A 57,671-nucleotide genomic window follows, 5' to 3' on the forward strand; every position below is an offset into this window, starting at 1 on the left:
GCCCGCCTCCAGTTGCTGGCGATGGCGGCGGGGACCATCCGGCCCCTGGACCCGGCCCTGGCCCGTGAGGCCCACGACTGGACCTCCACCGACCGGCGCAGCCGGGCGAACTTCGCGTACTACGCGCGCAAGGCCCTGCGCAATCACCCCGACTGCCTGACGGGACAGGTGGACCTGTGATGACGACACCGCCGCTCAAGGGGATCATCTCCTACCCGGTCACCCCGTTCGACGCCGTCACCGGCGAGGTCGATCTGTCCGCGCTGCGGACTCTGACCAGCGACCTCGTCGACTCCGGCAGTCACGCCGTCGCCCCCCTCGGCAGCACCGGAGAGAGTGCCTACCTGACCGAGAGGGAATGGGACGCGGTCTGCGAGACCACCCTGGACACGGTGGCGGGGCGGGTGCCGACCCTCGTCGGTGTCTCGCACTGGAGCACCGAGGGCACGGTCCGCCGCGCCCGCGTGGCCGCCCGCCACGGCGCCACCGCGATCATGGTGCTGCCCCTGGTGTACTGGAAGCTGACCGAGGCCGAACTCGTCGAGCACTACAGCACGGTGGCCCGTGCCGCCGACCTGCCGATGATGCTCTACAACAACCCCGGCACCAGCGGCGTGGACCTGCGCCCGGAGACGGTGGTCGCGCTCGCCCGGAAGATCCCCAACCTCACCATGGTCAAGGAGAGTTCGGGCGAGGTGTCACGCTTCCACGCCCTGCGTGAACTGTCCGACGGGGAGCTGTCGGTCTACAACGGCAACAACCCGGTCGCCCTGGACGCCTTCCGCGCCGGGGCGGCGGGCTGGTGCACGGCCGCTCCCTGCCTCGTGCCGCAGTGGGTGCTGGAGCTCTACGGCGCGGTCACCCGGGGCCAGGACGACCGCGCGGACCGGCTCCTGAGCGAGCTGCTGCCGCTCTTGCGGTTCATCGTCCACCACGGCCTTCCCCGCGCCATCAAGGCGGGTCTGGAGATCCGGAACCGCCCGGCCGGGCCGCCACGGCCGCCGCTGCTGCCCCTGCCGCCGCACGAGACGCGGCAGTTGCGGGAGATGCTCACCCGGCTCCCGCCGTCCGTCGCCCAGGCCGCGGACCAGCCCTGACCCCCGCGCCGCCGCCCCCGGTGACGGGAGCACGGCGCGGGCGGGGTGCCGGCCGCGAAGCGGCGGCCGGCACCCGAGGGGCCGGCGCCCCCGCGCGGGGGCCCGTTCTCGACACCCCGTCCAGCGAAGGAAGTTCCCATGCCCCCGACCGGCGTACCGTCCCGACCGACCGGAGAGCCGGGCCGTGCCGCCTTGCTGCGCCGCACGCTGCGCAGGCACGCCGCCGGGGTCACCGTCATCACGGTGCCGGGGCCGGCCGGCTTCACGGCCACCTCCTTCACCTCGGTCTCCCTCAGCCCCGCCCTCGTCTCCTTCTGCGTGGCGCGCGCCTCCTCCGCCGCGGACGCCGTCGCACGGGCGGACCGGTTCGCCGTCCACCTGCTGGGCATCACCGACACCGACCTGGCGGACCGGTTCGCCCGCAGCGGCGGCGACCGGTTCGCCGGAGCGCGCCTCGAACTGCACGACGGGCTGCCCGTCCTGTGCGACGCCCCGGCCTGGCTCGGCGCCCGCGTCGCCGCGCGGCACCCGGCCGGAGACCACCTCCTGGTCGTCGGCGAGGTCCGGGCGGGCGGCGTGCGCCGCCGCACTCCCGCGCTCGTCCGCCACGACGGCGCCTACGCCCGCCCCGTCCGCCTGCTCCCCCGGGTTCCGCGCGACGCGTGAGCGGGGTCCGCGGGCCCGGAGGACGGCCTCGACCGGCCGGACGCGTCCTGGCCGGCAGACGTACCGCGCCCGTTCCTCACAGGCCGAACAGGGCCGGGTCGGTGGAGAGTTCCTCGAAGACCCGGCCCGGGTCGGCGACCAGCTTGCGTTCCTTGAGGTCCAACAGGCCGCCGACACCGGTGAGTCGCGCGGCCAGGGTGCCGTCGGCCTTGCGGATCTCCTGGCGGACCTTGAAGGTCCTGCCGCCGGACCACTCGAAGGCGCAGGTCACGTCCACCTCGTCGCCCGCGAGCAGTTCGCGCAGGTAGCGGATGGTCGTCTCCAGGACCACCGGGCCGACGCCGGTGCGCACCAGGCCGGTCTGGCTCACGCCGGCGGCCTGGAGGAGGGCCCAGCGGGCGTGCTCGGCGTAGTTGAGGTACACGGCCTGGTTCAGGTGGCCCTGCACATCGGTCTCGTAACCGCGGACGGTGACGCGGACGGAAAACGGTTCGCTCACGGCATTCCCCTCTTGTTCCGGTACGGCTGCGCCGCCTGCCGGTGATCCTTCCACGCGCGGTCGGCGGGGCGGTCGCGGGTCAGGTGCGGCGGGGGGAGGCCAGCAGATAGCGGGCCCGGGTCCGTGGCTCGGTGTACTCGCCCGCCTGCCAGCCGGCCCGCTCCAGCGTGGCCGCGCAGGCGGACAGGGCCGCCGCGTCCGGCGCGTACACGGCGACGGCCTCAGGCTGCGGGGTCGCGCGGACCCGGTAGCCGTCCGCGTCCGCCGTCTTCGGGCGGTGCCCGGCCGCCTCCAGGGCGAGGGCGGCGGCCCGCACCAGATGGCCGCGCTCCCAGGCGCACGGGCGGTCCGCCGCGCCGTCGGGGTTGGTCATCCGGCGCAGCTCCAGCAGGCCCTGCCAGGCACTGAGGACCTCGCGCAGGCGTGCGGCGGCCGAGGGCGGGGCCTCCTCGTCGGCTCCGCCGACGCGCGCCGCGAACACCCCCGTGGGGGGCGCAGGCTGTTCCGGTGTCCCAGGGGGCGCCTCCCGTACGCGCCGGCCCGCCGGGGTCAGGAAGTGGTCGTGCGGCGGGCGCGGGTGCCGGAACGCGAGGCCCCTGCGCACCAGCGCGGTGAGCTGCGCCTCCGTGCCGCGCAACCGGCCGGTGACCGGATCGGCCGCGTCGATCACCCGCCGCTGGGCGGCGGTCGGTTCTCGGCTCACGGTGCGCTCCCCTCCGGGGCGGTGCGGCGGCGGTACGGGCGCCGGGCGGACGGCTTGAGGGGAAGAGTACGGGCGGGGTCTGACAGAGGGCCCGACGCGGGGAAAGGGGACGCGGGCGGTGGGTGGCGGGGCGGCCGCGGCGCGGGGCCGCCGCACCGGCCGCCGCGCAGCGTCGTACCGCCCGTCCACATGGTCGTACCGGCGGGCGCGGGCCGTCGTGCGGCAGGGAGTCGAGCGCCGTAGGCCGGGCGCGGGCCGTCGCGCGGCGGGGCGTGGACCGTCGTGCCGCGCCGACCGTCGTAGCGCCGGACCGGGGCCCGTCGTGCCGCCGACGCGATCCGCCCCGCGCCCTCAACTCGGCCGGATGTTCCACCCCGCGACCACCGGCCGCGCATGCTCCGTGCCCAGGCGGCACAGCGTGCCCGTGGCCAGTTGGAAGAGGGCGCCGTGGTGGGCGGGGAGGCCGAGGCGGCGGGCGGTGAGGACGCGGAGGAAGTGGCCGTGGGCGACGAGGACCACGACGCCCTCCGTGTTGGCGAGGGCCGCGTCGACCTTGGCCAGCATGCGGTCGGCACGCTCGCCGACCTGTTCCGGTGACTCGCCGGGGTGGCCGGGCGGCCCCGGGGCGACGCCGTCGGTGAACAGGAACCAGCCGGGGCGGGTGCGCTGGATCTCCGGCGTGGTGACGCCCTCGTAGCCGCCGTAGTCCCATTCGCGCAGGTCGGTGTCGACCCGGGCGTCGGGGATACCGATCAGCTCGGCGGTCTCCCGGGCCCGTTGCAGGGGACTGACGAAGGCGGCGCCGATGCGGTGCGAGCGGATCAGCGGCACCAGCCGGCGTGCCTCCTCCCGGCCGTGTTCGGTCAGCGGCACGTCGGTCCAGCCGGTGTGCCGTCCGGACCGCGACCACTCGGTCTCACCGTGCCGGACGAGAAAGAGGTCACCCATTCCCGCGCCTTCCCGCTCGTGTGCCAGCACCGTGTCACAGGGGTCCGGCCGGCGCGGGGCGGACCGCGCCGACTGACCCCCGTTCAGATGATCAGCTGCTCATCGTAACGTCCACGGCCGGGACGTGACCCGCCCCGCGCCCCGCCCCGCGGACCGCCTGGTCACGCCGCCGGTCTCCAGTCCCCGATCATGCCGCGGAACAGCCCGTCGATCCCCGGCTCCAGGTCCCCCCGGCGCTGGACCGACAGCGGCACCGGCGCGGGCTCCAGCGCGCCGACCGGCGTGGTGAGGTCCGCGGTCGCGGCCGCCAGCAGGCCGAAGAAGGCGCGGGCCAGCTCGATCGCCGTCTCCTGCCCGACGAGCCGCGGCCGGTTCTCCAGTTCCAGGGCCAGCTCGCCGTGCCTGCGGCCCAGGGAGAACGTGACGTCGTAGCGCGCGGAGCCGGTCACCAGCTTGTTGGTGGCGAGGGTCCCGGACCCGAAACTCCGGGTGGGGGACGGGGTGTTCTGGAGGATGAACATGGACTGGAAGTAGGGCGTGCGCTCCGGCTCGACCGGCGGCGCCAGTTCGTCGAGCAGGACGCCGTAGGGCAGGTCCTGGTTCTCGTGGGCCGCCATGACCAGGCGGTGCGTGTCCTCCACCAGTCGGCCCACGGGCACGTCGGGCCGGAAGACGTACGGCATCACCAGCGTGTTCACGAAGAAGCCGACCACGTCCGCCCAGCGCGGGTCGGTGCGGCCCGCGAAGGGAGTGCCGACGGCCAGGTGGTCGCATCCGGTCAGCCGCCGCAGCGCCAGCTGGTAGACGGCGAGCCCGAGCACGAAGAAGGACGTGCCGCAGGCGCGCGCGGCCTGCTGGGCGTCCTGGATCAGGCTCTGCGGCAGCCCGAGCCAGGCCATGTCACCGGCCCACCAGGGGGCCTCGGGGTCCCGGCCGTCCCGGGGCCAGGGCAGCGGCGGGGGCGGGTCGGCCAGCACCTGGCGCCAGTGGTCGAGCTGGGCGTCGTGGCGGCCGCGCGCGATCCGGCGGCGCTGCCACACCGAGAAGTCGACGTACCGGTGGTCGGGGGCCGGGCCGCCGGGCGCCCCGGCGAGCAGCGCGCCGTACCGGTCCGCCAGGTCCTCGAAGAAGACGGGCGAGGACCAGCCGTCGAAAGCGATGTGGTGGAAGTTCACGACCACCACGGTCTCCTCCGCCGCGAGGCTCACCAGGTGGACCCGGGTGGTGGGTTCCGCCCGCAGGTCGAAGGGGCGCGCGGCCTCCCGCGAGCCGATCTCCCGCAGCGACCTGATCCGTTCGGCCTCGGACAGGGGGCGCAGGTCGTGGCGGAGGACGGGGATGTCCCCGGGGTCGTGCAGCCGGGCGGTGAGCCGTCCCGCCGACTCCCCGAAGGAGGCGCGCAGGGACTCGTGCCGGGTCACCACCGCCCGCAGCGCCCGCTCCAGCGTGTCGAGGTCCACCGGGCCGCGCAGCAGTACCGCGATCGGCACGTTGAACGCCGCCGACTCCGGGAACCGCGCCTGGTACGCCCAGTGCCGCTCCTGCCCGAGCGAGGCCCGCCAGGCCGATCCGGCGCCCACGGCCCGCGCGCGCTCGCCGTACGTCGTCGCCGTGGTCCCGCTCGCCGCCGTGCCCGTGCTCCCGCTTCCCGCCGTGCTCATGCTCCGGCCTCCTGCTGTCGGGCCACGACGACCTCGGCGAGCGCCGCCGGGGTGGGGGCGTCGAAGAGGTCGGCGACGCTCACGGACACCCGGAACCGGTCCTGGAGCCGGGACGCCAGCTGGACCGCGGTGAGCGAGTCGCCGCCCAGGGCGAAGAAGTCGTCGTCGGGCTTGATCTCGCCCGCGCCGAGGGTCTCGCCGAGGAGGCGTACGACGGCGGAGACGGGGTCGTCGGAGTCGGGGTGGTCCGGTGCGGGTGCGGGTGCGGGTGCGGGTGCGGGGGTGTCGGGCTCGGGGGCCGGCTGCGGCCCGCCGGGCGCCCGCACCTCCGCACGGGCGACCGGCTGGTCGGGCTGTACGGTCGCGACGGGGCCGGTCCCTCGGGCCGAAGGAGCCGGTGCCCACTCCTCCGCCGGCACCACCGCCACCTGCGCCGGAACATGCTCGGTCAGCAGCCGCATCAGCGCGTCGATGCCCTCGTCCAGGGTGATCCCCGAGGTCAGTCCGATCGGCGGCTCCTCCCGGGCCGCACGCTCCGTACGGGCGGCCGGCGCCTCCCCGCCGAGCGCGATCTTGGTGTACCCGCTGACCGTGACGACCGCCCGGCCCAGGTCGTCGTACAGCTCGGCGTCCACGGTGGAGCGGCCGGTCCGCTCCGGGCGGCGCACCATGCGGGCCGTCACCTGCGCGGGAACCTCACCGTGGACGACCGCCCGGCGGCAGGTGAACGGCACGAAGTCGCCGGCCGGCAGGTTCAGCGCCAGCGAGCGGTCGAGCAGGACCGGGTGGACGGGGTGGGTGTCGAGGTCGGCGAGGTGTTCCGGGGCCAGTTCCAGGCGGCCCACCGTCACGTCGGTCTCCCGGAAGGCCGCGCGGACGCAGCCGAACCGCTCCCCGAAGACGAACTCCGTGGCCGCGCCCTCGGGCGCCCCGGGGGTGACGGCCGGCCAGCCCTGGCCGAGCGCGGCCGCGTCGATGGTCGGCCGGTCGGCGGTCAGGGAGCGGTCCACGCGGACCCGGGCCCGTGCGTGCACGGTCGCCGGTGCCCCGCCGGCCGCGGCCCGGACCGTCGCCTGCCAGGCGCCCTCGGCCGTCTCCGCCAGGGTGACGGTGACCTCCGTCGGTTCCGGGACGAACAGCGGCTCCGACAGCATGAGGTCCTCGATGACGACGGGGTCGAGATCGTCCGCGCCGCCCGCCTCCCGCACGGCCCGCACCAGGAGATCGAAGTAGGCGGCCCCGGGCAGCAACGCCCGCCCCTGGAGGCGGTGTTCGGCCACGAGCCAGTCGTCGGGGGCGAGGACGGTGCGCCAGCGTGTCCCGTCCTCCCGCGCCGGGTGGTCCGGGGCGGTGCCGGCCATCCCGACGCCGTGCCAGGCGGGCCAGTTGACGCTCACGGTCACCGGGGCGCCGGGCGGGGCGCCGACCGCGACCGCGTCCATGAAGGCGTTGCCCGCCGCGTAGTCGGCGCTGCCCAGAAGGCCGTTGAGGGCGGCCCGGCTGGAGAACAGCGTGAGGAACCGGACGCCGGGTGTGCCGGCGACGATCTCCCGCAGCACCAGGGTGCCGGTCACCTTGGCGGCGAGGACCGCTTCCATGTCCGCCCGGGACCGGGTGCGCAGCAGCCCGCCGCCCGCGACGCCCGCGGTGTGCAGGACGCCGTTAACGGCGCCGTGGCGGGCGCGCAGCTCCTCGAAGACACCGCGCACGGCCTCCGCGTCGCAGACGTCGGCCGCGTGCAGTGTGACCTCGGCGCCGGCCGCCTCCATGGCGGCGAGCGCCGGGGCGATCCGCTCGTACTCCTCGGGCCGGTCGGCCTTGCGGCCCAGCAGGGCGAGGCGCGGGCGCAGTCCGGTGTGGGCGAGCGCCTGGGCCACCGCGAGGCCGATGGCGCCGAGTCCGCCGGTGACGACGTAGACGCCGCGCTCCTCCAGCAGGGTGCCGACCGGTCCGTCGGCCGTGTACTCGGTGCGGTCCGGCAGCCAGCGGCGGGCGCCGCGCAGGGCCACGGCCGCGTCGGGGGAGGCGGGCGCGGCGAGTTCGGCGGCGAGCACCGCGGCCGGTACGTTGCCGACGTCGATCAGCCGCACCTGCCCCGCGCCCGCCTCCAGCGCCGCGGACCGCGCCAGGGCGCACGCGGCGGCGTGGGCCGGGCTCAGCTCCTCGGCGCCGGTCACGTCCACGGCGGACCGGATGACGACCGCGAGGGGCAGCGGGCGGTTGTCCGCGTCCCGGCGTCCGGCGCCCGCCTGGAACAGCTCCACGAGGGACCACAGGGACTCGTCCAGCGCCTCGGGCACGTCCGGGAGCGGCTCGGCGAAGGCACGGCCGTGCACCAACAGGCGTACGTCCACGCCGCGTCGGGCCAGATGGTCCAGGTAGGCGGTGACGTCGTCGGGGTGTCCGCGCCGTACCGTGCCCCGGTAGTCGGCGGCCTCGTACGCGCCGCCCTCGGCGACCGGGAGGGTCCGGTAGCCCGCCAGCTGGACGGCGGTCAGCAGCTCCCGGGCGGCGTCCGGGTCGGCGGGGGTGAGCACCACGGCGTGCCCGCGGCTGCCGGGGGTGCGGCGCGCCGCGGCCGGCACATGGCGGTCGGGGCGCCAGCCGGGCAGCGCGAGGACGGGACGCGCGGGGGCCGTCGAGTCGGTCCCGGACGCCGTCGGGTCCTGGCGGGGCGGTTCCGGTACGGTCTCCCGCGCGTCCTCGGCCGCCGGTGCCGGTCGTCCCCCCGCCGCGTACGGCAGCCAGAACTCCCGCCGCCGGTACGGATACGCGGGCAGTGCCACCCGTCGCGTGTCCCGCGGGCGCGGCAGCGCCTCCCACTCCACGTCCACCCCGTCGCACCAGGCGTGGGCCAGCGCCTCCAGGAACGCGGGCCAGTCGCCGTCGGCCGCGTCCCGGGGCCGGGGCAGGCAGCCCACGGCGCGGTGACCCGCGTCGCGCAGCCCGGGGTGGCGGCGGATCAGGCTGGACAGGGCCTGTCCCGGGCCCACTTCCAGGACGCGGGCCGGGTCCTGTTCCGCCAACGTGTCCAGGGCGTGCCCGAACAGCACCGGTTCCACGAGCTGTTCGGCCCAGAAGCGCGGCGAGGTGGCCTGGGCGTCGCCGAGGGGCCGGCCGGTCGCGGCGGAGATCACGGGTATCTCCGGGGCGCGCAGCGCGCAGCCCGCCAGCAGGTCGGTCAGCTCCGCCACCGCCGGGGCCATCATCGGGGTGTGGAAGGCGTGCGAGGTGGACAGCGGCCTGCCCTGCACCCCGCGCCCGGCGAGGATCTCCCGGAAGGCGTCGACGGCCTCGGCCGGGCCGCCGACCACCACCTGTCCGGGGCCGTTGACCGCGGACACCGCGACCTCGGGGACCAGCAGGTCGCGCACCAGGTCCTCGGTGGCGGCCACGGCGAGCATCCGGCCGGGCGGCATGCCCTGCATCAGCTCCGCCCGGCGGGCGACGAACCGCACCGCGTCGGCGAGCGGCATGACCCCGGCCAGGGTGGCGGCCACGACCTCGCCCACGCTGTGCCCGACGAGCGCGGCGGGCTCCACGCCGAGCGTACCGAGGGACCGGGCGAGGGCGAACTCCACACTGAACAGCAGTGGTTGGGCGTGCACGGTCCGGGCCACGACCGCGGGGTCGGTCTCCTCCTGCCACATCTTCGTCAGGTCCGTGCCGAGGGCGTCGGAGAACAGCGCGAGGCACTCGCGCACCCGGGCGTCGAAGTCGGGCAGATGGGCGGCGAGGCCCGCCGCGGCCCGCGGATGCTGCGAACCCTGCCCCGGAAGGGCGAACACCAGACGCCGCCGCGTGCTGTCGGACATGGCCGTGGGCGCCGTGTCCGGGTCGGCGAGGAGCCGGGCGGCCTCGGCCGGGCGGGTGAAGGTCAGCGCCGCGCGCGCGGGCAGCGCCCGGCGTCCCGTCTGCGCGGTGAGGGCGACGTCGGCCGCGGCCGTGTCCGGCAGCGCGGCCAGGGACGTGGCGAGCCGGGCGCGCACCGCTCCCTCGGCCTCCCGGTCGGTGCCGCTCCACACCAGCAGCTCGGTACGTGCCAAACGCTCGGGCAGGGGCTCGGGGCTCGGGGCCTCCTCCAGGACCACATGGGCGTTGGTGCCGCCGAAGCCGAAGGAGCTGACGCCCGCGCGGCGCGGGGCGCCCGCCGTGCGCGGCCAGGGCAGCACCGCGTCCGCTACCTTGAACGGGGTCTGTTCCAGGTGCAGTTGGGGGTTGGGGACGCGCACGTTGATGGTGGGCGGGATGCTTTCGCGGTGCAGCGCGAGCACCGTCTTGATCAGGCCGACGATGCCGGAGGCCGGGCCGAGGTGGCCCAGGTTCGACTTCACCGAGCCGATCGCGCAGCTGCCGGGCCGCAGTTCGCCGGTGGCGACCGCGAGCATGGCCTGGTGCAGCCCGTGCACCTCGACGGGGTCGCCCATCTGGGTTCCGGTGCCGTGCAGTTCGACGTACGACACGGTGCCCGGGTCCACGTCGGCGACGGCCAGGGCCTCCGCGATGACGCGGCTCTGTCCCTCGGAGCTGGGCGCGGTGAAACCGGGGCGCGCGGCACCGTCGTTGTTGACCGCCGAGCCCCTGATCACGGCGTAGACCGGGTCCCCGTCGGCGAGCGCGTCGGCGAGCCGCTTGAGGACCACCACGCCGCCGCCGCTGCCGAAGACCGTGCCGCTCGCCTCGGAGTCGAGAGGCCGGCAGTACCCGTCGGCGGAGTCGATGCCGCCGGCCACGTGGCGGTAGCCGCGGCCGTACGGCGTCTCGATCTCCACGCCGCCCGCGAGCGCCATGTCGCAGTCGCCGAGTCGCAGCGCCTGGCAGGCCAGGTGGGTGGCGACCAGGGAGGTGGAGCAGGCGGTGCGCACGTTCAGGCTGGGGCCGTCGAGGCCGAGCCGGTAGGACGTGTACGTGGCCAGGTAGTCGATGTTGTTGGAGACCAGCGCGACCATGTCGCCGACCTGGGCGAGGAGTTCCGGGTCGGCGCGGATGTGGTCGTCCACGTAGGTGTCGCTGGCGCAGCCGCCGTAGACGCCGATCTCGCCGTCGTAGCGGGAGGGTTCGTAGCCGGCGTGCTGGAGTGCGGTCGAGCACAGTTCGAGGAAGAGGCGGTGCTGCGGGTTGCGCAGCTCGCTCTCGCGCGGGGAGATGCCGAAGAAGGTGTTGTCGAACCCGCCCACGTCGTCCAGGAGGGGGCGGGCGGGGACGTAGTGCGGGTCCTTGATCAGCTCCGGGTCCTCGCCCGCGGCCAGCAGCTGTTCGTCGCTGAGCCGGTGGATGCTGTTGCGTCCCGCCAGGAGGTTGCGCCAGAACTCGTCGGCGTCTGCCGCGTCGGGGGCCCGCACGGACAGTCCGATGACCGCGATGGCGTCAGTGCTCACTGCTCCGGTGCCTTTCTCGCTGGGGAAGGGGGGGACCGTGGGGTCAGCGCTTGTTCTGGCGCCCTCGGCGCAGAGCGGTGCGGACCGCGCGGCGGGCGTCGCGCTCGTCGGCCGCCGAGTGCGGCGTCGCTTCGCGGCGTGGCGCGGGGGCGGCCGGGGCGGCGGGGGCGCCCGTGCCGAGGTGGGTGGCGAGCGCGCGGGGCGTGGGGAAGCGGAAGACGTCCGCCAGGGTGAGCCCGAGCCCGTCCGCCGAGACCAGCCGGTGGTACAGCTGGAGCAGGTTCAGCGACACCATGCCCGCGTCGAAGTAGACGGTGTCGGGGGTGAGACGGGCACCGGGCGGGCACAGCTCCCGGGCGCGTTCGGTGATCAGCCGGGCGAGGTCGTCGGCGGCCGGGCGGCCGGTCGCACCGGTGGGGCGTTCGCCGCGCCCGTGACCCAGCTGCCTCAGCAGCGCCGGGATGTCGGCCTTGCCGTTGCGGTTCAGCGGCAGGTCCGGCACCCGGATCCAGTGCGCGGGCTGCTGCCAGCGGGGCAGGGTCCGGGCCAGTTCGGCGGCCAGTTCGTCGGTGCTGCCCAGACCGGTGCCGGCGACCCAGGCGAGCAGGCTGCCGGGGTGGTCCGGGTCGGTGGCCACGGCGCAGTTCTCCACGCCGCGCAGCCGGGACACGGCGGCTTCCACCGCGTCCAGTTCGACCCGGTAGCCGCCGAGGGAGACCTGCCGGTCGGCGCGGCCCACCAGGGTGACGGCACCGTGCCGGTCGCGGCGGGCCAGGTCCCCGGTCGGATAGCGGCGCACACCTGCGGTGAGGGCCGTACTCGCGTGCCGGCCGGGCGCGTTCAGGTATCCGGTGGACAATCCGCGTCCCACGACGGTGAGTTCGCCTGTCTCACCGGTGAGCGCCGGGCGCCCCGCCGCCGTGACGATCTCCAGGCGGCGGTACGGGGTGCCCCGCCCGATCGGCACGGTGGCGCGCGGCTCGTCCGGCCGGGTCCAGCGGTGCAGGCTGCTCGCCTGGGGGGTCTCGGTGGTGCCGTAGAGGTTGAACAGCGCGGCACCGGGAGCGAGCCGGGCGGTCTCCTCGGCGCGGGTGTCGTGCAAGGGCTCGCCGTGGAAGACCACGGCCCGCACCGAGGGCAGGACCCGGTCGGCGCGGACGGCGGCGAGGATGCCCGCCTGAGAGGGCGTGAGGTGCAGCACGGTCGCTTCGGACTCCGCCAGCAACTCCAGGTGCAGGTCGGGACGTTCGGCCTGACCGGGGCCGGGCAGACGGACCCGGGCGCCGAGGGTCAGCGGCAGCAGCAGGGTGCGCAGTACGGGGTCGTGGGCGGGCGGTGTGGTCAGGCAGAAGACGTCGTCGGCCCCCAGGCCCAGCTCGGCCGCGTACCAGTCCAGCGCCTCGGGCAGCGCGTCGGCGGGCAGCACCACGAGCGCCGGGCTCCCCGAGGTCCCGGAGGTGACGATGAGGTGACCGGGCGCGTCGGGGTCGAACTCCGGCTGTCCCGCGTCCGGTTCGACCGGTGCCGGGAGACCGTGCCGCTCCCTCGGCGCCGACCGCTCGACACTCTCGTACGGCACCCCCGGCACCGTCTCCGGACCGGTCCCCAGAACCAGCGCGACGTCGGCCGCGGCGAGCACCTCCCGGCGCCACGGCGCGGGGGCCTCGGCGTCCACGAGCAGCACCGGCCGCCCGGCGTACCAGGCGCCGAGCAGCGCCGCGGCGAGCCCCGCGGTACGGCGGGCCAGCACCGCGACGGTCCCACCCGGCTCGGTCCGCTCACGCACCAGGGAGCCGATCCGGCGTATCCAGTCGGCCAGTTCGCCGTACGTGACCGTGGCGTCGGTGCCGACCAGCGCGGGCCGCTCCGGTCCCCGCTCGGCCTGCGCCAGCACGGCACGGACCACGTCGGCACACGTGCGGCGCGGTCCGGTGGGCGCCGGGTCCGCCGGCTCCGGCGGGTCGCCGAGCACCGACGACAGGGCCTCCCGGCACGCCCGCAGGAAGTCCGCCGCCGTACCCGCGTCCCAGAAGTCCGCCGCGTGGACCAGCCGCAGCCGGTAGCCCCCGTCGGGCCGCCGGGACAGATAGAGCCCGAGGTCGAACAGGGACCAGCGGGCCTCGGGGTCCTCGGGAACGGCCTGGTGGCCGCCGAAGGAGCCGGGCGGAGCGGCCTGCGTCAGATCGTTGAACCACGCCTGGAACAACGGGTTCTCGTGCGGGGAGCGCTCGGCGCCGACCGCCGCCACGATCTCGTCGAACGTCACCGCCATGTGCTCCGCCGCCGTGAGCACCGCCTCCGCCACCGGCCCCAGCACCTCGCGCGTCCCGGCGCCCTCGGGCACGTCCACGCGCACGGGCACCGTACGCATGAAGAAGCCGACGGCCTCGTGCTGCTCCTCCGTCTCGCGCCCCGACATCGGCACGCCCACGAGCACACTGCGCCGCCCCGTCCAGGCGGTGAGGGCCCGCGCGTAGGCGCCGAGGGCGAGGCTGGCCACGGTGACCCGCTCGGCCCGGCAGACCTCGTCCAGCCGGCGGCTGGTCTCCACGTCGAGGTCGGCCAGCTCCTGCGCACCACGGTGGTCCGGCAGCCCGGCGCGCGGCCGGGCGTGCGGCAGCCCCAGCCGCTGGGGCACGCCGTCCAGCCAGGTACGCCAGAACTCCAGGTCGCGGTCGCGCCGTTCGGCCTCCGCGTCCTCGGGCGCCGACGCCAGCGCCTCGCCGAACCCCACGGGGTCCGGCAGCCGCGCGGCACTCCCCGCCGACCGCGCCGCGTACAGCTCGGCCAGGTCGTGCTGGAGCAGGTCCAGGGAGCGCTGGTCGCAGACCAGGTGGTCGACGCTGAGCACCACCCGCGACTCGGTGCCCGCGCCGTCCCGCAGCAGGCCCACCGCGAGCCGGGGGAGCCGGTCGGGCGGGAAGGGCACGTCGGCGACCCCGGCGACGAAGTCCCGTACCGCCTCGTCGGTGACCACCGCGAGCGTGCGCTCGGTGAACAGACCGGGCCCGCTCGGGGGCAGGACGCGTCGCCGCGGCCCCCCGGAGGACTCCAGGACCGTGCGCAACGACTCATGGCGGGCGATCAGGTCACCGCACGCGGCACGCAGGGTGTCCGGGTCCAGCGCGCCGCGCACCCGCAGCACGCCCACCACGTTGTACGCGGGGCAGTCGGGAAACACCTGCTGCCACAGCCACAGCCGCCGCTGCTCGGGGGAGGCCGGGCCGTCGCCGCCCGGTCGGCGGGGAAGGGCGCGCTCGCGCACGGTCCCGGGCAGCCGGTCGCGCAGTTCGGCGAGCGAGACGTTGTCCCGCAGGAACACCGACAGCGGCAGCCGGACGCCCCACCGGCCGAGGACCCGCCCGGCGAGCCGGGCCGCGGCCAGGCTGTGCCCGCCCGCGTCGAGGAAGCCGCGGTGCTCGTCCTCGGGGACGTGACCGACGGCCTCCGCCCAGCAGGCGGCCAGCTCGTCGGCGGCCCGACGGGCCGGGACGGAGGCGGCCAGCCGCTCCTCGGCCAGGGCCCGCAGCGCCTTGGCGTCCTGCTTGCCGCTGCCGGTCAGCGGAACCGACTCGACGGCGGTGAACAGCGCCGGCACGAACGCCTCGGGCAGCGCGGCGGCCACCCGGTCCCGCAGCCCGCGCCACAGCGAGTCGTCGGCCCCGGCCCCCGGCACCGGCACGACGAAGGCGCACACGGTCGGCGTGCCGTCCGGGCCGGGCGCGGCCACCACCGCGGCGTCGCGCACCGGATCAAGCTCGCGGAGCACGTCCTCGGTCTCCCGCAGCTCCACCCGCTGGCCGCGGATCTTCACCTGGTGGTCCATCCGGCCCAGGTACTCCAGGGCGTCCCCGCGCCGGCGCACCAGGTCGCCGGTCAGATAGAGCCGGGGCACCGGGCACCAGCCGGGCGCCGCCACGAACACCGCCTCGGTGAGGTCGGGCCGGTTCAGATAGCCGAGGGCCAACGGCACGCCGCCGATGGCGAGTTGACCGGACTCACCCTCCGGTACCGGCCGCAGCTCCTCGTCCAGGACCACCAGCGTGCAGTTGTCGATCGGGCCGCCGATCAGCACGGTGTCCGGGTCCCGCGGGCACTCCCACGCCGTGACGTCGATGGCCGCCTCGGTCGGGCCGTACAGGTTGTGCAGCTCCGCGCCGAGGACGGACCGGAACCGCCGTACGAGACCCGGCGTCAGCGCCTCCCCGCTGCACACGACCGCGCGCAGCGAGACGCAGCGGTCCGCGCCCGGCCAGCGCAGGAACTCCGCGAGCATCGACGGCACGAAGTGGCAGACGGTCACGGCGTGCCGGGTCACCCAGTCCACGACCTCGCCCGGATCGCGGTGCGCGCCCGGAGGCATGAGCACCTCCGTCGCGCCGGACACCAGCGGGCCGAGCAGCTCCCAGCCGGAGACGTCGAAGGTGGCGGGCGTCTTCTGGAGGACGCGGTCCTCGGGGCCGAAGCCGTACCGCTCGCACATCCACAGCAGCCGGTTGCACAGGGCCTGCGAGGGCACGACGACGCCCTTGGGCTCCCCGGTGGAGCCGGAGGTGAACAGGACGTAGGCCGGGTGGTCGCCGGCGACCTCCCTGAGGGGTCCCCACTCCGCGGTGGTCGCCCCGCCCCCCGTGTCGAGGCGCAGCACCCGCGGGGCACCCTCCTCGTGGCCGTCCAGGCTGTCCGCCGTCTCCCCGGTGACCAGCGCGAGGGCCGCCCCCGAGCGGCGCAGGATGCCGAGCCGCCGCTCCCGTGGATCCTCCGGAGCCAGCGGCAGATAGGGCAGACCGGCCTTCAAGGCGCCGAGCAGCGCGAACACCAGGGCGCGCCCGCGCGGCACACAGACGGCCACGACGTCCCCCGGGCGGCCACCGGCCCCGACGAGGAGGCGGGCGACGGCGTCGGAGGCGGTCTCCAGTTCGGCGTACGTGACCGTCCCCGCGTCGTCGACGAGCGCCACGGCGTCCGGCGCGGCGGCGGAGACGGCCCGGACGAGTCCGGGGACGCCGGACGGCGCCGGGTGGTCCCGGTCCGGGCCTCGCAGGATTGCACCGCTGGCATCGGCCGTCGAGCCGTCCATGCGCATTCCCTTCCGGTGCGATGAGGTGGGAGAAGGAGAGGGGGCGAAGTAGCTCGCGGGAGTCGGGGTCTCGGCTCGGGGGAGTGGGGTGGTCAGCCGGCGTCCGTGGCGAGGCGGCGCGCCCGGCGGTCGTTGCGGTGCAGCAGCATCAGTCCGGCGGCCAGCCAGGCGGCGCCGACGAGCGCCTCCAGGGCCGCCTGCGCCGCCCAGGGCCGGCCGTCGGCCAGGGCGCGCAGCGACTCGGCGCCATGGGTGAGGGGCAGCAGCTGTGACACCCAGCGCACGGGCGCGACCAGCCGGTCGGTCGGCGCGATGATGCCGCACAGCACGAGCAGCGCGTACACCGCGAGGTTGGTCAGGACGGGGGAGGCCGGGTGCAGGGCGGCGAGCGCGGCGACGGCGAGGCCGAAGGCGGTGGCGCTGAGCGCGGTGAGTACGAACAGGCCGGAGCCCTGGAGCAGCGCGCCCATCAGCCGCCACTCCTGGAAGAAGGCGCACACGCCGACCACCGCGACCAGCGCCGAGGCCACCGCCTCCACGACGTAGATCCAGCACCGGGTCAGATGGACGAGGGGCAGCCCGGGGCGGCTGACGCGGACCCGGTACAGGGTGCCCGCGGCGCCGTCCTCGGTCATGCTGTCGGCCGCCTTGACGACCGCGGCGAGCGACAGGACGTGCACACAGGCCCCGACGATCGCGAACCGCCGCCCCGGCAGGCCGCCCGCGAGATAGCCGAGGTAGGCGAGGAACAGGGGTTGCAGCACGGACCGGGGCACGGTGGAGCCGATGAGGGTCTTCACCCCGTAGACGGCCAGGTAGTCGCGGCGGGCCGCCCCGGCGACGACCGTCAGCCCGCGCAGGCGTTCAGGCGAGCGCAAGGGTGCCTCGCTCCCTCGCCCGGTGCAGCACCGTGCGGAACGCCCAGCGGGCCAGCAGCGCGTAGCCGCCCGTGGTGGCGCACAGGCAGACCCACGCGGTGACGCTCTGCGCGCGGCCCTCCGCGGCGGCGGTGAGCAGTTCGGTGGCCCAGCGCAGCGAGATCACATCGGGTACGTGCCGCAGCCAGCCGGGCAGCAGCCGGATCGGTACGATCATGCCGCCGAGCAGCGACATGGGGTAGACCAGCGCCTCCGCGATGCGCATGGCGGCGGGCGTCAGCAGGAACAGGCAGCTGAGCAGCGCGCCCAGCACCAGGGCCGAGCCGAAGGTGGCGAGGGCGGCCAGGGCGAAGATGCCCGGGTGGGCGATGCGCAGCGGCTCGCCGGTGAGCAGGCCGACGCAGCCGATGGTGACGGCGATCAGCAGGGCGCAGCGCAGGGCCGTGCCGAGCGTCTTGCCGAACAGCACGGTGCCGAGGCCGGTCTGCCGGGTGAGGATGCCCGGCAGGGTGCCCTGCGCCAGCTCCTCGCGCAGGATCAGACCGGTCTGCCAGATCGCACAGCTCCACAACGCCAGGACTCCGCAGCCCAGTTGGATCTGGCGCGCGGTCAGCATGGAGTGGGGGCCGCGGGCGAGCAGCGTGGCCAGGCACAGCGCCGCCGGCACCACACAGCCGGGGATCACGGCGCTGAGGACGTGCTGCTGGCGGAGCTGGAAGACCATGGTGTGCCGCAGCACGGACAGCTGGGCGCGCGGCCCGGGTCCCGGGGTCATCCGTCCTCCCCGGTGCGCAGGCCCGCCAGCCGGCTGAACACCTGCTCCAGGCCGACGGGTTGCACACGGACGTCCCTGATCAGGCCGGTCGGCCACAGCCTCGACAGCTCGCGCAGGGAGTCCGCGGTCCACGCGGCGACCTCGAACTCGGTGCGCCACAGCGCCTCTTCGGGGGCGCGCTCGCTGGACAGGGTCCGGATGCCCCGGCCGCCGTCCGCCTCGGCGTCCACCGGGCAGGGCGCGTCCGACAGGACGACGACGGTCGTCGCGGCGCCGCTCTGCTCCAGCAGCTCGGTGAGCGGCAGGTCGAGGCTGACGGTGCCGCCGCGCAGGATCACCACCCGGGACGCCAGCCGTTCGATGTCCTGGAGGTTGTGGCTGGTGAGCAGGACGCCGACGCCCTCCTCGGGCAGCTTCGCCACGACGGTGCGCAGCCGTTCCGTCTCCAGCGGGTCCAGGCCCACGGTGGGTTCGTCCAGCATCATCAGCGCCGGGCGGGCCATCAGGCCGACCGCGAGGTGCAGTCGCTGCTTCATGCCCTTGCTGAAGGTGCCGACCGAGCGGTCCGCCACGTCGAGCAGTCCCACCGAGGCGAGCGCGTCGCGCGCCGTGCGGGAGAGGGACCTGGTCGGCAGGCCCGACAGGGAGCCGAACAGCATGGCGTTGTCGAGGGCGGACAGCCGCGGGTAGAGCCCGCGGTCGCCGCCGAAGACCACCGACAGGCGGGTGCGGGCCGATCTCGGGTCGGCCGCCACGTCGACGCCGTCGACCAGGACCCGGCCCCGGGTCGCGGTCAGCAGGGTGGCGATGATGCGCAACAGCGTCGTCTTCCCGGCGCCGTTGACGCCCAGCAGGCCGACGATCTCGCCGCGGCCGACCGTGAAGGACACCTCCGACAGGGCGGTGACGACCTTCTTCCGGTCGACGTAGTCACGGCCCACGCCGTCCACGACCAGGGCGGGCGGCGTCACCGCGTCCCCTCCCGCGCGCCCGGCGTGCCGGCCTCGGGCGCCCCCCACGGCGCGGCCCAGGGCTGCTGCCACTCGTCCTCCGGCAGCGCCCGCCGCCCGAACCTGTCCAGCCACTCGGAGGTGTCCGCCAGGGGTCTTCCGGGCAGGGGCGACGACGGCACCGGCAGCGCGACCGACCACAGCGGGCTGAGCCGGGCGCCGCGCGCCAGCTTCGCCTGGTACGTCTCCATTCCGAGGTGGAGCACGCGCAGACCCTGCCGGTGCATGTATTCGATGGGCAGGTAGTAACAGAGCGCGTAGTATTCGTAGGCTTTTCCGGTCTCCGCGTAGTCGAACCCCACCGCGCGCGCGTACAGCGTCTCGCCGAATTCATACATCAGCGAGAAGCCGACGAGTCTTCCGGAGCGGCGGGCGGTAAAGACTCTGGAATACTTTCCGAGCGCTTCGACCTGTCCGGCGAGATAATCCAGCATTCCCTCGTCATGTGCCTCGTGGCCGTATTTCCGCTGGATCTGTCCCAGGAGCGGCGCGGCCTCCGCGTAGCAGTCCGCCAGTTTTTCGAGGCCCAGTTCGTACCCGGCCGCGTGGAACGTGGAGAACTCGTGACGGATCGCGATCCTCCGTTTGCTGCCGAGCCGCTGGAGGTATTCCTCGAAGGGTGCGCCGCCGGTGACCACCGCCGCGTCGGCGCCGTCCAGGGCGACCGCCGCGCCGCGCTCCCACAGCAGCCGGGCGGTGCGGCTGGTGGCGAAGGGGAACAGCAGGCCGCGCTGACCGCGGTCCTCGGCCCGCGCCAGTGCCGCCGCGAGGAGCGCGTCCAGCTCGGGGCCCGGGTCCGGGGCGGCGGGCAGTTCGTACCGGTACCCGCGCCGGGCGCCGGCGAGGGCCCAACTTCCGTCCAGGCCAAGCAGGTCGAGATGGCGCCGGTGCGCGTAGTAGGGGTTGTGCTCGACCTCCACGTCGTACACCGGGAGGGCGCAGGCGAGCCGGTCGGGGGCGTGGGCGAGGAGATACTCGACGCCTGCTCCGGGCTCCCGCTCGGCCGAGCCCAGCCACGCGTGCGACGCGTACAGCCCCCCGGGCGCGGCGAGGGTGTCCCACTCGGCCGCCGCGATCTCCGTCAGGGACGGCACGGCACGCACCTCGACCGTGACCGACAAGGTGCACCCCCTTCCGCTCGACATGGTTCATTGCGAGGAACCCATCAGAGATTTCACCTCGGTGGAGGGAAACCCAGCGCAGAGGAAAGGAGCACCGTCCCCCGACAGAACTTCATATTAGCCAGGCGCCGACGATGCACCGCAGTGACGCAGGTCACACGACCCCGGTATGTACCAATGGCCCGAAACGTCATCAGGGGCCTGCGGCAACCAATGCGCAGTTCCCTGTGAATCGCCGTCGGGGTAATTGCTTGCCTCGGTCGAACGGGGATGCTTAACTCCGAAGAGATAACGGCCGAAGCTCGTGCGTCTTGACAGGTCCATAGGCTTAGGGGGAATCATCGACGGCGACTGCACGTCTGCAAGCACCGTCGGGCCGGTGGTGCACACGGCTCTCACCGAGGAACTCCTACGGCTTTCCCTTCCGCGGCTCCGATCGGCATTCGGCCCCTCGGTCGAGCTCCGCCCCTGGCAGGAGGCCCCGGAGCACGGCGGGATCCTGCTGATGGCCCCGCACGAACTGTCCGCCGCCCGGCGCGCCTCGGTCCTCCGGTCCGCCCGGTGGTCCTGGGTCCATCTCACCTCCGCCGGCGCCGACTTCATCGACCTCGCCGACTGGCCCGCCGACACCCTGCTCACCCGCAGCTGGCGCTGCTACGCCGCGCCGCTCGCCGAGTACGCCCTGCACGCCGTCCTCACCCATGAATGGCGGCGCGGGGCACCCTGGCAGGAGCGGGACACCCGCTCGGCACCGGCCCAGGACGCCCCGCCGGTCCCGGCCGGGGCCAGCACCGGAGGCGGGGTCGGGCTGTGGGGCGCCGAGGTCACCGTCGCCGGATGGGGGGCCGTGGGGCAGCGCCTCGCCGCGGTCCTCGACTCGCTCGGCGCGTCCGTGACCGTACTGCGGCGCAGCCCCGAGCCGGGCGCCCGCTTCCGGCAGACCTCCGACCTGGGCCGGGCCCTGGACGCCGACCACCTCGTGGTGGCGCTGCCCCTGACCGCCGGCACCCGGCACCTGTTCGACCGGGCCGCGCTGGGCCGTGCCCGTCCGGGCCTGCACCTCGTCAACGTCTCCCGCGCGGCCATCGTCGACCAGGAGGCGCTCACCGAACTCTGCGCAAAGGGAAGGCTGTTCGCCACCCTGGACGTCACCGATCCGGAACCGCTGCCGAGCGGCCATCCGCTGCGGCGGCTGCCCACGGTACGGCTCTCGCCGCACGTGGCGTGGCGCAGCCGCGACAGCGACGTGGCGTTCGCCGACGACTTCGCGGCCATCCGGGAGGCGCTGGCCGATCCGGACGCCCCCGTCCCCGGCGTCGTACCGCCGACGCGCCACACACGTGCCCGCGCCGCCGTGCGCGGCACCGGGCCGCTCAGGACCGCCGCCCGCACTCCCACCACCCGCAACGGCGCCGACACGACAGGCCGATCATGACCAGTTCCCCCACCCACCGTCCGACGGAAGCGGTCACCCCGCGCCCCCTGGCGGTGCTCCTGCACTCGCGACAGCCCCTCACCACCGACCCGGCGGCCACCTTCGACCCGGCGCGCTGGGAGACCGTCGTCCTCACCGACGCCGAGGCCGACGCCGTGCTGCGCGAGGACGCGCCGGGCGGGACCCCGGCGGTCCACCGCGCGCCGCGCGCCAGATGGGCCACGGAGATCCGGCGGCTCGCCGGGGACCGGCCGGTGCAGATCGTCACCAACGACGAGTACTGCCTCATCTCCTGCGCCGAGCTGCGCGCCGGGTTCGGCCTGCCCGCCCGGCATCCGGCCCACCCCGCGCACTACATCGACAAGGTGCTGATGAAGGAGCGCCTCGCCGCGGCCGGCGTGCGGGTGCCGCGCTTCCTCGCCCTCACCGACGGGGTGCCGGACCCGGGGACCGGCGTGCCGCTCGTCACCGGGACCATCGGCCTGCCCGCCGTCGCCAAGCCCCGGCGGGAGGCCAACTCCCGCGGCGTCGCCGTCCTGTGCACGGAACCGGAGCTGCGGGACTGGCTCGCCGGGCACCAGGGCGAGGAGGGGTGGCAGATCGAGGAGTTCCTCGACGGCACCTTCCACCACGTCAACAGCCTGGTCCGCGACGGCGTGGTCACCCCGGTCCAGACCGGCACGTACCTCGGCCCGCTGCTCGACCTGCCCGACGGGCGCCGGCTCGGCGGCTGGACCGTTCCGTCCGGCAGCGAACTCGCGTGCCGCGCACACGAGTTGAACGACGCGGTGGTCGCCGCCCTCGGCGCCGAGGGGTCCTTCGTCGTCCACACCGAGTTCGCCGTCAACCGCGAGGACGAGCTGGTCGTCGTGGAGGTCGCCGGCCGCGCCCCCGGCGCCCTGGTCTCCGAACTGGCCCGGCTGCACGCCGGGTTGAACCTGGAGGAGGCCAACCTCGCCCTTCAGGCCGATCTGCCCGTCCCGCAGCCGCGCCCCACGGGCACGCAGGCCGCCTGGGTGTGGATCCCCGTCATGCCGGGCGAGCGCCACCGGTACACCCCCGAGACGACGAGCAAGCGCCTCGTGCACGTCCGCCGGGCCGCGCAGCACACCCACACCGGCACCTCGGGCGCGCTCGGTGTCTCGGTGCTGCTGTGGCACACCGACCCGGACGTCCTGGCGGCCGACGTGCGGACGGCGGCCACCGAGGCATGGTGCGGCGCGTGACCGTGCCCGGCGTACGGCTGCCCCGCGCCGGGTGACGTGGGGCGCCCGGTCCGCGCCGCGTGACGTACGGCGTCCGGCCCGGACGCCCCCGACCCGGGGCGTCCGCCCCAGGACGCCCTGCCTCGCGGCGCTTCACCTCGGGCGCCCGCCCTACGACGCCCCCTACGACGCCCCCTGCGACGCCCCCTACGACGCCCCCTGCGACGCCCGCCCTACCGAGCCTGCCCCGGGGCGCCCGCGCGCCCCGCCCCTCCCCGTCCACCCTCCCGGACCCTGGAGAAACGTATGGCCACCAGCACCGCACCGCCGAACGGAAGCCGGACCGGCAAGTCGTACCTGGTCGGTCTCGCCGACGGCCGGCGGGTGTATCTCGCGGGCCGACCGGTCGCCGACCTGGCCCACGACCCGAGGACCGAGGGCATGGCCGCCTTCCTCGCGGACCTGCTCGACGAGCACCGACCGGACGGCGAGCTGACCGGCAAGGACGGGCACCCCCTCGCCTACTCCCTGGCCCACTCGGCCGAGGAGGTGCGCGAGCGCGGCCGGGCCTTCGCGCGGATCGCCCGGCTCAGCGGTGGGCTGATGGGCCGCAGCCCCGACTTCGTCGCCACCGTCCTCACCGCCTGGGCCGGCGCCGCCGACCACTTCGGCCCCTACGCCGACAACGTCCGCGCCTACTGGCAGCACGCGCGCGCCGCCAACCTCCTGCTCACCCATGCCATCAGCGACCCGCCCGCCGACCGCCACCTCGGCCCGCGACCCGACGGCGAGGTGCAGGCGCTGCGCGCGATACGCACCACCGACGAGGGCGTGGTCGTCCGCGGCGCCAAGATGCTCGCGACGCTGTCCCCGTTCGCCGACGACCTGGTGATCTACCCCTTCCGCCCGCTCGGCGAGTCCGAGACCGACCAGGCGCTGTGCTTCGCCGTCCCGGTGGCCACGCCCGGACTCACCCTGTACTCCCGCCCCTCGTACGCCTCCGCCCCCGCCGGGGACGGGCCGCTCGCGGGCCGCTTCGACGAACTGGACGCGATCTGCCACTTCGACGACGTGCTCGTCCCCTGGGACCGCGTCTTCATCCACGGCGACGTGGACAGGGCCAACAACCTGCGCCCCGGCACCGGCATGACCTCCTACGCCTGGCACCAGTCCGCCGTCCGCGCCTGGGTGAAGGCGGAGACCGTGTACGACCTGGCCGCCCGCTGCGCGCGGGCCGCCGGCCGCGACCGGCAGCCGCTCGTGCGCCAGCAGCTGGGCGAACTCGCGGGCATCGTCGAGACGTTGCGCGGCCTCGTCGTCTCCGCCGAGACCGGCACCCGGCCCGACGAATTCGGCCAGTACGTCTGCGAGTCCGTGCCCCTCGCCGCGTCCGGGATGCTCAACGCCCGGCTCTACCCCCGCGCCGTCGAGCTGCTCCAGGCGATCGCCAGCAGCGGCCTGGTGATGCACCCCGTCACCGCCGACGAGGACCCCGAGTCGGCCGGCCACGCCTTCATGCAGACCTATTTCGCCGGAGACGGCGTCGACGGCCTGGCGCACGGCCGGCTGCTGCGTGCCGCCGCCGACCTCACCATGAACCGCTTCGGCACCCGCCAGGTCCTCTACGAGCGGCTCTTCCTCGGCCCGCCCGAGGCGTTCCAGGCCAAGTTCCACGACCTGTTCGCAGCCGGCCGGCCCGTCGCCAGCCCCGTGCTGGACGGCCTCGACGGCTGATCTCCGGCGCCGGGCAGCCGGCGCCGTTCCGCGTACGCACCGACACCGATTGGATTCCCCATGCCCATTCGCGAGTCCCACCTCGTACGTGCCCTTGAGCCGTTCAGGGGCTACGTCCTCAGCACCATGATCTTCACCCTCCAGCAGTCCGGCCTCCAGGACGCGTTCGAGGCGGGCACCACCGTCGACGCCCTGGTCACCGCCAAGAAGCTCGACCGGGCGCGGCTGACCGCGATGGCCGACTACTGGGTCGCCGCGGGTCTGCTCGACCGCTCCGCGGACGGCGTGCTCACCCTCACCGACCTCGCCCGCGCCTACGAGGAGGCGCGCCCCTGGTACGAGATGATGGTCGGCGGCTACGGCCAGACCTTCCTGGCGCTCGGCGACCACCTGGCCGAGGGCACCGGACCGGCCCCGCGGCGCGGCGGCTACGTCGGCAGCGGCAGCTGCGGCATCAGCATGCACGACTCGCTGCCGCTGCTGCGCAAGCTGCTCGCCGAGGACGGCCGCGACTACCGGCGCCTGGTGGACCTCGGCTGCGGCAGCGGCGTCTACCTGACCGAACTGTGCGCGGACTACCCGGAGATGACGGCCGTCGGCATCGAACCCGACGCCGACGGCGCGGCCGCCGCCCGCACCTGGGTGGCGGGCCAGCCCACCGCGGACCGCGTGACGATCGAGCAGGTCGACGCGGTGCAGTGGATCGAGAACACCAAGGACAAGCCCGACCTCGCCGTCTACGCCTTCGTGATCCACGAGGTGCTGGGCCAGGAGGGCGAGGAGGGCGTGCGCCGCATGCTCACCAAGCTCTTCGCCGAGTCGCCCGACCTGACCCTGGCCGTCATCGACATCGACCTGAAGTCCTCCGACCGCAAGGCGATGTCGCAGCCGCTGGCGCAGGCGTACTACAACGCCTATCTGCTGATGCACCCCTTCACCAGCCAGCGCCTGGAGACCAGGCAGTGGTGGGAGAAGCTGTTCACCGAGTGCGGGCTGCGCGTCGACGCCTACGACACCACCGACCCCGCCATGGACTCCACCGGCTTCTGTGTGGGCTGGCTGCTGCGGAAGGCCGACGCGTGAGCGAGCACTACCGCCCGCGGGACAGCATGACCAAACCGCGTATCGCGTCCGGCCCGCGCACCTTCATGCGGCTGCCCTGGGTGGACGACCCCCTGACCGCCGAGGGCCGAGTCGACGTGGCGGTCGTCGGCGTGCCCACCGACTCGGCGGTCTCCTACCGCTCCGGGGCCCGCTTCGGCCCCGAGGCGATCCGCGCGGCCAGCATCCTGCTGCGCGACCACAACCCGGCCACGGGCGTGGACATCACCCGGGCCCTGTCGATGGTCGACGCGGGCGACGCGCCCGTCGTCCCCGGCTACCACGAGCTGACCCTGGAACGCCTTGAGGAGTTCCTCGCCCCGCTGTACGAGCGGGGCATCGTGCCGCTGCTGCTCGGCGGCGACCACAGCCTGGTCATGGCGGAGATGCGCGCCATGGCCCGCCACCTCGGGCCGGTGAGCGTCATCCACTTCGACGCGCACGGGGACGTCCTCGACGACTACTACGGCGTCAAGCACTTCCACGGCACGATGTTCCGCCGCGGCGTGGAGGAGGGGGTGGTCGATCCCCACACCAGCATCCAGGTCGGCATGCGCGGCTCCGTGCACCCCGACGACGTCGACTCGGGCAAGGCGCTCGGCTACGAGGTCATCGGCTGGGACGAGCTGGTGGACCTCACGCCCGAGGAGTTCGGGCGCAGGGTCCGCGAACGGGTCGGCGACCGCCCCGTCATGCTGTCCTTCGACATCGACTTCATCGACCCGGCGTACGCCCCGGGCACCGGCACGCCCGAGGTGGGCGGGCCGACCTCCTATCAAACCCTGCGCTACCTGCGGGCCTTGGGCCCGCTGAACTACCGGGGCCTGGACATCGTCGAGGTCGCGCCGCCGTACGACCACGCGGACATCACCAGCCACGCCGCGTCCGTGGTCGCATTCGAACTGCTGGGACAGGTCGCGCTGCGCTCCGGGCGGACGCGGGCGGCCGAGACGGGGGAGGAACACTGATGGCCACAACGACCGGCGTCACCGCACGGACGCAGGCCGGCGCCGAGCCGGACCGGCGGAACCTGACCTCCATGGAGACCGACGCGCTGATCGGCGGCCTCAACGTGTCCGACGGGCACCCGCGGATGCCGCTGACCGCCTCGCAGCGCGCCATCGTGGACAGCCTGCCCGTCCTCTTCGACGAGGCCGAGAAGCGCGTCTTCGAGGAGATCGAGGCCGAGGCCCAGCGGGCGTTCCTGCACGGCATCGGCCAGCGCCAGGCGCCCGTCGGCACCGGCCGGCTGGTGAGCTGCTACTCCTCGTCCGTCGCGATGGACATCACGGCCCGCGCCCTCGCGCACCGCACCGGGACCATCGCCCTGGTGCACCCGACCTTCGACAACATCCCGGACCTCCTCAAGGGCCGCGGCCTTTCGCTGTTTCCCCTGACCGAGGCCGAGTTCGAGGGTGGCGAGCCCGAACTCCCGGACGAGGTGGGCGCGGTGTTCGTCACCACGCCCAACAACCCGACGGGCTGGGTGCTCGCCGAGGACGGACTGCGCCGCCTCGCCGCCTTCTGCGCCCGCACCGGCCGCGTGCTGGCGATGGACACGTGCTTCCGCGCGCAGGACAAGAGGGCGCAGTACGACACCTACGCGATCCTGAACGAGTCGGGCGCGCAGTGGGTCGTCATCGAGGACACCGGCAAGCTGTGGCCCACCCTGGAGCTGAAGGCGGGCTTCCTGGCCTGGGGCGAGCACACCGACCTGCCGCTGCTGGAGTACTTCAGCGACGTCCTGCTGTCCGTGTCCCCGCTCGTGCTGCTGATGCTCACCCGGTTCGCCCAGGACGCCGAGCGCGGCGGCTACGCCGAACTCCACGACCTGGTCGCCCGCAACCGCCGCGCCCTGGCCGAGGTCCTCGACGGCGGCCCGGTGACCCTCACCGACCCCGACGCCCGGATCAGCGTGGCCCGGGTGACGCTGCCCGACGACGGCCCGGACGCCGTCGCGCTCTACGACGAGCTGGTGCGGCGGGGCACCCACGTCCTGCCCTGCGGCCCCTTCCACTGGGACCGGCCCGAGGACGGCGTGCGCCAGGTCCGGCTGGCGCTGGCCCGCTCCGGCGAGGACGTGGTCCGCGCCGCGCGCATGCTGGTGGACACGGTGCGCGCGCACCGGTGACGCGCCGCCGCGGCCCCTGTTCCCTCTGATCGACCCCCTGCACAGCTGAGGCGGATGACACGATGCACCCCACCGGTCTGCGACTGGAAACCGCGACCACCCTGGACAAGGTGGCTGCCGAGGACTGGGACGCCCTCGCCGAACCCGAGGGCTTCTACCTGTCCCACGGCTGGCTGCGCGCGGTGGAACGCGAGAGCGGGGCGCCGGTGACGTACCTCCTCGCGTACGCGGGCGACCGGCTGGTCGGCGGGCTGCCGCTGTACGAGATCGAGCGGGAGCACAACAAGTTCTACGCCCGCCGGCCCCGCCTGGACCAGATGGGCGCGGGCGGGGAGTGGGGGGTCGCGGGCTCGCACCGCGGGTACAGCTGCGGGATACCGAGGGCGGCGGAGTACGACGACGCCGTCCTCGACCTGCTGCTGGAAGCCCGCGGGAAGCTCAGCCCCCCGTCCCGGACGGGCTCGTTGTTCCTGTTCGCCACGAACCGCACGGCGGCGGCCCTGCACCGGCGCGGGGCCGCCGTCGACTTCGACTGCGGCGACGCCACCCTGCACACCGGGGGGCTGGACTTCGCCGGCTACTGCGCCACTCTGGTCAGCCGCCGCCGGATCAGACTCAAGGGCGAGTACGCCCGCTTCCTCGCCGCCGGGTACGAGCTGGGCCGGCAGCGGCTCGGCGAGTGCCTGGACGAGGCCGTGCCGCTGCTGGCCAACCTCCAGGCCAAGTACGGCCATTCGACCACCGTCGAGGAGATCCACCGCACCTTCGCCGACCAGGCGGCCTGTCTGGACGACCGGTCCGTGGTGTTCACCGCCCGCCGCGACGGCCGCCTGGTCGGTGTCGCCGTGATGTACGAGTGGCGCGGCACCCTCTACGCCCGCGCGGCCGGCTTCGACTACGGGGCGCTGCGGGACGCCTACGAGTACTACGGCCTGTGCTACTACCTGCCCATCGACTACATGAGCGAACGCGGCCTGACCGCCCTCCACTTGGGCATCGGCGCCTACTCCGCGAAGGTCAAGCGCGGCGCGCGCCTGGTCCCGCTGTGGACCGTCGCCCTCGCCGACGACCCGGCCGACACCCCCCGCCCGGCCCCCGTCGACCTCACCCCGTGGCGCACGGAGCACGGCACCGCCGTCGACCCCGTTGACTGGCGGCATCCGTGGACGGCGTGAACCGGCCCTCGTGCCGGGCCCGTTGACCGGGTCCCGGCACGACACCGCGGTCAGCGCGCCGACTCGGGCGCCGTCACCCTTCCGACCAGCCCGTGCGTGCGTCCCTCCAGAGCGGCGCCCACCAGTTCGGCGACGCGGCGCCGGCTGCTGGCCTCGGCCTCCTCGGACAGGAACGCCCGGTGGCTCGTGACGACCACCGAGGGGTGCGCGAGGACCGGGTGCCAGCGGGGGTCCTGGTGCGGGTTCTCGGGTGAGAAGACGTCGAGCCCGGCCCCGGCGATCCAGCCCTCCGCCAGCGCCCGGTGCAGGCCCTCCGGGTCCACCAGCCGGCCCCGGGCGGCGTTGACCAGGAAGGCTCCGGGCCTCATCCCGCGCAGCGCCGCCTCGCCCATGAGCCCGTCGGTCTCCGGGGTCAGCGGGCAGTGCAGGGTCACCAGGTCGGACTGGGCCAGCAGCTCCTCCAGGGTGTCGACGGCGAGCGCGCCGTAGCCCTCGGCGAGGTCGCGGCCCACGTACGGGTCGTACACCAGGACCTGCCCGTAGAAGGCGCCGAGCCGCCGCGCGACGGCCCGGCCGATGCGGCCGAAGCCGACGATGCCGAGGGTGCGGCGGTTGGTGCGGTGCGGGGTGCCGCCGGCGTAGATGTCGAACGTCCCGCCCACCAGCGTCCGGTGCTGCGGCATCAGCTGCCGTTCCAGGGCGAGGGCCAGTGCGGCCGTGTGGGTCGAGACCTCGTCCACGCAGTAGTCGGGCACGTTGTAGGCGGGCAGCCCGCGGTCCGCGAGCAGGGCGGCGTTGAGGTTGTCGACGCCCACGCCCTGCCGGACCACCACCCGCAGCCCCTTCCCCGCGGCGTCGAGCAACTCCTCGGTGACCTGGGTGCGGTAGACCACGAGGACGTCGATCCCGGCGGCCCGCTCCAGCATCTCGGGGCTGGTGGTCAGGTACCTCGTGCCGTCATGGGGGCCGAACACCAGCTCCACGTCGGAGCCGAGGACGTCGCGCTCCACCGTGGCCAGCGCGGGGTCGGGGCGTCCGTCCTCGACCAGCCACGGCGGGTCGGTGTAGAGCACGCGGGGTCGGGTCACAGCGGTTCCTCCTTGGCGGCGGAAACGGGTCGGGTTCAGACGAGGAAACGAAGGATGTCGTCCTCGGTGAGGACGCACGGGTTGTTCCATGCCCGGTTGGAGGCGAGCGCGGCGGTCAGCGGCTGCCGCCAGCCGTGCGCCGGGAGGGCCAGCTCCCGCAGCCCGACCGGCTGCCCCGCGGCGGACAGCAGCCGCCGCACCAGGGGCTCCACGCTTGCGCCGGTGGTCTCCTCGGCGAGGCGCTGCACCATCTCCACCCGCCGCCGCACCCCGGCGGCGCCCTCCGGATGCCGGCATTCGTCCTCGCTCAGGGCGGCGTGCCGGGCCATCAGCCAGTCCAGGTGCAGCGCGACGGCGGTGCCGTGGGCGAGGCCGAGGCGCGCGGTCAGCTCGTACGACAGCGCGTGGGCCGCGGTCGTACGGGTGGCGTCGATGGCGGCGCCGGCCAGCGAGGCCCCGTGGGCCAGCTGGGCCCGCACGCCCGGGTCCGCGAAGGAGCCCGTGCCGGCGGCGCGGGCGAGCGGTGGCAGCAGCCGTTCCAGGGCGGCGAGGGCCAGCGCCCGGGACCCGCCGTCCGCCGAGACCGACCAGTACGACTCGACGGCCTGCGCCAGCGCGTCCAGGCCGCTGGCCACGAAGTCGCGCGGGGGGAGCGAGGAGGTGAGCCGGGGGTCGACGAGGACGAGGTCCGCGCGGGCCTGGGCGAGGTCGAGGGAGTGCTTGCGGCCCTCGACGTACACGGTGGCGAACCGGGTCATCTCGCTGCCGGAACCGGCGGTGGTGGGCAGCAGCACGAGCGCGGCCGAGCGCCGCCGGGTCACCAGGCGCGGGTCGCGCAGACAGTCCAGCGGGTCGGCGGACTGGGCGCCGAGCACCGCGACCGCCTTGGCCACGTCCAGGCTGCTGCCCCCGCCGACGCCCACCACCACGTCCGGACGGAAACCGCGGGCCAGCGCCACGCCGTCCCGCACCTGCGCGATCCTCGGGTTCGGCCTGACGCCGTCGAAGTGCGCGACCCGGTAGCGGCCCGCCCATCCCTCGACCGACTCCCCGGCACCGGACCGCCGGTAGGACGTACGGCCGTGCACGAACAGCACCCGGCGGCCGCCGAGCGCCTCGATCACCGCGCCCAGCCGGTCGGCCGCGCCCTCGCCCAGATACGCGGCGGGATGGCCGGGCAGCCGCTGGAGACCCGTGCACACCGCGTCCGGGAGCGCGGGGCGCTCATGGAGGACGAGCAGCGACTCGCTCATCGGTACGTCCCCCGGCCCCCGGCGAGCCGGTGCCCGCGCCGGACGGCGGTCAGCTGTACCACAGCCGGTCCTCGGCCACGTACCGGTCGACGCCGCCGGGCGCCATCGTGCCGACGGCGTACCGCACTTCGGGGGTGACCGAACCGGAGATCCGCAGCAGCAGGACGCGGGGCCGGCCGCCTTCCCCGGTCGCCGCGAACGTGATCGGCACCTGGGGGCGCACGTACGCCGAGTCACCCGGCGCGAGCCTCTCCTCGACCTGCCGGCCCGCGAACTCCCAGCGTATGGAGACAGGTTCGTCGCCGAGGACGTACAGGTACTGGTGCTGGTACGTGGTCAGCGGAGCCGACCGCCCGGCGGCGGAGGCCAGGACGTCGACCTGGAGTGCCGAGGTGTGCGGGTGGAGCGGGTCACCGGCGAGCCGGGTGATCCGGTAGGCCGGCGCGTCCTCCTCGGGCCACACCCAGCTGCGGGCGTCCCGGGCGTGCTGGAGGGAGATCCCGTCGGCCGTCTCGGTGCGTGGTGGCAGGAGGTCCCGTACCGAGACGCCCAACGCGTGGGCCAGCAGGTCGAGTTCCTCCACGTCGGGGTGCGTGGCGCCCTCGGCGAGTTCCTCGGTGCGCTCGGGTGACAGGCCCGTGCGGTCGGCCAGCTCGGCCACCGTGACCGCGCCCGCGTCCATGAAGGACCGGATCATCGCGCCCGGCCGTCGCGTGTCCTCGTCCAGCGGGATCGCCAGCGCCCGCGTCGTGGCGTTGCCCAGGACGGCCAGCTCGCGCTGCGCGTCGCCGAGCAGGGAGCCGCCGTAGGTCAGGGCGAGGATGCAGGCCGGCTCGGTGGCGGACCGCGAGGTGAAGGAGTGCGGGGCGAAGGGCAGGCCCCAGACGGAGTCGCCGGTGTCCATGGGGACGCAGTGCGAGACGCCGTTCCAGCGGTAGTAGTAGTTGACCGGGCCGATGAAGTACGTGAACTGGTAGAGGAGATGGCCGCGATTCCACTGGACAAGCGGGTTGTCCGGCTCGTCGTCCTCGACCACCCGCAGCATCCGGATCCACTCGGGGCGGTAGGACGCGATCCGGGACATCGCGGTGTCCCGGTACTCGTAGTACGGCTCCCCGCCCCGGCTGAGCACCCGCCCGCCGGCCCGGGACTCCTCGTGCCGCATGACGCGCACCCCGGCCGGACAGTCGTCGCGGCCGGGCAGCAGATCCCGCTCGTCGAGCGGCCAGACCTCGGCCGCGCGGCGCATCAACTCCCAGGTCACCGGCCGGGTCCCGGCGCAGTATTCCGCGAACGTCCCCTTGTCCAGACCGAGTTCGCGCTCGGCGTTCTCGTCGTCGCGTTTGAGGTCGTTGGCGGCGGCACGCAGCAGTGCTCCGGCGCGCCGCGTGAAGTCGTCCTCTGCTCGCACGAGGTGTCCCCTGTCCCTCTGTGGTCGTCGAAGAGCGCCCTGGACGCGTCCATCACGAGGAATCCATCGTTCAGACGCCGGTTGAAGCAGCACAGGGGCCGTCAAATGACCAGCATGTGATCACGCCAGAACGCAAACTGTCAAGATCGAAAACGTCGCCCGGGACGGCCGCGAATTCATCGAACTGTCAATCCAGGCAGAGGAGTCCGGCCGTTTCGAAGGAATCCCGGGTGGCCGGATCGTCGAGCGCCCCCGCCTCGGTGAAATAGCGGACGAGCGAACGCGCGGCCCCGGCCATGTCCCGTACCACCCGCTCCTCGGGCCAGGATTCCGCGACGACCTGCTCGACGTCCCGCTCCGGCAGTCCCAGCGTCCGCAGATCCCCGGCCGCCCGCGCGCGGTCGGGCGCGAGGAACGCGTGGATCGCCGCCGGGACGTGCGGTCCCACGGCCCCGCGCTCGCCCGGCGTCAGGGCGGCCCACAGATGGCGGAGCACGGCACGGAAGTAGACGTGGTGGCGCCCCTCGTCCTCGGCGTGGTCCCGCACATGCTCCCGCAGGGAGCCGGGCAGCCGTTCGTCCCGGGGGATCTGCGCGAGGATCCCGGAGATCAGGGTCTCGCTCACGATCGCGAAGACGAGCGCCTCGACGCCCCTGATCCCGGCGGGCAGCCGGTCCCGGACGGCGTCCAGCCGCTGCGCGAACGCGGGCGGGCCGCCGCCGTCCGGCCGCTCGGCGGGCACCCCGGTCGCCCGCGCCACCTGCTGCGCGAAGTCGTACGAGCCCTGCGCGTGCCACGCCTCGTCCGTCATGATCTTGAACGCGTCCGCCCGCATGCCCTCCGGCAGGTCCAGCCCCGAGCGGCCCCCGCTGATCGCGGTCACCACCGGGATGACCGCGAGCGATTCGAGCTGGGTGGTGAAGTCCAGGTAGTCGTGGAGCCGGCGCAGCAGCAGCCACTCCACCTGCTCCGGACCGCCGGCCGTGACCAGGGGGTGCGTCGCGACCGGGTACAGCTCGGGCGGGAAGCAGAGCGATCCGGGTCCGGCGAACGACCTGTGGGGCCGGTTGCGCACCCCGGCGAGACGGTCCCAGCGGCCGAAGCTGCTGGTGTAGCCGTCGCCGCGCGCCCGCCCCGCGTCCCGTGCCGCGAGGAGCGGCTCGGTCGCCCGCTCCCGGTACATCAGCCGGCCCAGGCCAGGAATCCGAGCTCCAGCAGATCGCCCACGTCGGTGCGTGCCTCCCCTTCCCCTTCCTCCCCCAGGGGCGCCAGCAGGTCGGCCAGCGGGCTCTTGCCGTCCACCGCCCGCAGCACCTCCAGGGTCGGCGAGCCCGCCTGGAGCACGAACTCGATCTCGCCGTCCTTGATCAGGTACCAGTCGGAACCCGCCGGATCGGTGAGCAGCAGCACGTTCTCCGCGAACGCGGGCACCCCCTCGCCGGGCAGCTCGGGAAGGTCGGTCACGGCGTCGGACACCGGGGCGCCGCCGGTGATCTCCCGGAGCACCGGACCCGCCGACGTGTCCTCCAGACGCGGCGCGTCCACGGCCAGCTCCGCGAGCAGACCCATGTTCAGGACACGCATCAGCATCTCCACGGACGGCGAGTCGGTCCTGCCCTCGCCGATCCCGGCGAGGTGGGCGCGCACCCGGTCCCCGTCGATGAAGTCCGCGGCGCCGGGCGCCGCGAGCGCCCGCTCCACGAGGGCGCCGGAGTCCGCGCGCATCAGCCGGACCAGCATGCGGTACGAGTGGTACGTCCCGTCGCCGTAGAAGAAGGGGACCTTGGGCCGCTCGGCGATCCGCTCCGGCAGCCGGTGCCCGACCGCCTGCCTGAGTATCCGCTTGTTCCACAGGAGTTCGGGCCGCAGCCGCTCCGGTATCCGCGCGCACAGCTCGACCAGGCGGTGGTCCAGGAAGGGCACCCGGGCCTCGACCCCGCTGCCGGCCGCCGTACGGTCCTCGTGCCACACGTTGTACTGCTGGATCTGCCGGTACTCGGAGTCGAGATACGCGCGGTAGATCCGGTCGCCGTCCGGCTCCAGCCCGTCGACGGCCTTCTCGGAGACGAAGTACGGCTCCTGCGCCCACCAGTGCCGCGCGGCCGGGCGGCGCGCGAGGCGGGTGTCGCGGTCGAGGAGGGAGAGGACGCCCATGAAGGACGGCCAGTCCTGCGCGCCCATGTCCCGCGCGTAGCCCCCGTTGAACTCGTCGCTGGCCGCGCCGAGGAGCATGCCCCGCAGTCCGGGCCTGGCCTCGCGGGCGAAGCGGTGCAGTTCGTGCTTGTAGTACACCTCGGGACCGCACATCGGGGTCTCGGTGAGCCACAACAGCCGCAGCCACTCGTCCGGGGTCGGCACATGATCCGGCGGGAAGAGCACCTGGTGGTTCGGCACCCCCAGCTCGCGCGCGATCCAGGCCGCGTGCTCCGCGTCCCCGTTGTCGAAGGTGCCGCCGGTGAGCGCCGTGAAGGTGTGCATGCCCGCGCGCTTGTCCCCGGCCAGCGCGAGCACGGCGGAGGAGTCGATGCCGCCGGAGAGGAACAGTCCCAGCTCGGTGTCGGCCGTGACGCACTCCTGGACGGACTGCTCCAGGAGTTCGCCGTACCGCCCGATGAACTCCTCGGCGTCCGCGCCCTCGTCGGCGTCGCTCGGCAGCTCCCAGTAACGGTGCCGCGTGGTACGGCCGTCGGCCAGGTCGATGCGCTCGATGGTGGCCGCCGGGACCAGTTCGACGCCCTCGAACCAGGTGCACACGGGTGCGTGGTTGAAGGTGCCGGCGGAGGCCAGCAGGGGAGTGGCGAGGGCCCCTTCCCAGTCGAAGCGCCGGGGTGTGGCGGGATCGGCGAACAGGCCCTTGATCTCCGAGGAGAGGACGATGCGCGCGTCGTCGCGGTGGTAGTAGAGGGGCTTGATGCCGAAGCGGTCCCGGGCGAGCACCAGTTGGTTCCTGGCCCGGTCCCACAGGATGAGGGCGAACATGCCCCGCACGTCACGCAGGAAGTCGAGTCCGTGCTCGCGGTACAGGTGGAGCAGGACCTCGCAGTCCGAGCCGGTCTTCATCCGTACGTCACCGGGCAGCGAGGCGGCCAGTTCCCGGTGGTTGTAGACCTCGCCGTTGGCCACGAGCACGAGCGAGCCGTCGTCGCTGACCAGCGGCTGGCTGCCGTCCTCCGGGTTGACCAGGGCCAGCCGGGTGAAGACCAGTCCCACCGAGTCGTCGCGGAGGATCTCCCGCTCGTCGGGTCCCCGGTGGTCGAGGATGTCGGCCAGTCGATCGAGCACGGCGTCCGTCCCGGCGCCGAGCGTCCGGCTGCCCAGACGGGCAATTCCCGCTATTCCACACATGTCTTGTTCCTCGGGCCACCGCCCGGCGCCATGCACGGTCCGGGCGAGGGTGAGGGCCCCGACCCGCGAAGCCCTCACCCGCTCGTCTTGACGTCAGGCGAGAACCATCAGAGAGGTGCCCTGGCTGACGGTCTTCGTCGTCGGCTTGGTGTACTTCTGCATTCTGGCCCACCTCCCTCCAGCAACTCGGCGCGTCCACCGGAGAAATCAGCGGGAGGAGGCGGCCCGTTTCAGGCCACTCCAGCCCGGCTGGCGATCACAGTAACCGAGTACGGTCGGGCGGCCTACGGATTCGGTTCTCGCCGAACACCGCACCGTGCCGGGGCGCCGACGGCGGTCTATGATCACCGCACTCCCATGTCCGGGGTTTGGCAACGGCGTTGCGAACAAGGGGTGTTCGGGTGCAGGAGAACGAATCTGGCCAGTGGCTGCGGGTCCTCCGGGAGCGGCAGCTGATTCCTGAGGACGCCCTCGCGGTCTCCCTCGTCGGCTCGGTGGCGCACGGCTGGCACAACGAGCGCAGCGACTACGACTTCTACGTCGTCACCTCGCGGGAGTCCGACCTTCCCGGTCAGTCGAGCATCACGCTCCCGCTCAACCCGCCCCGGGTGCGCAGCCAGTCGTTCTATCTGGAGGAGCGGCGCTGGGAGGTGACGTACTGGCTGGACAGCCACTACGACCAGATGCTCGCCAAGGTCTCCGAGGACGAGTACAACCGGGGCGTCGCGCCGGCCCGGGTGCTGGCCCCCCGGGAGGAGCTGGCGCTCGGCCGCCTGGACAGCCGCGTGATCCTCCGGGGCGCCGAGTGGTTCGAGGCCCGGTCGAAGCAGCTCGCCGAGTCCGCCTTCCGCTCGTTCATGATCGCCCGCTCGCTGGGCGCCTCCGACAACTGCGTCGAGGACGCGCTCGGGCAGATGAAGGCCGGCAACCTGGAGAGCGCCACCCTCTCCGCGCGCGCCGCCCTCGGCTCCAGCATCGACGCGCTCCTCGAAGGACACGGCCAGTTCGGCAGCCAGGCCCCCAAGTGGCGCCCCCAGCGATTCCGGGCCGCCCGGCCGGACGGCCTGTCCTTCGAGGACTACTGGGCCCTGGAGACCATGCGGGACTACGACCCCGAGGACCCCCGCCCCTGGATCAACCGGGTGCTCACCATCTGCCAGGACATAGCGATGCGCGTGGAGGTCTCGTGAGCGGCCGGCCCGGCCCCCTGGACGTCCCCCGCAGGACCCTCGGCATCCGCATCCGCCGGGTCGCGGACGGGCTGCTGCTCGGCTACCGCGACCAGGCGGTCCTGCTGTCCGGCGCCGCCGAGCTGATCTACCGGCTGGCCGACGGCGACCGCACGGTCGCGGACATCGCCGAGGGGCTCGCCGAGGAGTACGGCATCGACCCGGCGGAGGCCCTTCCCGACGTCGTGGAGTTCCTCATGGACCAGGACGACAGCGGGATCTTCCAGTGGTGACCCGCCCCGTGGTCCCGCGCCCGTCATGATCCGTCTGGACGTCGACGACGAGAGCCTGCGCTCGATCCGGCTGGCCCTCAGCCCGCTGTGGGAGACCCTCGGCAGCCTGGCGCTCCTCGCGCGCTACCGGGGGGCCGTGCCCACGCCGTACACAGGCTGGGTACGGCAGACCCGGCGTGCGGTGCCGCCGAAGCTGATGGACGCCGTCGTAGCGCTCGTGCACCGGCGGGAGCCCCCGTTCCTGCGGCATGCGCACGCCTACGTCCCCGACCCCGCGCGCGCCTCGCTCCAGGAGGAACTGGACTTCCTGCGACGGCGATGCGACGAGGGCGAGGACCGCGAGGCCCGGCGGGTCGCCGATCTGGTCGAGGACTACTGGGACCGGGCGCTGAGCCCCTCCTGGGCCGCCATCCGCGCCTCCCTGGAGGAGGAGGTCCTGTTCCGGGGCCGGACCCTGGCCGTCAACGGGCCGGAGGCGATGCTGGCCGAGCTGGAGGGCCGGGTGCTGTGGCAGCGGCCCCGGCTGACCGCGCCGTACCACCTGGACCTCAGCCGGGACGTGCAGCGGTCCAAGCTGGTGCTCGTGCCCAGCATGTTCTCCGCCGTGACGCGCATCTTCACCTCGAACGAGCACGTCACCGCCATGTCCTACCAGGCCAGGGCGACCGGATTCCTGCACTCCGTCACCCACGACAAGCCCCCCGAGCCGGACACCGACCGGCTGGCCCTGCTGATCGGCGGCGGCCGCGCGAAGATCATCAGGGCCCTCCAGGTGCCGAAGACCACGACCGTGGTCGCCCAGTCCCTCGGTCTCGCGAAGAGCACCGTCTCCCAGCATCTGGGGGTGCTGACCGAGGCGGGCGTGGTGTGGCGGCAGCGGCTCGGGGGCCAGGTGTTCTACCAGCTGGACCGCAGCGGATTCGCGCTGCTGGAGCAGTTGGGGGACTGAGCGGCGCTCATCCCTCCAGAGCCGCCCCGATCCTCCTGAGCACCGCCGCCGTCATGCTCCGGCGCGTCACCGTGGTCGCGCTCGCGATGTGCGGTGTGAGCACCGCACGAGGATCGCGCCGCAGCTCGGCGGGGACGTGCGGTTCGTCCTCGTAGACGTCGAGCGCGACGCCGCCCAGATGCCCGGCCGCCAGGAGTTCGAGGAGCGCCGACTGGTCCAGCACCCGGCCGCGCGAGGTGTTCACCACGACGGCGCCGGGCGGGAGTTCGCAGAGCATCGACTTGTCGACGAGGCGGTCGGTGCCGGGGGTGAGCGGGACGTGGATGGTCAGGAAGTCGCTCACCCGCATCAGCTCGACCAGGTCCCGGTGCGGTGTCACGCCGGGCGGGAGCGGCGCGCCGGGGCGGTGCGGCAGGCCGTGCACCTCCATGCCGAACGCCTGGGCCCGGTGGGCCACTTCGGAGCCGATGGCGCCCAGGCCGAGAATGCCGAGGCGGCGGCCGTGCAGCTGGATGCCGAGGAAGGCGTCGGCCTCCCAGCGCCAGTTCGCGCCGGACCTGACGAACCGGTCCGCCTCCACGATCCGCCGGGCGCAGGCCAGCAGCAGTCCGAGCGTGTGCTCCGCGACGGCCGGAGCGAGGGCGCCCGCCGCCGTGACGACCCGGACCCCCGCGCGCCGGCACGCCTCCACCGCGATGTGGTCCACCCCCGTGGAGTACGTGCCCACCACCCGCAGGCCGGGGCCCGCCGCCCGGAGCAGCGCCTCGTCCACCGGCTCGTTGGCCGTCACCAGCACCGCGGTGCTCCCGGCCACCGCCCGCAGCAGACTCCCGCGGTCGCCGCCCGGCCAGTGCGCCAGGGCCAGACCCCCGGGCAACGCGGCGGGCAGCCCGGGGAGCGGGGCGGTGACCAGCAGCCGGCGCTCAACCGCGCTCATCGGGCTTCTTCCGCATCCCGTAGCGGTGGCGGCACAGCGTCGTCGGGAACTGCCGTCCCCCGTCGAGATTGACCCACTGCCGCAACAGCAGCCTGCCCCCGCCCCCGGCGGCGTCGCTGAACGAACGGCGCGCGTGCACCACGATGTTGTTGTTCACCAGCTGGAGGTCACCGGTCCGCAGGGCGTACTCGGTGGCGGCGCCGGGCCGCTGGGCGAGCGCCTCGAACAGGTCGAGGGCGTAGCGCTCCAGGTCGCTCACGGGCACGGACGTCACGGACGGGGAGGAGTCCACGTAGTCCCGCAGGAAGTAACGGCACGTCAACTGGCCGTGGTAATAACCGAAGACGGCATTGCGGTAGGCCGGCGGGTCCTCCTCGTCGCGGTTCTCGTAGACGAACCCGTTGTAGTAGAGCCCCAGGAGGTGCGGGGCCCGGCGCAGCAGTTCGTTGTAGATCGTCATGGCGCTGGCGATCAGCGAGGTGCCGCCGTTGTCGGCGGGCCGCACGCACAGCAGCAGGGCGAGGTCGCCGTCGTCCGAGTGGAAGCGCAGCGCGGAGGTGGTCTGGTGGCCGCGCACCGTGCTGTCGTCCAGGCCGCCGTTGCCGTAGTCGCGCACGTCGGCGATGTACTCGCCCCGGGTGTTCTGCGAGACGGCGGTGCCCATCACCGCGCCGAGCGCGCGGTACAGGCCGCGGATCTCGTCCGGCGCGAGATCCGTCACCGGCAGGCCGCGGAGCACGGCCGTGCCGATGTGTGTCTCGGTGCGGTGGGCCGTGGTGTGTGCCAGGTCGGACAGCGTGGGCATGGTCCGCCGGGCGAGGGCGCGCCAGGATTCGCGATCCGCGAGGAGCGGGAGCGGATCGTCTCGCAACGCCTTGACGAGGGCCGCTGTTTCGTCCAGGTGCGCCGGGGTGAGTTCGTGCACCACGCCCTCGGGGGCGGGCAGGTCCGCGGCCATCCACGCCGTGGGGTCGGTGACCGGCTCGGTGAGGATCTCCTGCGGCGCCTCAGGCGGTGTCATGGTGCTCCCCTTTCCCGAGGGCGGCTTTCCCGAGGACGACGAGAGCGGTGCCGTTCGTGGCCTCGACGAGGTCCGTGCAGACCAGGCCGCCCAGGTCGGCCACCATGGCCAGCAGTTCGTCCTTGTGGAAGCGGGCCTCGCGGCCCCTGCCGCGGATGTGCTCGCGCATGACCTGGCCGGAGATCCCGCCCCAGGTGGGCAGGGGGATGTCCCGGTCGGGCAGCGCCGCGTAGTCGATCTCGCCCACGTCGGGCCGCCAGAACAGCTTCCGCTCGGCCGGGGTGAGGGCGTCGTGGATCTGCCGGTCGCGGTCGTACCAGCCGAAGCGGACGGTGAGGGCGAGCGTCCCACCCGGGGCCACCAGATCGCGCAGTCCGCGCAGGCCGGCGGGCAGATCGGCCGCGCTGAACCGGTTCACGAGCCGGTCGGCGACGGCGAGTTCGTACCTGCCGCGCAGCCGCTCGGGCAGCGGGCCGGTCACGTCCACGAGGTGCTGCCGGTCCCCGGGCAGCCCGAGCCACTCGCCGGCCTCCCGCAGGATGCCCGGGGCGAAGTCGAGCACATGGAGCTCGGCGCCGGCCTCCTGGGCGGCCTTGGAGAGCGAGACGGTGCTGGCGCCGACCACGGCGGTCGGGGCCCCGGCGCGCATCAACCCCCGGAAGATCTCGTCGTGTTCGGGTGCGGGGCCGCCGTAGTAGCCGGAGTTCCAGTAGCTGCCGCTGACGAGGTCCCAGGCCCGTGCCTTGGCCGGGAGTTCCGTCATGTCTCCTCCTTCAGGGTGGCCGTGATGGCGTCGCGCAGCCGGGCGGCGATCTCGCCGGCGTCGCTCGCACTGGTGATCAAGGGCGGACACAGGGCCAGGACGTCACCCAGGTCGCGGACGATCAGTCCGAGTTCGCGGGCCTTGCGCGCGACCCGCCGGCCGACGCGGCGCTCCGGGTCGAAGGGCCGCCGCCCGGCGCCGTCGGCCATCAGCTCCACCGCCGCGAGCCCGCCGAGACACCGCACCTCCCCGACCGCGGGCAGGTCCAGCAGGCCCTCCAGGGAGGTGCGCAGCGCCGCCTCCAGCTCGGTGACGCGCCGCTCGATGCCGCGCTCGCCGAGGGCGCGCAGGTTGGCGCGGGCGACGGCGGCGGCGACCGGGTGGCCGCCGAAGGTCGAGCCGTGCCCGAGCACGCCGTACGACTCGGCCGCCGCGGCGACGGAACCGGTGAGGTCCGCGCCGAGCAGGACCGCGCCCAGCGGGGCGTACCCCGCGGTGATGCCCTTGGCCACCGTCACCGCCGCCGGCCGCAGCCCGAAGCGCTGGTGCCCGAAGAGCGGCCCGAGCCGCCCGAACCCGCAGACGACCTCGTCGGCCACCAGCGGGATCCCCAGGTCGGCGAGGAGCCGGTCCATCGCGGGCCAGTACCCGTCCGGCGGCACCAGGACGCCGCCCGCCGCCATGACCGGCTCGGCGACCATGGCGGCGACGTTCTCCGGGCCCGCCTCCTCGATGCGGTCGCGGGTGGTCCGCACGATCCGGTCGACGTACTCCTCCGGCGACTCGCCGTCGAGGTGGTCGCGGTAGTAGTGCGCCCGGGGCACCCGGACGGTGAAGGGCAGCGGCAGGTCGAACCCGGCGTGCTGGTTCGGGATGCCGGCCAGCGAGGCGGCGCCGAGGGTGGTGCCGTGGAAGCCGGAGTCCCGGGTGACGACCAGCTTCCTGGACGGCGTCCCTTGCGCGTTGCTCGCCAGCCACAGGAACTTGAGCACCGACTCGACCGCCTCGGACCCCGAGGCCGCGAAGTACACCGAGCTGAAGCGCCCTTCGGCGGCGGCGAGCAACTCGTGTGCCAGCGCCTCCGTCTCGACGCTGCCCCGGCCCAACGCGCAGGGGAACGCGGGGAGTCGCTGGTAGGCCGAGGTGGCGGCCTCGATCAGCTCCGCGTCGGAGAAGCCGAGGTTGGCGTGCCACAGCCCGGACAGCGCGTCGATGTACTCCTTCCCGGCGGTGTCCCGGACGCGGATGCCCTCGCCCTCGGCGATGATCAGCGGCGCCTCGTCCCGGTACACACGGTGGTCGGTGAAGGAGTAGACGATCGGTTCGGTCGCCAGATCAGTCATGGTTCGCCTCGGTCAGCGGGATGTTGTCGAGCAGTCGTACGCCACCGAGCCGCGCGGCCGCGAACAGCCGTACCGGGACCGGCCCGTCCACGGACCGCACCTCGGTCAGCGCCTCCTCCTCGCAGGCCACCAGGTACTCGACCGCGAAACCCAGCGAGGCGAGCCGCTCCCGGCCGGCGGCCAGCACGGCGGGCAGCGGCTCGCCGGACCGCACCCGGGCCCGCATGTCCTCAAGGACGCCCCGGAGCCGGGGAGCCGTCGCACGCGCCTCGGGGCCGAGGTTCTTGTTGCGGGAGGACATCGCGAGGCCGTCGGGCTCGCGCTTCGTGGCGCCCCGGACCACGGTCACCGGCAGCCGCATGTCCTGGACCAGCGTCTCGATGATCCGCAGCTGCTGGAAGTCCTTCTCGCCCCAGTACGTGCGGTCGGGCCGCACCAGGTTCAGGAAGAGCAGGCTCTCGGTGACCATGCCGTCGAAATGGCCCTCGCGTGAGCGGCCGCACAGCTGGTGGCTCAGCCGGGGCACCGAGACATGGGTGCCGAAGTCGTCCAGCACGCGCTCGCGCCCGGGGAAGATCTCCGTCCAGCTCGGCAGGAACGCGACGTCGGTGTCCCGGTCCCTCAGGAGTTCCAGGTCGCGCTCCATGGGCCTCGGGTACGACTCGAAGTCCTCGTCGAGCCCGAACTGGAGCGGGTTGACGAAGATGCTGCAGATGACCAGGTCGCACTCCTCGCGGGCGAGGTCGACCAGGCTCAGGTGCCCCTCGTGCAGCGCTCCCATGGTGGGCACGTAGCCGATGACGGCGCCCGCCCGGCGCGCGGCCTCCCACTCGGCGGCCAGTTCCCCGGCCGTGGTGACCACCTTCACCGCGGATCACCCAGCTTCGCCTCGACCGCCGCGAGCACGCGCCGGTGCACCTCCTCGAACGTCGCGTCGGCGTCGATCCACGTCCACTGCGACGCCTGTGGGAGGGCGGCGTAGGCGGCCCGCATGCGCGTGAGGAAGCCGTGGTCGATCCACTCCTGCGGGTCCCGGACCTTCACCCGGGCCACGGACAGCTCCGGGTCGAGGTCCATGAACAGCGTGAGCGTCGGCTCCGGCAGCCCCCGGAACAGGCCCTCGATCAGCCACCGGTTGCTCGCGCCCAGCGCGTCGGCGGCGGCGATCTGGCAGTACGCGTACCGGTCCGCGATGATCAGGTCCGTGCCCTCGGGCGCGGTGCCCAGCGAGGACATGGCCATCCACTTCACGGCCGCCGTCATGACCTTGTGCGTGTCGGGTCCGAGCATCGCGAACCGGTCGTCGTACCCGTTCTCCACGGCGACCTCGTCCAACCGGGCCGACAGCCCCTGCAGGCTCGGGTTCGGGTGCACGAACACCGAGAGGCCACGGGCCTCGTAGGCGGCCTTCAGCATCTCGATCTGGGTGCTCTTCCCGGCGCCGTCCAGACCGATGAAGGCGACGATGGGGGGTGTGGTCATCGGGCGCTCGCCACCTGCGGCAGATGCCGGTCGGCGAGTTCCGTGAAGGTGGCTTGCAGGATTCTCGTCCGCCCGTACGAGGGCGCGGCGAACAGCAGGATCAACTCTTTCTCCAGATCGACGAGGAAACTGGTGCCCGCCCGGCCGAGCCAGGCGACGCGGCGCGCGGTGCCGGGTCCGCAGTACCGGGGCGAGATCTTGAAATTCAGGCCGAATCCCCAGCCGGGTCCGGGAATGTAGTCGGGGCCGGTGTCGTGCAGCCCGGCTATCTGGTCCGAAAGCAGTTCCACCCGCGCTGACTCGCTGAGGAACGCGGAATCCGGCGCGGGGAAGAACACCGCCTGGAGGAAGGCCAGATAGTCCCGCAGGCTCGCGAGCCCCCCGCTGCCCGCGGACCGGAATCCGCTCGTGCGCCGCAGATCGGCCAGCGACTCCCCGGTCGGCGGATCGGCCGACGGCTGGAGCACCACGTCCGCGGTGAGGTCCGGCGGCAGGAAGAATCCGCTCGACGCCATCCCGAGCGGCTCGAAGAGGTACGTGCGGAACAGCGCGTCGAGCGGGGTGCCGAGGTGGTGCTGGATCAGCAGCCCGGCCACGTCCGCCGAGCGCCCGTACTCCCACTGGGCGCCGGGCGCGGCCGACAGCTCGCAGCCGAGGACGCGCCGCAGGAAGTCGGTCTCGTCCGTGCCGTACCCGCGTTCGGTGTAGTCGTACGGCAGGACGCCCGCCGCCCGGTACACCCGCTGCATCCGCTCGTGCTCCTTCGACCCGGCGAGGCCGGAGGACATGGTCAGCAGGTGGCGCAGGGTCATCGTGGGCGGGACCCGGACGCCGTCGATACCGGCGGCGAGTTCGCTCACCCGCATGTCGAGTCCCGGGAGCCGGCCCGCGTCGATCAGGCGCAGGGCCAGCGTCGCGAGCATCGGCTTGGTCATCGAGTACAGGCGCACGACGCTGTCCAGGGTCACCGCGGGCCCGTCCGGGGCGTTGCGGCCCATGAACACCGTGTGCTGCTCGCCGGACGCGACATCGCGCAGACAGGCCGCGCCGCCGCCGACCCGGCCGGCCTCGATCTCGGCGGCCAGCGTGGCCTCGCAGTCGCGGGCGAGGTCCTTGAGTGCCGCGCGCATCATCGGAGTTCCCCGTCCGGTACGAGGCTCACGCGGCCGCTGACGCAACGCTCGGCCGCCGCCAGCGCGTCCGTGACCGCGTCGAGGCCGAACTCCGCGAGCGGGAGCCGGCGCAGCGGGGTGTCACCGGAGAGGAGGTCGACGGCGGCGACGAGGTGGTGCGTGGTGTAGCGGATCGCGCTGGAGACGGTGATCCCCTTGCGGGTCAGCACGCCCGGGCGGATGGACACGACGTCGGTGTCCCGGGTGTTGATGATGCCCATCATCACGATCTGGCCGCCCGGCCGCACCTGCTCCAGTGCCGTCGCGAACGCCTCCGGCGTGCCCGCCGCGACCACGACGAGGTCGTAGTGCCCGTCGAGCGTCCCGCCCGCCGGGGGCAGCTCCCCGAGCGCGCGGGCGCCGGGGAACAGCTCCGCGTTCGCGCGCCGCGCGGGAACCCGGTCGTACACGTCCCAGGACGTGCCCTCCGGAGCGCCCGCGACGACCGACAGACCGAGCGCGCCGGCCCCGATCACCAGGCACGGCCCCGCGAGCACGTCGGCGCGGACACGGTCCACGACCGCGAGACCCTGCGCCAGCGCGCAGTTGGCGAGGGCCGCGAGCGAACTGGGCAGCGCGTCGGGCACCTTGACCGTGAACTGCTCCGGATGCAGGTGGTAGTGGCTCGCGAACGCGCCCCGGAAATGCGGTTGTTCGAGGCTGGAGCGGCCCCAGGAGGCGTATGCGACCTCGCACAGGTTGGTCCGGCCCAGCCGGCACATCTCGCAGGTGCCGCACACCCGGAAGTACGAGCACACGAGCCGGTCGCCCTCGGTCAGCCGCTCGCCCCGCGCGTCGTACAGCTTGGTGCCCGCCGTGTCCACGATCCGGCCCGCGAACTCGTGCCCGAGCACGCAGTCGTGCAGGGTCGGATGCCCGCCACGCCACAGGTGGACGTCGCTGCCGCACACGTTCGCCCGCTCGATCGCGAGCAGCGCCCCGCCCTGACGCGGGGGCAGCAGGGGGTGTTCGCGCCGCTCCAGGCCGCCGTCGGCGCGCAGGTTGATGGTCACACCGGTGGTCATCGAGGTCCTTCGGTCGGGGCGGGGAAGACGATCGTCTTGGCGAAGCACATGTTGCGCGCGGACGACAGCACGCTCTCCCGGCCGTGCCCGCTGTGGCCCACCCCGCCGAAGGGGGCCAGCGGATGGTCGTACTGGGGGCCGTCGTTGAGGACGACGGTGCCGACCGGCAGCCGTTGCGCGAGGTTCATGGCACGGTCGAGGTCGCGGGTGAAGACGCCGACCTGGAGGCCGCCCGGGTAGCTGTCGGGAAGGTCGTCCAGAGCGCGGTCCGTCAGGGTGACGACGGGGGCCAGCGGCGCGAGGAACTCCTCGGTGACCAGCCGGGCGTCCGGGGCGACCTTGCCGATGACGGTGGGCCAGCACTGCGCCCCCCGGTACTCGCCGCCGGCCACGACCTCGGCGCCGTCGCGGACCGCCTCCTCCACCGCCGTCCGCACCCGCTCCACCGCGCCCGCGTCGACGAGCGTCCCGATCCGGGTGGTGCGCTCGGCGGGGTCGCCCACCCGCCAGGCGGCGCTCTCCTCGACCAGGAGCCGGCCGAAATCCTCGGCCACGCCCTCCGCGACCAGGACGCGCTTGACCCCGCGGCAGGACTGGCCCGCGTTGCCGAAGGCACCCTGGGCGGCCGCACGGGCGGCGGCCGGCAGGTCGGCGTCGGCGCACACGACCAGCGCGCCCACATCGCCCAGCTCGTAGCAGCCGGGCCGCGGTCCGGCCGTCGCGGCCACGGCCCCCGCGCCGCGCGCGCCGCCGGTGAAGGCCACGAAGTCCACCGCGGGATCGGCCAGCAGCGCCTGCGCCACCTCCGGCCCGCCGGTCCACAGCGAGAGGTACTCGGGCGGATACCCGCGGTCGAGCAGGATCTCGACCGCCAACACCGCGCTGGCACTGGCCCGTTCGGACGGCTTGAGGGTGATCGGCGCGCCCGCCAGCATCGCCGGGGCCACCTTGACGATCAGCTGGGCCAGCGGACGGTTGTACGGCGTGATCGCCATGACCCGGCGGTACGGCTGCGGGGTCGTCACCGCGAGCCGGTCGCCGCCGGGTCCGGACAGCCGGGTCGAGGTGCCGTCGAAGTGGTGCACCGCCTCCGCCGCCAGCTGGAGCCAGCGGACCGAGCGGTCGACCTCTTTCTCGGCATCGGTCACCGGCATGCCGATCTCGGCGGAGATGGACGCGGCGACCTCCGCCCTGCGGGTCTCGAAACCCTCCGCGCAGGCACGCAGGACCCGGGCGCGGTCGGCGGCGGCAAGCTTCCTCACGGGCCTTCGTCCGCGCGGCACCTCCTTGGCCGCGGCATGGCTGACGACGGCCACCAGCCGGCCGTCGTAGGGGCTGCGCACCTCGTGGGCCAGCTCGCCGTGCCGCCAGGTCCCGTTCTCGAAGACACCGGCGCGGACCGGTGGGGATTCCTGTGCCGGACCGCTCGGGCGGCCCGGGGTCGGCTCGTGGGGATGGGCGACTACGGACATGATGTTCCTCGAATCATCTGTGCGTCGCACGGTCGGCCGAACCCGTCGGTGGACGGGGCCCGGTGGGCGAGTCGGCCGTGCCGTGCCCTCCCTCGGCGGTCGTTCGCCCCTCGTTCGGCGAACCCGCCGGTCAGTCGAACGAGTGCTCCGGTCCCGGGAACGCGCCGGCGTGGACGTCGGCGGCGAACTCTCTGACGGCGCGGTCCAGTTCGCCCGCGAGATCGGCATAACGCCGCACGAATCTCGGGGACCTCCCCGTGCGCAGCCCGGCCATGTCCTGCCAGATCGCCACCTGCGCGTCGCAGGAGGGGCCGGCGCCGATGCCGATGGTGGGGACGGGCAGGTCGGCGGTGAGCCGCTTGGCCAGCTGCGCCGGGACCATCTCCAGGACGACCGCGAACGCGCCCGCTGCCACGACGGCTCGGGCGTCCGCGAGCACGGCTTCGGCGCCCCCTTCGCGCCCCTGGACCCGGTAACCCCCCAACTGGTGCTCGCTCTGCGGGGTGAACCCGATGTGCGCCATCACCGGGACGCCCGCGCGCACGAGTTGGGAGATCTGCGGTGCCATGTCGCGCCCGCCCTCCAACTTGACGGCCTGACAGCCGCCCTCCTTGAGGAAGCGGACCGCCGTGCGCAGGGCCTGCTTCCCGTCCTCCTCGTAGGAGCCGAACGGCAGGTCGGCGACGACCAGCGAACGCGGGGCGGAGCGCGTCACCGCCCTTGCCAGCGGCAGCATCTCGTCCACGGTGACCGGGATCGTGGTGTCGTGGCCGAACACGTTGTCGGCCGCGGAGTCGCCCACCAGGAGCACGGGGACGCCCGCGGCGTCGAAGAGGGCGGCGGTGTACTGGTCGTAGCTGGTGAGCATGGCCCAGCGGTGGCCCGCCGCCTTGGCCGCGAGCAGGTGGGTCGTCCGGACCCGGCCACGGGCCGGCCACGCGAACGCGGCGCGAGACTCGCTTGCCGGCTCTTCAGACATGACATTCCCCCCTGAGGACGTCGTCCCAGCCCGAACCAAGCAGCACGCCAGACCAAGATCGATCAGTGGGTGATCGTAACGTCACCGTTCTTGGCCTACAACAGTCTGGCGCTCCGCCTGAGAGTGTGACGCGCGTTACTGCGGGGGGAGGGGGGATCTGGTCCACTGCGGGCCTTCGGGGGAGAGGTGGCCATGGCTCGTGCCGAGCTGAGCAGTGAGACGAAAGCCCGCAAGTCCGGTACCGCGAACATGTTCTGGCGCTACTGGACCGCCTCGACGGCCAGTGGTGTCGGTGACGCCGTCACCACGGTGGCACTGCCGCTGGTGGCCATCGAGACGCTGCACGCCAGCGCGTTCGAGGTGAGTCTGCTGCCGGCCGCGCGCTTCGTCGCCTGGGTGGCGATCGGGCTGCCCGCCGGAGTCGTCGTGCAGCGGCTGCCGTTGCGCGGCACGCAGATCGCCATGGACCTGATCCGCGCGGTGGCGATGGCGTGGGTACCGCTCGCCGCGGCGCTCGGGGTCCTGCGGCTGTGGCAGCTCGTGGTGGTCACCCTGGTGACCGGCCTCGCCGGTGTCGTCTTCGACGTCGGGAACTCCAGCTTCCTGCCCAGCATTGTCAGCAAGGAGGAACTCACCGCGCGCAACAGCCTGTTGTCGGGGTCCAGCGCGGCGACCCAGCTCGGCGCGCCCTCGCTCGGCGGCGTGCTGGTGCAGTTCTGCGGCGCCGCGACCAGCCTTCTGGTCGACGCCGTCAGCTACGTCGTCTCGGCGGCCGTCCTGTGTACCGTGCCGCGCCCGAGCGGCAAGCGCGCCGCGAAGGCGGGCGGCTCGCCCTGGAGCCAGATCTCGGAGGGCTGGCGCTACGTCACCCGCCACCCGGTGATCCGGCCCTGCGTCACCGCCGCGACCCTGGTGAACTTCGTGTGCGGCACGCTGATCGCGCTGACGCCGCTGTACCTGGTGCGCACGCTGGGTACGCCCGTCGGTCTGGTCGGCGTGGTGATGGCGACCGACGGCCTGGGCAGCCTGCTCGCCGCCGCGCTGACCCCCCGGCTGTCCCACTGGCTCGGCAGCGCGCGGGCGATCTGCTGGGCGACGCTCGTCGCGGCGGTCGCCCTGGTGCTGCTCCCGCTGAGTTCGGGTGGGTGGGGGCTGCTCGTGTTCGGCCTCGGGAACACCGTCTTCGCCATGGGCGTCGTGGTGCTGAGCATCCTGACGCGCACCCACCGCCAGACCGTGACGCCGCCGGAGTTGCTGCCCCGGGTGATGGCCACCGTGCGGTTCGTGTCCTGGGGCGCGGTGCCGCTCGGCTCCCTGCTCGCCGGCGCGGCGGCCGCGGGACTGGGCACGCGGGATGCCCTGTGGCTGGTCGGCGTGGTCGCCCTGGCGGCTCCGCTGGCGCTGTGGGCGGGGCCGGTGCGGCGGATGCGGGTGCTGGCCTAGGAGCGGATGCGGCCGCCGTCCGGGGGAGGGACGGTGGGGGGCGCGGTGCAGGTGCCGGAGTGACGGCCGGTACCGGCGATCGTGCCCCCGGCCGGCGTCACTGCCGGTACCCGCCGAGGAACCGCCCGATCCTGCCGATCGCCGCCTCCAGGTCCTCGGCCTGGGGGAGGGTGAGGATGCGGAAGTGGTCGGGGGAGGGCCAGTTGAAGCCGGTGCCCTGGACGACCTGGATCTTCTCGCGCAGCAGCAGGTCCAGGACGAACTTCTCGTCGTCGTGGATGCGGTGCACCTTGGGATCGAGGCGGGGGAAGGCGTACAGGGCGCCCTTGGGCTTGACGCAGGAGACGCCGGGGATCTCGTTGAGTCTCTCCCAGGCCACGGTGCGCTGTTCGTGCAACCGGCCGCCGGGCCGGGTGAGTTCGCGGATGGACTGGCGGCCGCCCAGCGCGGCCTGGATGGCGTACTGGGCGGGCGCGTTGGCGCACAGCCGCATGGAGGCGAGCATGGTGAGCCCCTCCAGGTAGTCCTTCGCGTGCTGCCGGGGGCCGGTGACGACCAGCCAGCCGGAGCGGAAGCCGGCGACGCGGTAGGTCTTGGACAGTCCGCAGAAGGTGAGGACGACCAGGTCGGGGGCGAGCGCGGCGGCCGAGTGGTGCACGGCGTCGTCGTACAGGATCTGGTCGTAGATCTCGTCGGCGAAGACCATCAGGCCGTGGCGGCGGGCGAGGTCCAGGATGCCCTCGACGACCTCCTTCGGGTACACCGCGCCCGTGGGGTTGTTGGGGTTGATGATGACCAGGGCCTTGGTGCGGTCCGTGATCTTCGAGGCCATGTCGGCGAGGTCCGGGTTCCAGTCGGAGCGCTCGTCGCACAGGTAGTGCACGGCCTTGCCGCCGGCCAGGGTGGTCACGGCGGTCCACAGCGGGAAGTCCGGCGCGGGGATGAGGATCTCGTCGCCGTCCTCGACGAGGGCCTGCACGGCCATGGAGACCAGCTCCGAGACGCCGTTGCCCAGGTAGACGTCGTCCACGTCGACTTCGAGGCCGAGGTTCTGGTAGCGCTGGGCGACGGCGCGGCGGGCGGAGAGGACGCCGCGGGAGTCCGTGTAGCCGTGGGCCCGCGGCAGCATCCTGATCATGTCCTGGAGGATCTCCTCCGGTGCCTCGAACCCGAAGGCCGCGGGGTTGCCGGTGTTCAGGCGCAGCACGCTGTGGCCCGCCTCCTCCAGCGCGTTGGCGTGCTCGATCACCGGGCCGCGGATCTCGTAACAGACCTCGCTGAGCTTGTTCGACTGCCGGAACTCCATGCGTCCCTCCGGGAACTCGTGTTACTTGGTTTTACCAAGCTGGAGCTTGGAAAGTCCAACAACGCGTCTAGACTGCGTCGCATGCCACCTCGCCGAAGCTACGACCAGTACTGCTCCGCAGCCCGCGCGCTCGACCTCGTCGGCGACCGCTGGACCCTGCTGATCGTCCGGGAGCTGCTCGCCGGCCCGCGCCGCTACACGGATCTGCACGCGGACCTGCCCGGTGTGAGCACCGACGTCCTCGCCTCCCGGCTGAAGGACATGGAACGCGACGGCCTCACCACCCGCCGACGCCTGCCTCCGCCGGGGGCGGCCACGGTCTACGAACTGACCCCCCGCGGACACGAGTTGCTCCCCGTCCTCCAGGCCCTGGGCACCTGGGGCGAACCCGAACTGGCGGCCCGCCGCCCCACGGACGCCGTCCGCGCCCACTGGTTCGCCCTCCCGCTGCTGCGCGCCCTGGCCGCCTTCTCGACCCCGGGCCTCCTCCAGGTCCACCTGGACGAAGGCGTCTTCCACCTCCGCACGGACCCCGACCCCGCCACCCCGGCCTACGGCGACGGCCCCTGCCCGAGCGCCCCGGACGCCCACCTCACCCTGGACTCCGGAACCTGCGAGGCCATCGCCCAGGGCCGGCTGTCCCTTCCGGACGCGCTGCGAGCGGGCCGCGTCACGGTCTCGGGCGAGGGCGCTGTGGCGAAGGCGCTGCGGGAGGCGTGAGCGGGGACACCGGCGCGGGTCCGTGTCCCAGCGCCGGCCGCCCCTGCCGGACGGGCGGGCGGCTGGGCGGGCGGCGAAGAAAAAGGGCCCGCCACGACGGCGGGCCCTCTCACGCGGCGGAGTCACACTCCCGGCGGTCGACCGGACCCCCGGGTCAGCGCGTACCCCCCGATCCCGGCCAGCGCGGCGAGCACCGCGCCGATGCCGGTCCACACCCAGCGGTCGGACCACCAGCCGGAGGACCAGCCGTCGCGGGAGCCGAAGCTGGACAGGACGGCGGTCTTGGAGTCGTCGCCCTGGGCGGCGGACTCGACGGCGATGCCGGGGACGAGGGGCTTGCCCAGGGAGCCGTCGACGGCGGCGGGGCCGCCGATGTTTTTGGAGTCCACGCGCACGTCGGCGTTCACCGGCTGACCGAGGTCCGCCGCGGCGAGGTCCACGACCGTCAGCCGGACGTAGTACGTGCCGGGCAGCGGATCGTTGGCCCACGGCTCCGCCCAGCCGCGCACGGTACGCATCACGCAGGCCAGCTCGACGGAGGAAGCGCCCTGGTCGGCGGTGCGCGTGGCGGAGCCGTACTGGCACGACTGCCGGCGCCGCAGACCGTCGTACACATCGAGCTGCCAGGTCTGCGCCCCGTGCGTCGGCGGCAGCTTCACCGTCGCCTCGACCGTCGGCCGCTGCCCCGTGTCCGCCGGGAACGACCAGTACAGGTAGTCACCGGTGGACCCGGACGCCGTCGCCTGCTGCCCCTGCTGGATCTCCGTCGCCGTACGGAAGGACGTGCCCGCCTGCGTGGGCGCCGAGCCGTCGGTGCCGTCGGAGGCACTGGGGGACGGCGAGGAGTCCGCGGCGGCCGGCCCCGCGGCCAGCCCGAGCGCGAGCAGTGCCGCGCCCAATACCCTTATCGCCCGCATCAGTTCGTCCTCCAGACCGCGATCCGCCAGCGCGACAGCCAGCCCCACAGCACACCCGCGACGAAGCCGACGAGCACCAGCGTGCCCAGCAGCCACCAGCCGCGCCCGAGCCCGAACGCGGCCACGTCGTGCGCCTGGTCGGGACCCTTCACCACGTCCACGGTCAGCTCCAGCGGCAGACCCGGCGTGCTCTTCACGCCCGCGGGCGCCGAGAAGGAGTGCGCGACCTCCAGGCACACGGTCTCTCCCGGAGCGTTGTCGTCGTCGCTCGGCGGCTTCGGGTAGCGCAGCCCGGTGGAGATCACATCGGTGCGCCCGGTGCCGGCCGCCTCACCGCGGACGATCTCCCGTCCCTTGAAGGTCACCGCCCGCAACAGCAGTCCGTACGAGGGGTTCACCGCCCGGTCGTCCGCCACGCTCACCGAAGCCCGCAGCTCCTGGCCCGGGTTGACGTCGACCTTGTACCAGCGCTGCTGCCCGAACTCCGCGCGGTCGGTGTACAGCCCCGACTTCAGCGTCGGTGCCTTCTCGCACTGCGCCGCGCCCGAGACGGCCACCGGCGTCACCACCGGATCGGCCGCCCGGTGCACCAGCTGTCCGACGCGGTCGGTCAGTTGCTCCTTGTGCTGCACGGAGGTGTACGTGCCGCCGGTCGCGTCCGCGATACAGCTGAGCTGGTCGCGGGTCTTGGCGTCCGGCACCAGGCCGAGGGTGTCGATGGTCAGGCCGATGCCCTTGGCGGCTATCTCGCGGGCCACCTCGCACGGGTCCAGCGGCTGACAGGTGTCCTCGCCGTCGCTGATCAGCACGATACGGCGGGTGCCCGAGCCGCCGTCGAGGTCGTCCGCCGCCTTCAGCAGCGCGGGCCCGATCGGCGTCCAGCCGGTCGGCTGGAGTGTCGCCACCGCCGTCTTCGCGTCGGTCCGGTCCAGCGGGCCGACCGGGTACAGCTGCGCGGTGTCCTTGCAGCCCTCCTGCCGGTCGTTTCCGTGGTAGTTGGCGCCGAGCGTGCGGATGCCCAGGTCCACGTCCTGCGGCGTCGCGTCGAGCACATCGTCGAAGGCCTGCTTCGCCGCCGCCATCCGGGTGCCGCCGTCGATGTCCCGGGTCCGCATGGACCCGCTGACGTCCAGCACCAGTTCGACCTTCGGAGCGGACTGCTCCGTCTCGTCGGCGGCCGCCGCGGTCGGGAACGCGAGCCCGGCCGTCAGTGCGGCGAGCAGAGCGCACACCCCGGCCGCCAGCCGTTGTCTTCTGATCATCGACGGATCCTATTGATCAACCGTCCCGGGCTCCAAAACGAGCGGGTGGGGCAGGTCCGTCCACCGGTCGCCCGGCGTCCCGGGTGAAAGCCGCATCAGCGTCAGCGCCTTCGCGGGCACCGGACCCCGGCGCAGCGCCACGAGATCGGACGTGTCCGGCAGTTCCGGTACGACCGCCGCCAGCGCCGCCCCGAGCGCGGGCCCGGAGCCCGCCGTCGAGGCCAGCGCGCCCGCCACCAGGGAGCCGAACAGCTTGCGGCGCAGGGCGGTTTCGTCGTCCGTGACCAGCCGTCCGGTGAGCGCGGGCGGCGCGATGCCGTGCCGGGCGAGCCGGGTGGGGCTGATCCTGATGTCGGCCAGGTCGCGGTAGACCAGCCGCCGCGGGCTGCCGTCGGCCGAGAGGACCACCAGGAGGTTCTGCCCGTGCGCCTCCAGGGCCACCCCGAGATCGAGCAGCCGCAGCCCCACCGTGAGCGCCAGCCGGGCGAACGCGGCCAGCCGGCCGGGGTCCTGGGGCAGCCGCGTGGTGGCGAGCGCGGCCACCGGCAGGACCCGCTCACCCGGCCGCGCGTACCGCTCGGGTGACTCCCTCAGCAGTGCGGCGAGTTCGGGCCCCCGGGCGGTGACCGCGCCCAGGGTGCGGGTGATGTGCAGCAACCCGTCGGTACGGTCGGCGAGTTCCGCCGCGAAGTCGGACAGGACCGCGGCCGCCTCCACCGAGTACGGCGAGATGTCCCGCACCGAGGACGTCAGCCGGGCGCTCAACGCCGTCTTCACATGCGGCCCTCCGGGCAGGGCCAGCGTCCGCAGCGACATCAGCGGCCGGGCCGCCCGCCAGTCGTCGTACGGCCGCTTCAGCACATGCGCCGCCTGCCACGGGTGCACCGGCACCGACAGCCGGTCACCGTCGCGCAGTTCCTCCGGCCAGACGCCGGTCACCAGGCACTCCGCGGCCGGTACGGGCAGCGTCCCGAGCCGTACCACGGGCCGGTGCTCGGGCGCGTACGCCAGCTGGTCCGCCACCGAGAACCCGGGCCGGGAACGGCAGTTGGGGTGGTACGGATGCCCGTCGACCACCCGCTGCTCCCACTCCCAGTCCTGCTCCGGCCACTCCTTCGGGTGATCGTCGGCGGCCCGGGACAGCGCCAGGGAGGCCACACTGTGCCCCAGCTCCGCCGCGAACCCCGCGGCCCCCGGCCCCCAGCCGCCACCGGCCGCGAGGGACGCCATCAGCCGGGCCGGATCGTCGTACCGCTCCCGGTCCAGGCGTACGGCGGTGACGTAACCGCTCGTGGCGTACGGGTCGGCGTGCGGGCCGTGCAGCGCGCGCCCGTCGGCGAGCCGGAGCGTCAGGCCGTACGCCCCGCGCGCCCGGCCGGTGACCCAGGGCAGCGGCTCGTGCGCGAGCCCCCGCCACAGCCGGGTCAGCACGGCCGCGCGGGCACCGGGCAGCTCCGCGTCGTACCGGGGCAGCAGAGCGGGTCGTACGGCCTTCAGCTCCGCGGCGACCTCGGCCTCGGCGGTGGGGGAGTGGGACACGGTCGGCTCCTCGGTCGCGGCCGGTACGGGGCACGATGGACGGGTACGGAAGACAGCACCATGGTCGGATACGGCGCCATACTGATCGCTTCCTGGCCCCTTGCGAAGAACGCCACCGAAGAACGAATGGACCGCGTGGACCTCAAGCCTCCCGCAGACCCCGTCGGCCGGCGCGCCGACGCCTATGCGGCCGCCCCCCTGCTCAACTGCCTGCTCCGGGAGGTGGCCGAGCCGCTGCCGGGCGCCCCCGGGGAGCGGCCGGCCCACCGGCTGCCCGGCACCGGGCGGCTGCTGCGCGTGCGGCCCGGCCGCCGCCCCGCCGACCCCGAGGTGTACGCGGCGGGCGCCTGGCACCGGATCGGCCACCCCGAACTGGTCAAACTGGTCGCTGAGGAACTGCGCCGGCACACCGGGCTGCCCGGCGGCGACCTGCCCGCCGAGATGATCGACAGCAGGGACGCCGTCGCCGCGCTGCTCGCCGCCCGCGCCCGCGCGACCCCGCCCGCGGACCCCTATCTGCGCTCCGAGCAGTCACTGATCACCGGCCACCCCTACCACCCGGCGCCCAAGGCGCGCGGCGGCGGACCGGTCGCGTCCTGGCTGCCGTACGCCCCCGAGGCGCACGCCCGCTTCCCGCTCGTGCTGCTCGGCGTGCGCGAGGACCAGGTGGCCGAGGAGGGCGACACCCGCGCCCTTGACGCGCTGGGCGGCGCGCCGCCCGGCTACCGGCTGCTGCCCGCCCACCCCTGGCAGCTCGACCTGGTCGCCGACACCCTCGCCCCCGCCTTCGCCGACGGCCGCCTCGTCCGGCTCGGCCCGACCGGATTCGACACCTGGCCGACGGCCGCGGTCCGCACGGTGTACGAGCCCCGGCGCGACCTGTTCCTGAAGTTCAGCCTGGACGTGCGCATCACCAACGACATCCGCCGGCTCTGGCGCCACGACCTGCGCCGGCTGCGCCGTACCGACACCGCCACCGGGCGCGCCTTCGCCGCGCTGGGGCCGCCTGCCGCGTGGCTCGCCGACCGGGGCCACCGCACGGCGTCCTTCGCGTACGAGGAACTGGCCGTGGTGGTCCGCGACGGGCTGCGCGCGCACCTCGTGCCGGGCGCCGTGCCGCTGCTCGCGGCGGGGCTGACCGAGGGCTTCGACGGCAGCCCGCTGCCCGCCGCGGCCGACCCGGACGCCTGGTGGGAGGCGTATCTGGGGCAGGTCGTGCCGCCCGCGCTGACCGCGTTCGACGCGCACGGGGTCGTCCTGGAGGCACATCTGCAGAACACCCTGGTCGCCGTGGACGCGGCCGGTACGCCGGTGCAGGCGCTGTTCCGGGACGCCGAGGGCGTCAAGCTGCTCGCGGACGTCCCGCGCGCGGCGGGCTGGGAGCGGCTGGTGTACTGCCTGGTCGTCAACCACCTCATGGAGATCGCCGGTGCCCTGGCCGAACGGCATCCCGGATACGATCCCTGGCCGGCCGTCCGCCGGTCACTCGCCCGGCACGACCTGCCCGAGATCCCCGCCCTGCTCGCCTCGCCGACCCTGCCGGGCAAGACGAACCTGCTGCTGCGGTGGACGGGCGCGGACGGGGCGGACGCGCGGTATCGGCCGCTGCCCAACCCGCTCGCGGCCCGGTGAGCCCCCGTACGACGCGACGCGCGGCCCGGTGAGTCCCCGTACGATGCGACGCGCGGCCCGGTGAACGGCGGGCCGGCGGCCTCACGTACCGCTCGGCGCCGGGCCTACCGGGCCGTGCCGAAGTCCTGCGTCCAGTAGCTGCCGGGCTGTGCGAGGCCGACGCCGATCTCCTGGAAGCCGCAGTCGAGGATGTTCGCCCGGTGACCGGGGCTGGACATCCAGCCCGCCATGACCTCGGCGGCGGTCGAGTAGCCGTACGCGACGTTCTCGCCGTACGCGCTCCAGGTGTACCCCGCCCGCGTGATCCGGGTGCCGGGGTCCGAGCCGTCGGAGCCGGTGTGCGACATGTTCTGGTGGGCCGCCATGTCCGCGCTGTGCTCCTGCGCGGCCTCGGTCAGCTTCGCGTCGAGGGTGAGCGGCCGGCAACCGGCCTTTTCGCGCTCGGCGTTGACGAGCTGCACGATCTGCGCGGCGAACCCGGACGCGGGGGTGGCCGCCGTGGTCGGGGTGCTCGACGCGGTGGGGGTGGGCGCCGGGGTCCCGGCCGTCCCGG

General features: G+C 74.0%; 46 protein-coding genes (2 of these 46 only partly in view). 16 read left to right on the top strand and 30 right to left on the bottom strand.

The window, feature by feature from the left end; translation table 11 throughout:
* The 3 genes from ACWDD7_RS03915 to ACWDD7_RS03925 form a co-directional block, all read left to right on the top strand.
* Positions 1–180, top strand: the final stretch of a protein-coding gene (locus ACWDD7_RS03915; protein WP_351875971.1) for an aldolase. 618 nt of this gene lie to the left of the window's left edge; only the last 180 of its 798 coding nucleotides appear in the window; its start codon lies off the left edge, out of view; its stop codon occupies positions 178–180.
* Entirely contained in the window at positions 180–1,097 is a 918-nt protein-coding gene (locus ACWDD7_RS03920) for a dihydrodipicolinate synthase family protein (protein ID WP_450456168.1), read from the top strand. Before ACWDD7_RS03915 ends, ACWDD7_RS03920 begins: the two co-directional genes overlap by 1 nt.
* A gap of 138 nt (positions 1,098–1,235) precedes the next feature.
* On the top strand, positions 1,236–1,763 hold the full coding sequence (locus ACWDD7_RS03925; RefSeq protein WP_450456170.1) for a flavin reductase family protein: 528 nt from the start codon (positions 1,236–1,238) through the stop codon (positions 1,761–1,763).
* 76 nt (positions 1,764–1,839) lie between these two features.
* Here the strand turns inward: ACWDD7_RS03925 and ACWDD7_RS03930 are convergent, their stop codons facing one another.
* The 10 genes from ACWDD7_RS03930 to ACWDD7_RS03975 all read right to left on the bottom strand — a co-directional run bounded on the left by ACWDD7_RS03930 (position 1,840) and on the right by ACWDD7_RS03975 (position 19,789).
* Positions 1,840–2,262 (bottom strand): acyl-CoA thioesterase, encoded by a 423-nt coding sequence (locus tag ACWDD7_RS03930; protein WP_392213853.1) that lies wholly within the window; start codon positions 2,260–2,262, stop codon positions 1,840–1,842.
* A gap of 79 nt (positions 2,263–2,341) precedes the next feature.
* The gene (locus ACWDD7_RS03935; RefSeq protein WP_450456173.1) at positions 2,342–2,965 is read right to left on the bottom strand and encodes a hypothetical protein; all 624 of its coding nucleotides are present in this window, start codon (positions 2,963–2,965) and stop codon (positions 2,342–2,344) included.
* Between the two features lie 351 nt (positions 2,966–3,316).
* A complete protein-coding gene (locus ACWDD7_RS03940; protein WP_392213851.1) occupies positions 3,317–3,913 on the bottom strand; it encodes a histidine phosphatase family protein in 597 nt (198 codons plus the stop codon).
* A gap of 161 nt (positions 3,914–4,074) precedes the next feature.
* On the bottom strand, positions 4,075–5,574 hold the full coding sequence (locus ACWDD7_RS03945) for a condensation domain-containing protein (RefSeq protein ID WP_450456175.1): 1,500 nt from the start codon (positions 5,572–5,574) through the stop codon (positions 4,075–4,077).
* Positions 5,571–10,952 (bottom strand): type I polyketide synthase, encoded by a 5,382-nt coding sequence (locus ACWDD7_RS03950; protein WP_450456177.1) that lies wholly within the window; start codon positions 10,950–10,952, stop codon positions 5,571–5,573. Before ACWDD7_RS03950 ends, ACWDD7_RS03945 begins: the two co-directional genes overlap by 4 nt.
* Before the next feature lie 43 nt (positions 10,953–10,995).
* A complete protein-coding gene (locus ACWDD7_RS03955) occupies positions 10,996–16,032 on the bottom strand; it encodes an amino acid adenylation domain-containing protein (RefSeq protein ID WP_450456179.1) in 5,037 nt (1,678 codons plus the stop codon).
* 92 nt (positions 16,033–16,124) lie between these two features.
* Complete coding sequence (locus tag ACWDD7_RS03960) at positions 16,125–16,910, bottom strand: ABC transporter permease (RefSeq protein WP_351868771.1); 786 nt, start codon at positions 16,908–16,910, stop codon at positions 16,125–16,127.
* The gene (locus ACWDD7_RS03965; RefSeq protein ID WP_450456181.1) at positions 16,897–17,685 is read right to left on the bottom strand and encodes an ABC transporter permease; all 789 of its coding nucleotides are present in this window, start codon (positions 17,683–17,685) and stop codon (positions 16,897–16,899) included. Before ACWDD7_RS03965 ends, ACWDD7_RS03960 begins: the two co-directional genes overlap by 14 nt.
* Complete coding sequence (locus ACWDD7_RS03970) at positions 17,682–18,656, bottom strand: ATP-binding cassette domain-containing protein (RefSeq protein ID WP_450456182.1); 975 nt, start codon at positions 18,654–18,656, stop codon at positions 17,682–17,684. Before ACWDD7_RS03970 ends, ACWDD7_RS03965 begins: the two co-directional genes overlap by 4 nt.
* A complete protein-coding gene (locus tag ACWDD7_RS03975; RefSeq protein WP_450456184.1) occupies positions 18,653–19,789 on the bottom strand; it encodes a GNAT family N-acetyltransferase in 1,137 nt (378 codons plus the stop codon). The genes ACWDD7_RS03970 and ACWDD7_RS03975 overlap by 4 nt, the downstream gene beginning before the upstream one ends.
* 406 nt (positions 19,790–20,195) lie before the next feature.
* Here ACWDD7_RS03975 and ACWDD7_RS03980 point away from each other — a divergent pair, with 406 nt between their 5' ends.
* The 7 genes from ACWDD7_RS03980 (at position 20,196) to ACWDD7_RS04010 (ending at position 28,597) form a co-directional block, all read left to right on the top strand.
* Positions 20,196–21,251 carry an NAD(P)-dependent oxidoreductase gene (locus tag ACWDD7_RS03980; RefSeq protein ID WP_450456186.1) on the top strand — a complete coding sequence of 352 codons (1,056 nt, stop codon included), beginning with the start codon at positions 20,196–20,198 and terminating at the stop codon, positions 21,249–21,251.
* Entirely contained in the window at positions 21,248–22,477 is a 1,230-nt protein-coding gene (locus ACWDD7_RS03985) for an ATP-grasp domain-containing protein (protein ID WP_450456187.1), read from the top strand. Before ACWDD7_RS03980 ends, ACWDD7_RS03985 begins: the two co-directional genes overlap by 4 nt.
* A 285-nt stretch (positions 22,478–22,762) precedes the next feature.
* A complete protein-coding gene (locus tag ACWDD7_RS03990; RefSeq protein WP_450456189.1) occupies positions 22,763–24,190 on the top strand; it encodes a 4-hydroxyphenylacetate 3-hydroxylase N-terminal domain-containing protein in 1,428 nt (475 codons plus the stop codon).
* 60 nt (positions 24,191–24,250) lie between these two features.
* Positions 24,251–25,273, top strand: coding sequence for a methyltransferase domain-containing protein (locus ACWDD7_RS03995; protein ID WP_450456190.1), 1,023 nt, complete (start codon positions 24,251–24,253; stop codon positions 25,271–25,273).
* Positions 25,270–26,259 carry an agmatinase gene (gene speB, locus ACWDD7_RS04000; protein WP_285552732.1) on the top strand — a complete coding sequence of 330 codons (990 nt, stop codon included), beginning with the start codon at positions 25,270–25,272 and terminating at the stop codon, positions 26,257–26,259. The genes ACWDD7_RS03995 and speB overlap by 4 nt, the downstream gene beginning before the upstream one ends.
* On the top strand, positions 26,259–27,422 hold the full coding sequence (locus ACWDD7_RS04005; protein WP_351868750.1) for an aminotransferase class I/II-fold pyridoxal phosphate-dependent enzyme: 1,164 nt from the start codon (positions 26,259–26,261) through the stop codon (positions 27,420–27,422). Before speB ends, ACWDD7_RS04005 begins: the two co-directional genes overlap by 1 nt.
* A gap of 62 nt (positions 27,423–27,484) precedes the next feature.
* Complete coding sequence (locus ACWDD7_RS04010; protein WP_450456193.1) at positions 27,485–28,597, top strand: GNAT family N-acetyltransferase; 1,113 nt, start codon at positions 27,485–27,487, stop codon at positions 28,595–28,597.
* A 50-nt stretch (positions 28,598–28,647) separates the two neighbouring features.
* Here ACWDD7_RS04010 and ACWDD7_RS04015 read toward each other — a convergent pair whose 3' ends face one another.
* The 5 genes from ACWDD7_RS04015 to asnB form a co-directional block, all read right to left on the bottom strand.
* The gene (locus ACWDD7_RS04015; protein ID WP_450456195.1) at positions 28,648–29,685 is read right to left on the bottom strand and encodes a C-terminal binding protein; all 1,038 of its coding nucleotides are present in this window, start codon (positions 29,683–29,685) and stop codon (positions 28,648–28,650) included.
* Between the two features lie 35 nt (positions 29,686–29,720).
* Positions 29,721–30,938, bottom strand: coding sequence for an iron-containing alcohol dehydrogenase (locus ACWDD7_RS04020; RefSeq protein ID WP_450456197.1), 1,218 nt, complete (start codon positions 30,936–30,938; stop codon positions 29,721–29,723).
* 49 nt (positions 30,939–30,987) lie between these two features.
* Positions 30,988–32,349 (bottom strand): hypothetical protein, encoded by a 1,362-nt coding sequence (locus tag ACWDD7_RS04025; RefSeq protein WP_450456198.1) that lies wholly within the window; start codon positions 32,347–32,349, stop codon positions 30,988–30,990.
* Positions 32,350–32,536: 187 nt separating this feature from the next.
* On the bottom strand, positions 32,537–33,532 hold the full coding sequence (locus ACWDD7_RS04030; RefSeq protein WP_450456200.1) for a diiron oxygenase: 996 nt from the start codon (positions 33,530–33,532) through the stop codon (positions 32,537–32,539).
* Entirely contained in the window at positions 33,532–35,694 is a 2,163-nt protein-coding gene (gene asnB / locus ACWDD7_RS04035; protein WP_450456202.1) for an asparagine synthase (glutamine-hydrolyzing), read from the bottom strand. Before asnB ends, ACWDD7_RS04030 begins: the two co-directional genes overlap by 1 nt.
* A 401-nt stretch (positions 35,695–36,095) precedes the next feature.
* Between asnB and ACWDD7_RS04040 the strand changes: the two genes are divergently transcribed.
* The 3 genes from ACWDD7_RS04040 to ACWDD7_RS04050 are packed head-to-tail and all read left to right on the top strand — an operon-like array spanning position 36,096 to position 38,105.
* Complete coding sequence (locus ACWDD7_RS04040; protein WP_450456204.1) at positions 36,096–36,884, top strand: hypothetical protein; 789 nt, start codon at positions 36,096–36,098, stop codon at positions 36,882–36,884.
* Positions 36,881–37,156 (top strand): PqqD family protein, encoded by a 276-nt coding sequence (locus ACWDD7_RS04045; protein ID WP_351868727.1) that lies wholly within the window; start codon positions 36,881–36,883, stop codon positions 37,154–37,156. Before ACWDD7_RS04040 ends, ACWDD7_RS04045 begins: the two co-directional genes overlap by 4 nt.
* Positions 37,157–37,181: 25 nt before the next feature.
* The gene (locus ACWDD7_RS04050) at positions 37,182–38,105 is read left to right on the top strand and encodes an ArsR/SmtB family transcription factor (protein WP_450456206.1); all 924 of its coding nucleotides are present in this window, start codon (positions 37,182–37,184) and stop codon (positions 38,103–38,105) included.
* Between the two features lie 7 nt (positions 38,106–38,112).
* Here the strand turns inward: ACWDD7_RS04050 and ACWDD7_RS04055 are convergent, their stop codons facing one another.
* From ACWDD7_RS04055 to panB, 10 genes are all read right to left on the bottom strand, one after another.
* Positions 38,113–39,042, bottom strand: a complete 930-nt coding sequence (locus tag ACWDD7_RS04055) for a 2-hydroxyacid dehydrogenase (protein ID WP_450456208.1) — start codon at positions 39,040–39,042, stop codon at positions 38,113–38,115.
* Entirely contained in the window at positions 39,029–40,063 is a 1,035-nt protein-coding gene (locus tag ACWDD7_RS04060) for a TauD/TfdA family dioxygenase (protein ID WP_450456210.1), read from the bottom strand. Before ACWDD7_RS04060 ends, ACWDD7_RS04055 begins: the two co-directional genes overlap by 14 nt.
* Positions 40,050–40,826 carry a hypothetical protein gene (locus ACWDD7_RS04065; protein WP_450456212.1) on the bottom strand — a complete coding sequence of 259 codons (777 nt, stop codon included), beginning with the start codon at positions 40,824–40,826 and terminating at the stop codon, positions 40,050–40,052. Before ACWDD7_RS04065 ends, ACWDD7_RS04060 begins: the two co-directional genes overlap by 14 nt.
* On the bottom strand, positions 40,823–42,169 hold the full coding sequence (locus ACWDD7_RS04070) for an aminotransferase family protein (RefSeq protein ID WP_450456214.1): 1,347 nt from the start codon (positions 42,167–42,169) through the stop codon (positions 40,823–40,825). Before ACWDD7_RS04070 ends, ACWDD7_RS04065 begins: the two co-directional genes overlap by 4 nt.
* On the bottom strand, positions 42,162–43,037 hold the full coding sequence (gene panC / locus ACWDD7_RS04075) for a pantoate--beta-alanine ligase (protein ID WP_450456216.1): 876 nt from the start codon (positions 43,035–43,037) through the stop codon (positions 42,162–42,164). Before panC ends, ACWDD7_RS04070 begins: the two co-directional genes overlap by 8 nt.
* Positions 43,034–43,651, bottom strand: a complete 618-nt coding sequence (locus tag ACWDD7_RS04080; protein ID WP_450456218.1) for a dTMP kinase — start codon at positions 43,649–43,651, stop codon at positions 43,034–43,036. The genes panC and ACWDD7_RS04080 overlap by 4 nt, the downstream gene beginning before the upstream one ends.
* Positions 43,648–44,784, bottom strand: a complete 1,137-nt coding sequence (locus ACWDD7_RS04085) for a serine hydrolase domain-containing protein (RefSeq protein ID WP_450456219.1) — start codon at positions 44,782–44,784, stop codon at positions 43,648–43,650. The genes ACWDD7_RS04080 and ACWDD7_RS04085 overlap by 4 nt, the downstream gene beginning before the upstream one ends.
* Positions 44,781–45,848, bottom strand: a complete 1,068-nt coding sequence (locus ACWDD7_RS04090) for an alcohol dehydrogenase catalytic domain-containing protein (protein ID WP_351868702.1) — start codon at positions 45,846–45,848, stop codon at positions 44,781–44,783. Before ACWDD7_RS04090 ends, ACWDD7_RS04085 begins: the two co-directional genes overlap by 4 nt.
* A complete protein-coding gene (locus ACWDD7_RS04095) occupies positions 45,845–47,320 on the bottom strand; it encodes an aldehyde dehydrogenase family protein (RefSeq protein WP_450456220.1) in 1,476 nt (491 codons plus the stop codon). Before ACWDD7_RS04095 ends, ACWDD7_RS04090 begins: the two co-directional genes overlap by 4 nt.
* 130 nt (positions 47,321–47,450) lie before the next feature.
* Positions 47,451–48,299, bottom strand: coding sequence for a 3-methyl-2-oxobutanoate hydroxymethyltransferase (panB, locus tag ACWDD7_RS04100; protein ID WP_450456222.1), 849 nt, complete (start codon positions 48,297–48,299; stop codon positions 47,451–47,453).
* A 192-nt stretch (positions 48,300–48,491) separates the two neighbouring features.
* Here panB and ACWDD7_RS04105 point away from each other — a divergent pair, with 192 nt between their 5' ends.
* A complete protein-coding gene (locus ACWDD7_RS04105; RefSeq protein WP_351868694.1) occupies positions 48,492–49,742 on the top strand; it encodes an MFS transporter in 1,251 nt (416 codons plus the stop codon).
* Between the two features lie 97 nt (positions 49,743–49,839).
* Here ACWDD7_RS04105 and ACWDD7_RS04110 read toward each other — a convergent pair whose 3' ends face one another.
* Positions 49,840–51,048: a pyridoxal phosphate-dependent aminotransferase gene (locus tag ACWDD7_RS04110; protein WP_351868691.1), complete on the bottom strand. Its 1,209-nt coding sequence runs from the start codon at positions 51,046–51,048 to the stop codon at positions 49,840–49,842.
* Between the two features lie 81 nt (positions 51,049–51,129).
* Here ACWDD7_RS04110 and ACWDD7_RS04115 point away from each other — a divergent pair, with 81 nt between their 5' ends.
* Positions 51,130–51,768 carry a winged helix-turn-helix transcriptional regulator gene (locus ACWDD7_RS04115; protein WP_450456224.1) on the top strand — a complete coding sequence of 213 codons (639 nt, stop codon included), beginning with the start codon at positions 51,130–51,132 and terminating at the stop codon, positions 51,766–51,768.
* 122 nt (positions 51,769–51,890) lie between these two features.
* Here the strand turns inward: ACWDD7_RS04115 and ACWDD7_RS04120 are convergent, their stop codons facing one another.
* Genes ACWDD7_RS04120 through ACWDD7_RS04130 form a run of 3 tightly spaced genes read right to left on the bottom strand, consistent with a single transcriptional unit; the run spans position 51,891 to position 55,486 of the window.
* On the bottom strand, positions 51,891–52,685 hold the full coding sequence (locus ACWDD7_RS04120; protein ID WP_351868685.1) for a hypothetical protein: 795 nt from the start codon (positions 52,683–52,685) through the stop codon (positions 51,891–51,893).
* Positions 52,685–53,947: a VWA domain-containing protein gene (locus tag ACWDD7_RS04125; protein ID WP_351868682.1), complete on the bottom strand. Its 1,263-nt coding sequence runs from the start codon at positions 53,945–53,947 to the stop codon at positions 52,685–52,687. The genes ACWDD7_RS04120 and ACWDD7_RS04125 overlap by 1 nt, the downstream gene beginning before the upstream one ends.
* Positions 53,948–53,956: 9 nt before the next feature.
* Positions 53,957–55,486, bottom strand: a complete 1,530-nt coding sequence (locus tag ACWDD7_RS04130; protein WP_450456226.1) for an IucA/IucC family protein — start codon at positions 55,484–55,486, stop codon at positions 53,957–53,959.
* Between the two features lie 126 nt (positions 55,487–55,612).
* Here ACWDD7_RS04130 and ACWDD7_RS04135 point away from each other — a divergent pair, with 126 nt between their 5' ends.
* Positions 55,613–57,118, top strand: a complete 1,506-nt coding sequence (locus ACWDD7_RS04135; RefSeq protein ID WP_450456227.1) for an IucA/IucC family protein — start codon at positions 55,613–55,615, stop codon at positions 57,116–57,118.
* A gap of 104 nt (positions 57,119–57,222) precedes the next feature.
* Here ACWDD7_RS04135 and ACWDD7_RS04140 read toward each other — a convergent pair whose 3' ends face one another.
* Positions 57,223–57,671 carry the 3' portion of a CAP domain-containing protein gene (locus ACWDD7_RS04140; protein ID WP_450456228.1) on the bottom strand. Its footprint extends 415 nt past the window's final position, so 449 of the gene's 864 nt are visible here — the last part of the coding sequence; the start codon falls outside the window, past its right edge — the gene reads right to left on this strand; its stop codon occupies positions 57,223–57,225.

The organism is Streptomyces sp. NPDC001056, assembly GCF_053598955.1.

Excerpts from the sequence above, each read along its gene's own strand:
- ACWDD7_RS03920 (WP_450456168.1), top strand. The coding sequence starts at position 180 with ATGACGACACCGCCGCTCAAGGGGATCATCTCCTACCCGGTCACCCCG.
- ACWDD7_RS03925 (WP_450456170.1), top strand. The coding sequence starts at position 1,236 with ATGCCCCCGACCGGCGTACCGTCCCGACCGACCGGAGAGCCGGGCCGT.
- ACWDD7_RS03940 (WP_392213851.1), bottom strand. The coding sequence starts at position 3,913 with ATGGGTGACCTCTTTCTCGTCCGGCACGGTGAGACCGAGTGGTCGCGG.
- ACWDD7_RS03945 (WP_450456175.1), bottom strand. The coding sequence starts at position 5,574 with ATGAGCACGGCGGGAAGCGGGAGCACGGGCACGGCGGCGAGCGGGACC.
- ACWDD7_RS03955 (WP_450456179.1), bottom strand. The coding sequence starts at position 16,032 with ATGGACGGCTCGACGGCCGATGCCAGCGGTGCAATCCTGCGAGGCCCG.
- ACWDD7_RS03965 (WP_450456181.1), bottom strand. The coding sequence starts at position 17,685 with ATGACCCCGGGACCCGGGCCGCGCGCCCAGCTGTCCGTGCTGCGGCAC.
- ACWDD7_RS03985 (WP_450456187.1), top strand. The coding sequence starts at position 21,248 with ATGACCAGTTCCCCCACCCACCGTCCGACGGAAGCGGTCACCCCGCGC.
- ACWDD7_RS03990 (WP_450456189.1), top strand. The coding sequence starts at position 22,763 with ATGGCCACCAGCACCGCACCGCCGAACGGAAGCCGGACCGGCAAGTCG.
- ACWDD7_RS03995 (WP_450456190.1), top strand. The coding sequence starts at position 24,251 with ATGCCCATTCGCGAGTCCCACCTCGTACGTGCCCTTGAGCCGTTCAGG.
- ACWDD7_RS04005 (WP_351868750.1), top strand. The coding sequence starts at position 26,259 with ATGGCCACAACGACCGGCGTCACCGCACGGACGCAGGCCGGCGCCGAG.
- ACWDD7_RS04010 (WP_450456193.1), top strand. The coding sequence starts at position 27,485 with ATGCACCCCACCGGTCTGCGACTGGAAACCGCGACCACCCTGGACAAG.
- ACWDD7_RS04020 (WP_450456197.1), bottom strand. The coding sequence starts at position 30,938 with ATGAGCGAGTCGCTGCTCGTCCTCCATGAGCGCCCCGCGCTCCCGGAC.
- ACWDD7_RS04030 (WP_450456200.1), bottom strand. The coding sequence starts at position 33,532 with ATGTACCGGGAGCGGGCGACCGAGCCGCTCCTCGCGGCACGGGACGCG.
- asnB (WP_450456202.1), bottom strand. The coding sequence starts at position 35,694 with ATGTGTGGAATAGCGGGAATTGCCCGTCTGGGCAGCCGGACGCTCGGC.
- ACWDD7_RS04050 (WP_450456206.1), top strand. The coding sequence starts at position 37,182 with ATGATCCGTCTGGACGTCGACGACGAGAGCCTGCGCTCGATCCGGCTG.
- ACWDD7_RS04055 (WP_450456208.1), bottom strand. The coding sequence starts at position 39,042 with ATGAGCGCGGTTGAGCGCCGGCTGCTGGTCACCGCCCCGCTCCCCGGG.
- ACWDD7_RS04060 (WP_450456210.1), bottom strand. The coding sequence starts at position 40,063 with ATGACACCGCCTGAGGCGCCGCAGGAGATCCTCACCGAGCCGGTCACC.
- ACWDD7_RS04065 (WP_450456212.1), bottom strand. The coding sequence starts at position 40,826 with ATGACGGAACTCCCGGCCAAGGCACGGGCCTGGGACCTCGTCAGCGGC.
- ACWDD7_RS04070 (WP_450456214.1), bottom strand. The coding sequence starts at position 42,169 with ATGACTGATCTGGCGACCGAACCGATCGTCTACTCCTTCACCGACCAC.
- ACWDD7_RS04080 (WP_450456218.1), bottom strand. The coding sequence starts at position 43,651 with ATGACCACACCCCCCATCGTCGCCTTCATCGGTCTGGACGGCGCCGGG.
- ACWDD7_RS04085 (WP_450456219.1), bottom strand. The coding sequence starts at position 44,784 with ATGATGCGCGCGGCACTCAAGGACCTCGCCCGCGACTGCGAGGCCACG.
- ACWDD7_RS04090 (WP_351868702.1), bottom strand. The coding sequence starts at position 45,848 with ATGACCACCGGTGTGACCATCAACCTGCGCGCCGACGGCGGCCTGGAG.
- ACWDD7_RS04095 (WP_450456220.1), bottom strand. The coding sequence starts at position 47,320 with ATGTCCGTAGTCGCCCATCCCCACGAGCCGACCCCGGGCCGCCCGAGC.
- panB (WP_450456222.1), bottom strand. The coding sequence starts at position 48,299 with ATGTCTGAAGAGCCGGCAAGCGAGTCTCGCGCCGCGTTCGCGTGGCCG.
- ACWDD7_RS04105 (WP_351868694.1), top strand. The coding sequence starts at position 48,492 with ATGGCTCGTGCCGAGCTGAGCAGTGAGACGAAAGCCCGCAAGTCCGGT.
- ACWDD7_RS04110 (WP_351868691.1), bottom strand. The coding sequence starts at position 51,048 with ATGGAGTTCCGGCAGTCGAACAAGCTCAGCGAGGTCTGTTACGAGATC.
- ACWDD7_RS04115 (WP_450456224.1), top strand. The coding sequence starts at position 51,130 with ATGCCACCTCGCCGAAGCTACGACCAGTACTGCTCCGCAGCCCGCGCG.
- ACWDD7_RS04120 (WP_351868685.1), bottom strand. The coding sequence starts at position 52,685 with ATGCGGGCGATAAGGGTATTGGGCGCGGCACTGCTCGCGCTCGGGCTG.
- ACWDD7_RS04125 (WP_351868682.1), bottom strand. The coding sequence starts at position 53,947 with ATGATCAGAAGACAACGGCTGGCGGCCGGGGTGTGCGCTCTGCTCGCC.
- ACWDD7_RS04135 (WP_450456227.1), top strand. The coding sequence starts at position 55,613 with ATGGACCGCGTGGACCTCAAGCCTCCCGCAGACCCCGTCGGCCGGCGC.